General features: G+C 67.2%; 47 protein-coding genes (1 of these 47 running past the window's edge). 27 read left to right on the top strand and 20 right to left on the bottom strand.

From position 1 onward, the window contains the following. Positions 1-196: 196 nt before the first annotated feature. On the bottom strand, positions 197-2,620 hold the full coding sequence (locus M2299_RS13480; protein WP_099783353.1) for an EAL domain-containing protein: 2,424 nt from the start codon (positions 2,618-2,620) through the stop codon (positions 197-199). A gap of 188 nt (positions 2,621-2,808) precedes the next feature. After that, positions 2,809-4,737, bottom strand: coding sequence for a DEAD/DEAH box helicase (locus M2299_RS13475; RefSeq protein ID WP_025877722.1), 1,929 nt, complete (start codon positions 4,735-4,737; stop codon positions 2,809-2,811). Between the two features lie 270 nt (positions 4,738-5,007). Here M2299_RS13475 and M2299_RS13470 point away from each other — a divergent pair, with 270 nt between their 5' ends. Beyond that, positions 5,008-5,229 carry an RNA-binding S4 domain-containing protein gene (locus M2299_RS13470; RefSeq protein WP_025877723.1) on the top strand — a complete coding sequence of 74 codons (222 nt, stop codon included), beginning with the start codon at positions 5,008-5,010 and terminating at the stop codon, positions 5,227-5,229. Between the two features lie 15 nt (positions 5,230-5,244). On the opposite strand, the gene ubiM is transcribed toward M2299_RS13470, so the two are convergent. The 4 genes from ubiM to M2299_RS13450 form a co-directional block, all read right to left on the bottom strand. Next, positions 5,245-6,423: a 5-demethoxyubiquinol-8 5-hydroxylase UbiM gene (gene ubiM / locus M2299_RS13465; protein ID WP_033830692.1), complete on the bottom strand. Its 1,179-nt coding sequence runs from the start codon at positions 6,421-6,423 to the stop codon at positions 5,245-5,247. A gap of 80 nt (positions 6,424-6,503) precedes the next feature. After that, complete coding sequence (locus M2299_RS13460; RefSeq protein ID WP_280884522.1) at positions 6,504-6,893, bottom strand: MAPEG family protein; 390 nt, start codon at positions 6,891-6,893, stop codon at positions 6,504-6,506. A gap of 12 nt (positions 6,894-6,905) precedes the next feature. After that, a complete protein-coding gene (locus tag M2299_RS13455; protein ID WP_025877727.1) occupies positions 6,906-7,451 on the bottom strand; it encodes a DUF4019 domain-containing protein in 546 nt (181 codons plus the stop codon). Between the two features lie 58 nt (positions 7,452-7,509). Further along, positions 7,510-8,673 (bottom strand): hypothetical protein, encoded by a 1,164-nt coding sequence (locus tag M2299_RS13450; RefSeq protein WP_280884521.1) that lies wholly within the window; start codon positions 8,671-8,673, stop codon positions 7,510-7,512. A gap of 454 nt (positions 8,674-9,127) precedes the next feature. Here M2299_RS13450 and M2299_RS13445 point away from each other — a divergent pair, with 454 nt between their 5' ends. The 3 genes from M2299_RS13445 to M2299_RS13435 all read left to right on the top strand — a co-directional run bounded on the left by M2299_RS13445 (position 9,128) and on the right by M2299_RS13435 (position 12,852). Next, positions 9,128-10,606, top strand: a complete 1,479-nt coding sequence (locus M2299_RS13445; RefSeq protein ID WP_280884520.1) for a DNA-3-methyladenine glycosylase 2 — start codon at positions 9,128-9,130, stop codon at positions 10,604-10,606. Further along, on the top strand, positions 10,603-11,094 hold the full coding sequence (locus M2299_RS13440) for a methylated-DNA--[protein]-cysteine S-methyltransferase (RefSeq protein ID WP_025877732.1): 492 nt from the start codon (positions 10,603-10,605) through the stop codon (positions 11,092-11,094). Before M2299_RS13445 ends, M2299_RS13440 begins: the two co-directional genes overlap by 4 nt. A gap of 492 nt (positions 11,095-11,586) precedes the next feature. Beyond that, on the top strand, positions 11,587-12,852 hold the full coding sequence (locus tag M2299_RS13435; protein WP_280884519.1) for an ectonucleotide pyrophosphatase/phosphodiesterase: 1,266 nt from the start codon (positions 11,587-11,589) through the stop codon (positions 12,850-12,852). An 82-nt stretch (positions 12,853-12,934) separates the two neighbouring features. Here the strand turns inward: M2299_RS13435 and M2299_RS13430 are convergent, their stop codons facing one another. Together M2299_RS13430 and M2299_RS13425 are read right to left on the bottom strand one after the other, a co-directional pair. Continuing rightward, positions 12,935-13,117 (bottom strand): 30S ribosomal protein THX, encoded by a 183-nt coding sequence (locus M2299_RS13430; protein ID WP_025879339.1) that lies wholly within the window; start codon positions 13,115-13,117, stop codon positions 12,935-12,937. Between the two features lie 110 nt (positions 13,118-13,227). Next, positions 13,228-13,641 carry a MerC domain-containing protein gene (locus M2299_RS13425; protein WP_025879338.1) on the bottom strand — a complete coding sequence of 138 codons (414 nt, stop codon included), beginning with the start codon at positions 13,639-13,641 and terminating at the stop codon, positions 13,228-13,230. 133 nt (positions 13,642-13,774) lie between these two features. Here M2299_RS13425 and M2299_RS13420 point away from each other — a divergent pair, with 133 nt between their 5' ends. The 4 genes from M2299_RS13420 to M2299_RS13405 all read left to right on the top strand — a co-directional run bounded on the left by M2299_RS13420 (position 13,775) and on the right by M2299_RS13405 (position 19,658). Further along, entirely contained in the window at positions 13,775-15,973 is a 2,199-nt protein-coding gene (locus tag M2299_RS13420; protein ID WP_223484943.1) for a TonB-dependent receptor, read from the top strand. Between the two features lie 271 nt (positions 15,974-16,244). After that, the gene (locus M2299_RS13415) at positions 16,245-16,811 is read left to right on the top strand and encodes a TetR/AcrR family transcriptional regulator (RefSeq protein WP_025879336.1); all 567 of its coding nucleotides are present in this window, start codon (positions 16,245-16,247) and stop codon (positions 16,809-16,811) included. Then, positions 16,811-18,484 (top strand): MFS transporter, encoded by a 1,674-nt coding sequence (locus tag M2299_RS13410; RefSeq protein ID WP_280884518.1) that lies wholly within the window; start codon positions 16,811-16,813, stop codon positions 18,482-18,484. Before M2299_RS13415 ends, M2299_RS13410 begins: the two co-directional genes overlap by 1 nt. 10 nt (positions 18,485-18,494) lie before the next feature. After that, positions 18,495-19,658 carry an HlyD family secretion protein gene (locus tag M2299_RS13405; RefSeq protein WP_032976052.1) on the top strand — a complete coding sequence of 388 codons (1,164 nt, stop codon included), beginning with the start codon at positions 18,495-18,497 and terminating at the stop codon, positions 19,656-19,658. A 139-nt stretch (positions 19,659-19,797) separates the two neighbouring features. Here the strand turns inward: M2299_RS13405 and M2299_RS13400 are convergent, their stop codons facing one another. The 7 genes from M2299_RS13400 to creB all read right to left on the bottom strand — a co-directional run bounded on the left by M2299_RS13400 (position 19,798) and on the right by creB (position 27,695). Further along, complete coding sequence (locus M2299_RS13400; protein ID WP_025879333.1) at positions 19,798-20,283, bottom strand: Fur family transcriptional regulator; 486 nt, start codon at positions 20,281-20,283, stop codon at positions 19,798-19,800. Between the two features lie 34 nt (positions 20,284-20,317). Further along, the gene (gltX, locus tag M2299_RS13395; protein WP_033830686.1) at positions 20,318-21,721 is read right to left on the bottom strand and encodes a glutamate--tRNA ligase; all 1,404 of its coding nucleotides are present in this window, start codon (positions 21,719-21,721) and stop codon (positions 20,318-20,320) included. Positions 21,722-21,875: 154 nt separating this feature from the next. Further along, complete coding sequence (locus M2299_RS13390) at positions 21,876-23,432, bottom strand: M28 family metallopeptidase (protein ID WP_280884524.1); 1,557 nt, start codon at positions 23,430-23,432, stop codon at positions 21,876-21,878. A 257-nt stretch (positions 23,433-23,689) separates the two neighbouring features. Next, positions 23,690-24,100 (bottom strand): hypothetical protein, encoded by a 411-nt coding sequence (locus M2299_RS13385; RefSeq protein WP_099783339.1) that lies wholly within the window; start codon positions 24,098-24,100, stop codon positions 23,690-23,692. Positions 24,101-24,110: 10 nt separating this feature from the next. Beyond that, positions 24,111-25,424: a cell envelope integrity protein CreD gene (gene creD / locus M2299_RS13380; protein WP_280884516.1), complete on the bottom strand. Its 1,314-nt coding sequence runs from the start codon at positions 25,422-25,424 to the stop codon at positions 24,111-24,113. Between the two features lie 81 nt (positions 25,425-25,505). Next, complete coding sequence (creC, locus tag M2299_RS13375; protein WP_099842172.1) at positions 25,506-26,966, bottom strand: two-component system sensor histidine kinase CreC; 1,461 nt, start codon at positions 26,964-26,966, stop codon at positions 25,506-25,508. Between the two features lie 3 nt (positions 26,967-26,969). Then, the gene (creB, locus tag M2299_RS13370; protein ID WP_280884515.1) at positions 26,970-27,695 is read right to left on the bottom strand and encodes a two-component system response regulator CreB; all 726 of its coding nucleotides are present in this window, start codon (positions 27,693-27,695) and stop codon (positions 26,970-26,972) included. 35 nt (positions 27,696-27,730) lie between these two features. On the opposite strand from creB, the gene rlmJ reads away from it, so the two are divergent. From rlmJ to M2299_RS13340, 6 genes are all read left to right on the top strand, one after another. Continuing rightward, on the top strand, positions 27,731-28,588 hold the full coding sequence (gene rlmJ / locus M2299_RS13365; RefSeq protein WP_093817710.1) for a 23S rRNA (adenine(2030)-N(6))-methyltransferase RlmJ: 858 nt from the start codon (positions 27,731-27,733) through the stop codon (positions 28,586-28,588). Between the two features lie 95 nt (positions 28,589-28,683). Then, positions 28,684-29,229 carry a GNAT family N-acetyltransferase gene (locus M2299_RS13360; RefSeq protein WP_025879325.1) on the top strand — a complete coding sequence of 182 codons (546 nt, stop codon included), beginning with the start codon at positions 28,684-28,686 and terminating at the stop codon, positions 29,227-29,229. A gap of 126 nt (positions 29,230-29,355) precedes the next feature. Beyond that, complete coding sequence (mfd, locus tag M2299_RS13355) at positions 29,356-32,820, top strand: transcription-repair coupling factor (RefSeq protein WP_033830682.1); 3,465 nt, start codon at positions 29,356-29,358, stop codon at positions 32,818-32,820. A gap of 82 nt (positions 32,821-32,902) precedes the next feature. Next, positions 32,903-33,418 carry a hypothetical protein gene (locus tag M2299_RS13350; RefSeq protein ID WP_280884514.1) on the top strand — a complete coding sequence of 172 codons (516 nt, stop codon included), beginning with the start codon at positions 32,903-32,905 and terminating at the stop codon, positions 33,416-33,418. A gap of 182 nt (positions 33,419-33,600) precedes the next feature. Further along, positions 33,601-34,206: an HD domain-containing phosphohydrolase gene (locus M2299_RS13345; RefSeq protein ID WP_025873766.1), complete on the top strand. Its 606-nt coding sequence runs from the start codon at positions 33,601-33,603 to the stop codon at positions 34,204-34,206. 98 nt (positions 34,207-34,304) lie between these two features. After that, entirely contained in the window at positions 34,305-34,865 is a 561-nt protein-coding gene (locus M2299_RS13340) for a hypothetical protein (protein ID WP_180831404.1), read from the top strand. Between the two features lie 81 nt (positions 34,866-34,946). On the opposite strand, the gene M2299_RS13335 is transcribed toward M2299_RS13340, so the two are convergent. Together M2299_RS13335 and gpmA are read right to left on the bottom strand one after the other, a co-directional pair. Beyond that, a complete protein-coding gene (locus tag M2299_RS13335; RefSeq protein WP_280884513.1) occupies positions 34,947-37,037 on the bottom strand; it encodes a M13 family metallopeptidase in 2,091 nt (696 codons plus the stop codon). 157 nt (positions 37,038-37,194) lie between these two features. Then, on the bottom strand, positions 37,195-37,944 hold the full coding sequence (gpmA, locus tag M2299_RS13330) for a 2,3-diphosphoglycerate-dependent phosphoglycerate mutase (RefSeq protein WP_025873769.1): 750 nt from the start codon (positions 37,942-37,944) through the stop codon (positions 37,195-37,197). Between the two features lie 94 nt (positions 37,945-38,038). On the opposite strand from gpmA, the gene nfi reads away from it, so the two are divergent. Next, positions 38,039-38,719 (top strand): deoxyribonuclease V, encoded by a 681-nt coding sequence (gene nfi / locus M2299_RS13325; protein WP_280884512.1) that lies wholly within the window; start codon positions 38,039-38,041, stop codon positions 38,717-38,719. Positions 38,720-38,746: 27 nt separating this feature from the next. Here nfi and M2299_RS13320 read toward each other — a convergent pair whose 3' ends face one another. Further along, the gene (locus M2299_RS13320; protein ID WP_280884511.1) at positions 38,747-39,721 is read right to left on the bottom strand and encodes a cation diffusion facilitator family transporter; all 975 of its coding nucleotides are present in this window, start codon (positions 39,719-39,721) and stop codon (positions 38,747-38,749) included. A gap of 141 nt (positions 39,722-39,862) precedes the next feature. Continuing rightward, positions 39,863-42,109 (bottom strand): TonB-dependent siderophore receptor, encoded by a 2,247-nt coding sequence (locus M2299_RS13315; RefSeq protein WP_280884510.1) that lies wholly within the window; start codon positions 42,107-42,109, stop codon positions 39,863-39,865. 287 nt (positions 42,110-42,396) lie between these two features. Here M2299_RS13315 and M2299_RS13310 point away from each other — a divergent pair, with 287 nt between their 5' ends. Further along, a complete protein-coding gene (locus tag M2299_RS13310; protein ID WP_025873773.1) occupies positions 42,397-43,812 on the top strand; it encodes a GGDEF domain-containing protein in 1,416 nt (471 codons plus the stop codon). 40 nt (positions 43,813-43,852) lie between these two features. Here the strand turns inward: M2299_RS13310 and M2299_RS13305 are convergent, their stop codons facing one another. Further along, positions 43,853-45,034 (bottom strand): MFS transporter, encoded by a 1,182-nt coding sequence (locus M2299_RS13305; protein ID WP_280884509.1) that lies wholly within the window; start codon positions 45,032-45,034, stop codon positions 43,853-43,855. A gap of 79 nt (positions 45,035-45,113) precedes the next feature. Between M2299_RS13305 and M2299_RS13300 the strand changes: the two genes are divergently transcribed. The 11 genes from M2299_RS13300 to M2299_RS13250 all read left to right on the top strand — a co-directional run. Next, positions 45,114-45,563: a helix-turn-helix domain-containing protein gene (locus tag M2299_RS13300; RefSeq protein ID WP_280884508.1), complete on the top strand. Its 450-nt coding sequence runs from the start codon at positions 45,114-45,116 to the stop codon at positions 45,561-45,563. A gap of 74 nt (positions 45,564-45,637) precedes the next feature. Then, positions 45,638-46,762 carry a metallophosphoesterase gene (locus M2299_RS13295; RefSeq protein ID WP_280884507.1) on the top strand — a complete coding sequence of 375 codons (1,125 nt, stop codon included), beginning with the start codon at positions 45,638-45,640 and terminating at the stop codon, positions 46,760-46,762. A gap of 131 nt (positions 46,763-46,893) precedes the next feature. After that, positions 46,894-47,565 carry a response regulator gene (locus M2299_RS13290; protein ID WP_025873777.1) on the top strand — a complete coding sequence of 224 codons (672 nt, stop codon included), beginning with the start codon at positions 46,894-46,896 and terminating at the stop codon, positions 47,563-47,565. Continuing rightward, positions 47,562-48,941 (top strand): sensor histidine kinase, encoded by a 1,380-nt coding sequence (locus M2299_RS13285; protein ID WP_099783323.1) that lies wholly within the window; start codon positions 47,562-47,564, stop codon positions 48,939-48,941. The genes M2299_RS13290 and M2299_RS13285 overlap by 4 nt, the downstream gene beginning before the upstream one ends. A gap of 79 nt (positions 48,942-49,020) precedes the next feature. Continuing rightward, positions 49,021-49,857 (top strand): alpha/beta fold hydrolase, encoded by an 837-nt coding sequence (locus M2299_RS13280; protein WP_025873779.1) that lies wholly within the window; start codon positions 49,021-49,023, stop codon positions 49,855-49,857. 1 nt (position 49,858) lies between these two features. Beyond that, positions 49,859-50,218 (top strand): EamA family transporter, encoded by a 360-nt coding sequence (locus M2299_RS13275; RefSeq protein ID WP_025873780.1) that lies wholly within the window; start codon positions 49,859-49,861, stop codon positions 50,216-50,218. Then, positions 50,215-50,613, top strand: a complete 399-nt coding sequence (locus M2299_RS13270; protein WP_100435998.1) for a DMT family transporter — start codon at positions 50,215-50,217, stop codon at positions 50,611-50,613. Before M2299_RS13275 ends, M2299_RS13270 begins: the two co-directional genes overlap by 4 nt. Next, positions 50,610-51,812 (top strand): DegT/DnrJ/EryC1/StrS family aminotransferase, encoded by a 1,203-nt coding sequence (locus M2299_RS13265; RefSeq protein WP_280884506.1) that lies wholly within the window; start codon positions 50,610-50,612, stop codon positions 51,810-51,812. The genes M2299_RS13270 and M2299_RS13265 overlap by 4 nt, the downstream gene beginning before the upstream one ends. 152 nt (positions 51,813-51,964) lie before the next feature. Beyond that, positions 51,965-52,651, top strand: coding sequence for an MtnX-like HAD-IB family phosphatase (locus M2299_RS13260; RefSeq protein WP_033830674.1), 687 nt, complete (start codon positions 51,965-51,967; stop codon positions 52,649-52,651). 48 nt (positions 52,652-52,699) lie between these two features. After that, complete coding sequence (locus M2299_RS13255) at positions 52,700-54,100, top strand: aminotransferase class III-fold pyridoxal phosphate-dependent enzyme (protein WP_089239694.1); 1,401 nt, start codon at positions 52,700-52,702, stop codon at positions 54,098-54,100. 32 nt (positions 54,101-54,132) lie between these two features. Next, a protein-coding gene (locus M2299_RS13250) for a GNAT family N-acetyltransferase (protein ID WP_280884505.1) crosses the window boundary here: on the top strand, positions 54,133-54,661 show its 5' portion. 536 nt of this gene lie beyond the right edge of the window; only the first 529 of its 1,065 coding nucleotides appear in the window; it begins with the start codon at positions 54,133-54,135; its stop codon lies off the right edge, out of view.

The raw sequence follows: 54,661 nt of genomic DNA, 5'->3' as shown, positions 1-54,661 counted from the left end.
GCGGGGTGGGTCCGGTTGCGGGGGCGTGAGCGCCATGGATGGCGCGACCGAGCCTACAGGGACGTACTTGCGGCGTCCCCCGCAACCGGACCCACCCCGCCATCCCACGGAATGCAGCTGTTGCTGTTGCTGCTGACGTTGCCGGCCAGCGGCCGGCACTACAGCGGGTGCCGGGCGCCGCCCGGCCGCAGCACCTTCAGCCGACAGCCGATGGCCCCTGCGTACCGGCCAACCGCATCGGTCGCAGGTCAGCCAGGGTCAGCCGTTCCAGCGGCTGCGGCCGTTCAATGGCATAACCCTGCAGCCCCTGCACGCCCATCCCGGCCAGCGCCTCGGCAATTTCGGTGGTCTCCACCCACTCGGCCACCACCTCCATCTGCAGTTCGCGGCCCAGCTCGCTGATCGCGCGCACGCTGGCCCGGCTGACCGGATCGGTGTCCATGTCGCGCACGAACGCCCCATCGATCTTCAGCATGTCCGCCGACAGCTGCCGCAGATAACCGAACGAGGACAGGCCCGAGCCGAAATCGTCCAGCGCCACCCGGCAGCCGCGCGCCTTGACCGCGTCGATGAAGGCACGCGCCTGGCTCAGGTTACCGATGGCCGCCGTTTCGGTGATCTCGAAACAGAGCTTGGACGCCAGCGCGCGGTTGCGCTCCAGCAGGTCGCAGACGAAGGCCAGGAATCCCGGCTCGGCGATCGACTGGGCCGATACATTGACGTTGCACAGGCCCAGCTGCCGTACGTGCGCCGGGCACACCTGCAGGTGGCGGAAAAGCAGGCCGAGCACGTGCCGGTCCAGTACCACCGCCATGCCGTAGCGCTCCACCGCAGGCATGAACTGGCCCGGCAGGTGCAGCACGCCGTCACTGTCACGCATGCGCACCAGCACCTCGTAGTGCAGGTAGGACGGATCACCCACTTTGGCGATGCGCTGCGCATACAACAGCATCCGGTTCTCGGCCATGGCGCGACTGACGCCCTGCAGGCGTTCGGCCTCCAGCCGTCGCTCCTCCAGCGCCAGCCGGTTCTCGTTGAAGCAATGCACGCGGTTGCGACCGGCCTGCTTGGCCGCATAGCACGCGCTGTCGGCCGCGCTCATCAACCAGTTCACGTCCGGCGCCTCGGCTGTCACTTCGACCACGCCGACACTGCAGCTCAACTGGGGACTGCCCTCGCTGACCGGGAACGTGGCCTGGCCCAGGTTGCGGATCAACCGCTGCAGCACACGTTTGGCTTCATCCTGGTTGGCGCGGGCAAGGAACACCGCGAACTCGTCCGCCCCCAGGCGGCCGACCCAGTCGCCATCGCGCACCGCGCCGACCAGGTACTCGGCGAAACTGCGCAGCATCTGGTCGCCGGCCGCGTGGCCGAAGCTGTCGTTGACCAGCTTGAAGTGGTCCAGGTTGATGTAGCCCAGGGCATGAGTTCCACCGTCGGAGCGGACCTGCAGCAGCGATTTTTCCAGCAGGCGCTCGATCTCCCGACGATTGATCAGGCCGGTCAGGGGGTCATGGCTGGCGTGGTGCTCTATCTCACGTGCCAGGGCATGGTTCTGGCTGACATCCTCGACGATGGCGAACACCGACAGGCGGCCGCTGGCAGTGCGCACGCCGGTACCACTCCAGCGCCCCCACACCAGGCTGCCATCGCGGCGCCGGAAGCGCAGCTCGCCCGGTCGCAGCTGGCGCTCCCAGTCGATGTGGCCACTCTCATCGATCACCAGCTCGCCCTCCATCAGCAGCTCGGCCAGCGACATCTGCAGCAGCACGTCCCGACGATGGTCGAGAATGTCGGCCATCGCCTGGTTGGCCTCCACCACCCGGCCGCCGGCATCCAGCTTGAGCATGCCGACGTTGGCTTGGTAGAAGGCAGCCCGGAAGCGGCTCTCATGCTCGGTCAGGTCCTTGCCCACCCGGCGCGCCAGGGCCACCGCCATCAGGCTGATCAGCAGGACCGACAGGCCGCCCACGGCCAGGGTCGCGATGCGCACCGCGCGGGCCATGCGCAGCAGTGCCTGCGAGAACGCCTGCGCCTGCCCGCGCAGCTGGTGGTCGATGCCACGCAGCCGATGCAGGTAGTCATCCACGGTCGCCTCGTCCAGCGGTCCCGAGCCATGGCGCCGTTGCAGTTCCTCCGCCAGCGACTGCATGGCCAGCAGGTTTGCGTCGGTCTGCCGCCACAACCAGGTGGCTTCGCGGAAGGCTCCGACGTTGCGCGCATGGCGGAACGAGAAGATCAGCCGCGGAATGTCGGCGCGGGCATTGCCCCCACGCAGAAAACCGGCGCGGGCTGTCGCCTCGTCCGGTTCGGGTTGCTCCAGCGCCTTGCGGGCCTGCAGGTCACCCAACGGAACCTGCAGTGCCGTCTGGGCATCCTGCAGATCCTGCAGATGGCCACGCGCCAGGTAACGGCTGAGCGCTGCGGTGGCGTCCTGCTGCCCCCGCGACCAGTAGCCCTGCCCTGCGATCCATGCGGTCGATGCCGCCTGCAGCTCCTGGATCACAGCCGACAGCGCGACCAAGCCGATCGCCATGCCCGTCAACAGCGCAAATCGCAGTCCCAGCCCGCGGGTCATCGGTACCCGTCGACGCTGTTGGTCCATGCCACTTCTACCCATCCTGGATCCCCCGAATGTGCTGCGGTGACAATCTCCTACGGAACCGCGCCAGCCTAGAACCGGTGATGTGTGGGCCATGCGAAACCGGACCCGGCCGGTGATCGGCAGCGGCGGCCGGGCCGCCCTGGCGCCATGCAAACAACAACGCCAGCCCGGAGGCTGGCGTTGTTCGTCTACTTCAGCGCGGCTTAGAAGCTGCGCGGGCCACGTGGCTTGTTGAAGCCATCACGACGCGGCGGACGGCTGTCGCGGTCGCCGCCGGGGCCACCCGGACCGCTGCGACGCGGAGCTCCCGGGCCACCCGGACCGCCCGGACCACGCTTGTCGAAGCGCGGCTTGAACGGACGCGGCGCCGGATTGACCTCTTCACCGGCGGCCAACGGGCGCATCTGCAGCTGCTGGCCGGACACCCAGACCTTCTGCAGGTGGGTCAGCACGTCCGACGGCATCTGTGCCGGCAGATCCAGCAGCGAGAAGTCGTCGTGGATGTCGATACGACCGATGAAGCGGCTTTCCAGGCCGGCTTCGTTGGCGATGGCGCCGACGATGTTGGCCGGCTTCACGCCATGCTGGTGGCCGACCGAAATGCGGTAGGTCTCCATGCCCTGCTCCGGTGCACCGCGCGGCGGCACGTCACGGCGCGGGCGCTGCTCGAAGCCACCCTCGGCATCGTCACGACGCGGGCCACGCTCGAAGCGCGGGCCGCGCTCGTTGCGGTCGCCACGTTCCGGGCGCTCGGTGCGCTCGAAACGCTCGCGCGGCGCACGCTCTTCGCGCGGTGCACGCACCGGCGGCTGCAGCAGGAACGGGGTATCGCCCTGCATCATCTTCGCCAGTGCGGCGGCCACTTCGATGGCCGGCACGTTCTGCTCGGACTCGAAACGCTCCAGCAGCTGGCGGTAGAAGTCCAGGCCGCCCTGGCCCAGCGTCTCGGTGATGCGCGAGGTGAACTTGTTGATGCGGTTGTCGTTGACCGCTTCCACGCTCGGCAGCTGCATCTCTTCGATCGGCTGGCGGGTCGCACGCTCGATCTGGCGCAGCATGCCCTTTTCGCGCGGGGTGGCGAACAGGATTGCTTCACCGCTGCGGCCGGCACGGCCGGTACGGCCGATGCGGTGAACGTAGCTTTCGGTGTCGTACGGGATGTCGTAGTTCAGCACGTGGCTGATGCGTTCCACGTCCAGGCCACGAGCGGCCACGTCGGTGGCGACCAGGATGTCCAGCTTGCCTTCCTTCAGCATGGCGATGGTGCGCTCACGCTGGGCCTGCTGCATGTCACCGTTGATGGCGGCAGCGGCCAGGCCACGGGCCTGCAGCTTGCTGGCCAGCTCTTCGGTGCCGGCCTTGGTGCGCGCGAAGACGATCATCGCGTCGAACGGCTCGACTTCGAGGATGCGGGTCAGCGCGTCCAGCTTGTGCATGCCGCTCACCCACCAGTAGCGCTGGCGGATGTTGGCCGAGGTGGTGGTCTTGGTTGCGATGGTGACTTCGACCGGGTCCTTCAGGTACGTCTGCGCAATACGACGGATGGCCGGCGGCATGGTGGCCGAGAACAGCGCCACCTGGCGCTTCTCCGGCAGCTTCTTCAGCACCGCTTCGACGTCGTCGATGAAGCCCATGCGCAGCATTTCATCGGCTTCGTCCAGCACCAGCGTCTTCAGCTCGGACAGGTCCAGCGTGCTGCGGTTCAGATGGTCGATGACGCGGCCGGGGGTACCGACCACGATGTGCACGCCGCGGCGCAGGGCCGTCAGCTGCTGGCCGTACGGCTGGCCGCCGTACACCGGCAGCACGCGGAAACCGGGGATCTTGGAGGAATAGGACTGGAACGCCTCGGCAACCTGGATGGCCAGCTCGCGGGTCGGGGCCAGCACCAGGGCCTGCGGCTTGATCTGCTGCAGGTCGATGTTGGACAGCACCGGCAGCGCGAAGGCCGCGGTCTTGCCGGTACCGGTCTGGGCCTGGCCCAGCACGTCGCGGCCTTCCAGCATCGCCGGGATGGTGGCAGCCTGGATCGGCGACGGCGTTTCGTAGCCGATGGCAGTGACAGCCTGCATGACAGAATCGGACAGGCCGAGCTGCGCGAACTGCAGCTGCGCTTGGGTTTCTTGGGACATGGGGAACTCCGAAGGCACTGCCACGAGCATGGCAGGCGAAAAAAAAGGGGGATTCCGCGCTTTGGGCGCCCTTCTTATCGCGTGCCCTGGCGCTGCTCGGTTGGAGCTGAGGTTTTACTCGCTCAGAGCGGAATGATACCGCACTGTGCCTGAACAAGGTGTACAGGAAGCCAACGGCATGCCGTTACGGCCCGCCGTGGCGCACAATAGGCGCCCATTTTACCGCCGCGGGCCCCTGTCCTGCAGCGCCTGCCCCAGGAAACCCGTTCCATGCAGATCCTCGAATTCGACCTCGACGGCGATTACGTCGAACTCAAGCAGTTGCTGAAGCTTGCCGACCTGGTCACCAGCGGCGGCGAAGCCAAGATGGTCATCAGCGAAGGCCTGGTGCTGGTCGATGGCGAGGTCGAGCTGCGCAAGGCCTGCAAGATCCGCGCAGGCCAGGTGGTCGAGTTCAACGACAGCCAGATCCGCGTCCTGGCCGCCGCGTAAGTCACCGCGTGGCCGTCAGGCCACGCGCTGGGTCAGGTGGGCGGCAATCAACTGCCGGAACGGTGCCACCCCCTGCGCCACCCGCAACCCGGCCGCCCGCAACAGGCGCGCCGGACGACGGTCGTCGGTATACAGGCTGGCAATCGCATTGGTCGCTTCATACAGCGGCCGCGCCGCCAGCCGATGCCCGCGCTGGTAGCGGCCCAGCATGCCGGCCGCGGCGATGTCCGCTCCACGTCGCTGCTGCTCGGCGATGCCCTGCGCCAGCCGCTGCGCGCTGGCCAGGCCCAGGTTGAAACCATGTGCGGTGACCGGGTGCATGCCCACTGCGGCATCACCGATCAGTGCCGAACGTTCGCCGACAAAGCGGTGCGCATATACCCCGACCAGGGGATAGGCCTGTGGCGTGGCCACCGGCTGCATGCGTCCCAGGCGGTGTTCGAAGAACCCGCTGATGGCCTCCCCGAACGCGATCTCATCCATCGCCAGCAGCGCTTCGATCTGCCGCGGCGGCAGGGTGATCACCGCCGATGCCTGGCCTTCGTTGAGCGGCAGCAACGCCATCGTGCGGCCATAGCCGAACCATTCCCATGCTGTGTGGTGGTGATCGCGCTCGACCTGCATCCTGCAGACCAGCATCGATTTGCCGAAGTCACGCATCTGCGCACCGATGCCGAGCATGCGGCGGGTGCCGGAGAAGCGACTGTCGGCACATACCAGCAGCCGCGCATGCAGCTCGCTGCCATCGTCCAGGCGCACCACGTGGCCCTGGCTGTCGGCGCGTACCGCCTGCACCTTGCGGCCATCAAACAGTTCCAGCCCGTCCTGGCCCTGCACCGCCTGCCAGGCCGCGCGGCGGATCAGATGGTTGGGCACCAGCCAGCCCAGCGGCTGGCCATCTACCTGGCTGCTGGCGAAGGTCAGCGCGAAGGGCGAACCTCCGTTCAGCACCCGCGCGTCGCGCAGTTCGGCAACCTCGGCTTCGGGCAGGCGCTGCCACAGGCCAAGCTGTTCCAGGCTTTGCCGCGAGGCATGGGTCAGGGCGATTTCGCGGCCGTCGAAGGCCGCCTCGGCCAGAGCCTGGCGCGGCTGTGCCTCGACCAGCCCCACCTGCAGGCCAGTGCTGGCCAGCGCGCGCGCAAAGCACAGCCCGGCCGGTCCGGCACCGACCACCACCACGTCCATCCTGCGCATGCGCGCCTCCTGCCGTTGATCCAGTCGCGGCCAGCATAGCGCTGCGTGCCTGACCGGCCTTGATCTGGATCAGCTGCGCGTCACAGCAGCGCGAACACCATCGCCAGGATCGCCACGATCGACACCAGCCAGACCAGGCTGCGCACATAGGGCACGCCGGCTGCGTACAGCGGCAGGTAGACAACGCGTGCCCAGAAGTAGACCTGCGCCGCCAGCGCGGTGGTGTCGCTGCCACGCCCGGCCAGCACCACCGCAATCGCAGCGGCGGCGAAGAACGGGAAGGTCTCGAAGAAGTTGGATTGCGCCCGCTGCAGTCGTCCAGCCAGGGGACTCAACAGCCTTGACGAGTCGTCACGTGCGGAGGCGTTCCATTTCATCCCGCGCTCGCGGGTGACCACGGTGGAGGCGGCAAAGATGTAGACGAAACCCAGCAGCATCGCCCACGCCAGCATCGTCAGTTCGGTTGTCATCGTCGATCTCCGTCAGGGGCTGGATGCGCGCAGGCTGTAGCCGGCCAGGCGCCAGGTCTGGTCTTCGTCGAAGCGGAACGACACCAGCTCGCGTACCGGCTGCGCGCTGTTGGCGAAGCGGGTCGGGAAGCTGACGTTGATATACAGGCCTTCGGGCACCGCAGCACCTGCAGCGTATTTCACGCGGGTGATGGTCGGCTGGCCACGCCCGGCCAGCGCGCCAAGACGCGTGCGGTCTGCGGCAAGCTGGCTGACGAAGGCCGCCTTGGGCACTGCGCGGCGGGCAACCGCCGAGGCGCCGTCCCACAACTCACCAGCCCGATTGGCGTCGACCAGTTGCGCGGCCTTCAATGCGGCACTGCCCATTTCCGCGTCCTGTTTCTGCACCTGCGCCTGCTGGGCCGGGCTCAGCGCCGGCGTGGCAGCGGTCGCCGGCTTCGCGGCCGTCGGTGCGCTCGGCGCGGGGCGAGCCGGGGCCGGTGCGGGCGTGGCCGGCGCCGGCGTTTGCGCCAGTGCAGCCAGGGGCAACAGGGACAGCAGCAGGAGCACGCGCTTCATGGACACCGCCGGTTCGATGGAAAGAACCGCAGTCTACGCCAGCGCAGTGAGTGGGCCGTCAGCGCGCCTGGACGCTGCCTTCCACCGCACCCGCCTCGGCCTGCGCCGCCGGTGCCGCCGATGCCGCGGGCAGCTGCTCGGCCACCGGCGGCTGCTCCGGCGGTGCCGGGGGCAGCGTAGCCACGTCGATCTCCGACAGCGGGCTTTCCTCCGGGCACACCGGGTCGGGGAAGCCGAAGCGCTGCTTCAGCGACTGGCCACAGCTGTTGATCGATTCCATGTCGGCACCGTCGCGCTTGCACTGCTGGTCGAACGCCACCAGGAACGCATCCTTGCGCTGCACGAAGTCGTCGCCGCAGGTACGCATCTGCTTGATCCGCTCCAGGTCGTCCTGCACGGCGTTGGTCCCGTCCAGGCCGTACTGGCGAAGCTCTTCGGCCGTCAGCAGGCGCAGGCTGCGGTTGGGCACGGTCATCATCAGGTCGGCCACACCCACCGCCACACCATTGCGCTGCAGATAATCCTTCACGTTGTCATAGACCTCGTGCAGCTCGCGGTTGAGTTCCGCGCGCGAAGTGGCCTTGGAACTGATGCGCATCATGCGGTGGATGCCGACCTTGCCGGTCAACAACCGGTTGTCGCCGGCAGCCAGCACGAACACGCAGGCGCTGTGGCAGATCGAGCCCTCGCGCACCCAGATGGTCCAGCCGGATTCGCCGATGCTGTCGCCGGCAACGATGGCCGATTCCACCTGGCCACCGCTGGAATCCAGATCCAGGATGCGCTTGTGGATCTGCAGCTCGTCGGCGACCACGGCCAGCCGCCACATCATCTCGGCAAACCCGGGGTTGATCTTGCCGTTGTAGCGCACGCGCAGCAGGCCACGCTCGGCGCACGGCGCCAGCGCCTGCTTCAGCTGTTCGCGCTGCAGGCCTTCCAGTTCAATGCCATCGCCGCCGTCGCCGGCGTAATCGGTGGTGCAGCTGACCCAGGCCTTGCCGTTTTCCAGCTGCGCCTGCGGCCAGGGCCGATCAGCCCGGCTGCGCGCCAGTGCCGGTGGTGGCGGCGCATCGGCGGCATTGATCGACACCATGTTTTCACCATCACTGGCCGGGGCCCGCGTGGCCTTGTCGGCCGCGGTGACGTTGCCCGGGTTCTCCAACTGGCTGCAGCCCGCCAGTACCAGGCACAACAGGGGCAACCAGCGGAGTTTGGCGGACATCGGGCAACCGGATTCAGACAGGCAAGAACCACAGTCTACCCGTCCACGACGCGCATTCAGCGCCCGCCACTGAACCTGTTCTGACCTTCACGCACCGTCATTTCCCATTCCAGTGTCTTCCGCCTTCCCGTCCACGCATGGCGTGGATCTACATGTCGACCAAGGTCGACACCCACCAAGAGCAGGCCATGCCACCTCGACAGTTCGCGGAAGTCTGTCGAAGGCGGGGTGGGTCCGGTTGCGGGGGCGTGAGCGCCATGGATGGCGCGACCGAGCTTACAGGGACGTACTTGCAGCGTCCCCTGCAACCGGACCCACCCCGCCATCCCACGGATAGCCCGCTGTTGCCGTTGCCGTTCCTCTGCGGGTGCCGGGCGCAGCCCGGCCAAGCCCCTCCAGCATCCATGTCCGAATATGGCGAGTACTACCGCCCGCAGGCGCCTAGACTGGCGCCATGGATACCGCACTCGCCCTTGATACTGCCGCCTGCGATCGCGCCCGCCTGGCCCGTGATGCACGCTTCGACGGCGTGTTCTTCACCGCCGTGCGCAGCACCGGCATCTACTGCCGGCCGGTGTGCCCGGCGCCACCACCGAAGCCGCGCAACATCACCTATTTCCCCACGGCAGCGGCCGCTGCGTCCGCCGGCTATCGCCCCTGCCTGCGCTGTCGCCCCGAGCTGGCCCCGCTGGCACAACAGGCGCTGGCCGGACAGGCCGTGCAGCGTGCCCTGGCGCTGATCCATGCTGGCTTCCTGCAGGACCAGCCGGTGGCCGAGCTGGCGGGAAAGATCGGCCTCAGCGCACGCCAGCTGCAACGCCTGTTCGTCGAACGGCTGGGCGCAACGCCAGGGCAGATCCACGCGACCCATCGCCTGCTGCTGGCCAAGCAGCTGCTGACCGAAACCACGCTGCCGGTGACCGACGTGGCACTGGCCGCTGGTTACAACAGCCTGCGCCGCTTCAATACGGCATTCCTGCAGGGCTGCGGCATGGCGCCTACCGTACTGCGCCGCCAACACCATCCCCTGGCCACCGACGATGGCGGGCTGGTGCTGCGCCTGGGCTATCGACCGCCGCTGGATTTCCCCCGCATGCTGGCCTTCCTGCGCAAGCGCAGCCTGCCCGGCATCGAACTGATCGGTGAAGACAGTTACCAGCGCGTGCTGGGCACAGCCGAGCGCCCCGCCCTGCTGCGCGTCACCGCCGACCCGAAGCGGCCCGAGCTGCGCCTGCAACTGGACGCGGTCGACCCACGCCTGATTCCGGACATCGTGCGCCGCGTGCGCCGTGTGTTCGACCTGGACGCCGACCTGCAGCAGGTGCACGCAGCGCTGGGCGACGAACCTCTGTTGGCGCGCGGCATCGCCGAGCGCCCCGGCCTGCGCGTGCCAGGCGGATGGGACGGCTTCGAGGTGGGCGTGCGCGCGGTACTGGGCCAGCAGGTCAGCGTGGCCGCGGCCACCACGTTCGCGCGCCGGCTGGTCGATGCCTACGGTGCGCACTTGCCCGGCATGCCGTCCGAATTCGACCGTCAGTTTCCAGCGCCGGACGTACTGGCCGACGCGCCGCTGGAATCGATCGGCCTGCCACGCAGCCGCGCCGCCACCGTGCGCGCCCTCGCCGCAGCCTGCGCCAGCGGCCAGCTGGACTTCGGGCCGGGGCAGGCACTGGAGGAATTCGTCGCCCGCTGCGTGGCCCTGCCCGGCATCGGCCCGTGGACGGCGCAGTACATTGCCCTGCGCGGGCTCGGCCAGCCTGATGCCTTCCCCGCCGGTGACCTGGTGCTGCAGCAGGTGCTGGGCCACGCACAGGGCCAGCGCCTCAGCGAACGTGCCACCGAGGCCCGTTCGCAATCATGGCGACCATGGCGCGCCTATGCCGTGCTGCATCTGTGGCACCTGTCCGGCACTTTCGTTGGAGAACCCTCATGAACCTCTTGTTCGATCGCTTCGATACACCGATTGGTGAACTGACCATCGCCGGGGATGAGAATGGCCTGGCCCACGTTCTGTTCCCGGAAAACCGCCATCCTGCGCGCGGCCGCGAGCACTGGCATTACGCGCCCGGCGCATTGCCGGAGGCGCGCGAACAGTTGCTGCAGTACCTGCACGGTGAGCGCAGCGGTTTCGACCTGGCGCTGGCACCGCATGGCACGCCGTTCCAACTGCGCGTCTGGCACGCGCTGGCGTTGATTCCCTTCGGCCAGACCTGGAGCTACCTGCAGCTGGCGCAGCAGTTGGGCCAGCCGACGGCGACCCGTGCGGTCGGCGCGGCCAATGGCCGCAATCCGTTGCCGATCGTGCTGCCGTGCCATCGCGTGATCGGCAGCAACGGTACGTTGACCGGCTTCGGTGGCGGCCTGGAAACCAAGGCAGCGTTGTTGCGGCTGGAGCAGCGACAGGCACCGCTGTTTGCATGAGGGTTGGAGGCAGGGCTGCGCCCTGCACCCGCTACAAGCCAGAGCAACGTCAACGTCAACGTCAACATCAACGTCCAAAGCCGGCTATCCGTGGGTGGTCGGGGCGGTGTCGGATTGCGGGGTCGCCGCAAGTACGTCCTTGTAGGCTTGGCCGCGGCATCCATGCCGCGGACACCCCGCAATCCGACACCGCCCCGCCTTCGACAGGTTCCCGGTGACGGTTTGATTCGTTCCGGTAGATCCACGCCATGCGTGGATGGAAGCATCCGTAATCTGTCTGGAGAAGAGTCCCCTTGTTGTTCAAGGGGGCGCGCCAAAGGCGCGGGGATAAGGTGAAATGCGCGGACACGCCAGCACGCCAACGGCGGGATGGCGTGTTCAAGGGGGCGCGCCAAAGGCGCGGGGATAAGGTGAAATGCGCGGACACGCCAGCGCGCCACAGGCGCGATGGCGTGTCTTGGGTACGTCATTGCTGCGGATTATCATGGCCGGATGACTTCCGTACGCCTGACCTGCACGCTGGCGCTGCTGCTGCCCCTGGCCGCATGCACCACCACGCCTTCGCCTTCGACAACCATCGCTGCACCTGCCGCGGAGGCGAATACGCCGCCCGCCAGCCCGCCGAAGCTGCTGTTGATCTCCATCGACGGCCTGCGCGCCGATGCGTTGGATCGCGGCCTCACCCCGAACCTGCAACGGATCATCGATGGGGGCGTGCGTGCGCGCTGGATGACGCCCTCCTATCCCTCGCTCACCTTCCCCAACCACTACACACTGGTCACCGGCCTGCGTCCGGACCACCACGGCATCATCAACAACAGCATGGACGATGCCGCGCTCGGTCGCTTCGCGCTGCACGACCGCACTGCGGTGACCACCAGCGGATGGTGGGGCGGCGAACCGATCTGGGTCGGTGCCGAGAAGGTCGGTGTGCGCACCGCCACCACCTCATGGCCGGGCAGCGAAGCCGAGATCCAGGGTACACGGCCCAGCCAGTGGCGCATTTACGATGCCAAGGAACCGCTGGAGCAGCGTGCGCAGACGGTGCTCGACTGGCTGTCGCAGACCGATGCCGATGCGCCGCGCCTGACCACGCTGTACATGGAGCACGTGGACAAGGCCGGCCACAACTTTGGCCCCGAATCCAGGCAGTACACCGAGGCCATCGTGCATGCCGACCAGGTCATCGGCCAGGTGCTCGATGGCCTGCAGCAGCACGGCCTGGCCGACAGCACCAACGTGATCGTGGTCTCCGATCACGGCATGGCGTCGGTACCCGAGGGCCAGGTGATCGCCCTCGAATCGATGGTTGACCCTGCCATCGCGCGCAACGTCAGCGCAGGCCAGTCGGTCGGCTTCGCGCCGGAGGTGGGACGCGAAGCAGAGGCCGAGCGTGCCCTGCTCGGTCGCCACATGCACTACGAATGCTGGAAGAAGGAGAATCTGCCGGCGCGCTGGCATTACGGCACCCATCCGCGCGTGCCGGCCATCGTCTGCCAGATGGATGAAGGCTGGGACGCGCTGACGCGCGAGAAGATCGCCAAGCGCGAGCACGCCGATCGCGGCTCACATGGCTACGACAACGCGTTGCCGTCGATGCGCGCAGTGTTCGTCGCCCGTGGCCCTTCATTCCGGCAAGGCCTGGTGATCGACGGTTTCGACAATGTCGACGTCTACCCGCTGCTGGCGCACCTGCTGCAGGTGCCGGAAGCGGCCAACGATGGCAACGCGCAGACGCTGCAGAAAACCCTGCGCTGATCGCGGCGCCATGCCCTGGCCATGGTCAAAAAAAACGCGGCGCCGAGCGCCGCGTTTTTCTTTGGACCGGTCGGTCGGCGGATCAGCCGGCCTTGGCCACTGCCTTCTTGGCCACAGCCTTCTTCGCCGGAGCCTTGGCCACGGTCTTCTTGGCAACCGGGGCGGCGGCGCCTACGGCGACCTTGCTCGCGGTGTGCGAACGGGCGTTGCCGTAGCTGGCGTTGTAGCGCTTGCCCTTGGCGGTCTTGCGGTCACCCTTACCCATGTCTTCAACTCCTCAAATGTGAAATCTGGTTACCCCGTACTGACACGGGTTCGGCGGGGCCGCCTTGCTGGGCGCCCCCGCGCACGATCGGAAAGCCTACCACGGAGCGCCTAGTGCGCGCAGCTGGCGTCATGCACGTGGCCGTGGTTCAAGCGCAGGTTGACCAGGTGCGCGATGCCGACCAGCAGGCCGCCCAGGGTCATCACCACCGCGTGCGGCACCGCGTTGTGGTGCAGCGGGTCGTACAGCACGCCGGCCCACAACGCGACCAGGCCGGGAATCAGGAATGCCAGCGCACGCAGCGCGCCGTGCCGCCGGTAACCCCAGACCAGGCTGAACAAGCCCAGCAGGGTCACGAACACCACCAGCGCCTTCTCCACGCCATCACTGAGCCAGAAGGACAGGCCAAGCGAGGGGGCAGCGGCCAGCAGCAGCGGAATGACCGCGCAGTGCACCGCGCACAGCATCGAACCGGTGGCGCCGAAGCGATCGAGCAGGTGGCGCAGGCGTGAGGGCAAAGGCATGACTTCCAGCAGGGCGGCGAATCGTTATGGAATAATATAACATCGTTTCCCGACCCGCACGGTTCCCCTCCCCCTGTCCCGCCGACGGGATTCGTGCGCCACCCGATTGATACAATGTAACAAAGGACCGCCCATGCCCTCCCGTCACCCTCGCCTCAAGCCGCATTCCCTGGCCCTGGCGCTTGCTGCGCTGCTGCCCTCCGTCGCCTTTGCGGCCTCCGACGATGATTCGCATCGTGACCGCCACCTGACCGAGCTGTCCTCGGTGCAGGTCACGGCATCGCCGCTGCAGGGTGATGCCGAATCGCTGGCGCGCCCGGTCGAAGTGCTGGCCGGTGAGCGCCTGGACGAGCAGAAGGCCGGCACCCTCGGTGACACCGTCGCCAAGCTGCCCGGCGTGCAGAGCACCTTCTTCGGCCCCGGCGTCGGCCGCCCGATCATCCGTGGCCAGGAAGGCCCGCGCGTGGCCGTGCTGTCCAACGGCATGGGCAACATGGACGCCTCCACCGTCAGTGCCGACCATGCCACCAGCATCGAGCCGTTCCTGGCCGACCAGATCGAAGTGCTGAAAGGCCCGGCTACCCTGCTGTTCGGCAGCGGCGCGATCGGCGGTGCGGTGAACGTGGTCGATGGGCGCATTGCGCGCGAACTGCCGGATCGTCCGCTCAGCGGCCGTGCCGAGCTGCGTGGCAATTCGGTCAACGACGAACGCAGCGGCATGTTCCGTCTGGACGGCGTGAGCGGCAATGTCGTGCTGCACGTGGATGGCCTGGTGCGCAATGGCGATGATTTCCGCATTCCCGGCTACGCGGTGATCGACGGCCTGGAAGACCACCACGATGACCACGACCACGCGGGCGAGGAAGGCGAAGAGCCGCGTCGCGGCCGCCTGGACAACAGTTCCATCCGCACCCGCGCCGGTGGCGTCGGCGCCACCTGGCTGGGCGAAGGCGGCTACTTCGGCGCCTCGGCCAGCACCTACCGCACCAACTACGGCATCCCCAACGGCGCCCACGTGCATGCCGACGGCGATGGCCACGACCATGATCACGACCACGACCATGGCGAGGAGGAGGAAGGTGAAGAGCACGACGTGCGCATCGACATGGTGCAGAACCGTTTCGAGACCAAGGCCGGCATCTACAACCCGGTATCGTTCCTGAAGAACGTCAACGCGCGCGTGGCCTACACCGACTACGAACACGTGGAGCTGGAAGCCGGCACGCCGTCCACCCGCTTCACCAACCGCGGCATCGAAGGCCGCCTGGAAGCGGTGCAGCAGCAGATCGGCGGCTGGGACGGCGCCTTCGGCCTGCAGTTCGGCAACAGCGATTTCGGCGCCAAGGGCGAAGAAGCGTTCGTGCCCGATACCGGAACCAAGAACATCGGCCTGTTCGTTCTGCAGGAAAAGCAGTTCGGCCCGTTCAAGCTGGAACTGGGCGGTCGCCACGACCAGGTCAAGCTGGACCCGACCGGCGACTACCGCCGCCGCAAGTTCGACGCCACCAACCTGTCGGCCGCCGGTATCTGGAAGCTCAACGATGCGGTCGACCTGCGCATCGGCGTGGACAGCTCCGAGCGTGCACCGACCAATGAGGAGCTGTACGCCGCCGGTGCGCACATCGCCACCCGTTCGCTGGAAATCGGTGATGCCAACCTGAAGACCGAGCGCGGCCAACGCATCGAACTGGGCATCCACACCCACAGCGAGCGCCTGGACTTCTCTGCCGCGATCTACCAGACCAGGTTCAAGGACTTCATCTACCTGGCCGACACCGGCATCACCGAGAGCCTGCCGGTGCGCACCTGGACCCAGCAGGACGCGGTGTTCAAGGGCGCCGAAGCCGAAGCGCTGGTGCACCTGTTCGAAGGCGGCGCCGGCGATTGGGACCTGCGCGTGTTCGGCGACTACGTGCAGGCCAAGCTGGACGGCAACGGCAGCCGCACCCTGGACATCGCCGTGCCGCACGGTGACCACAACCACAACTACAGCGTGGAACTGGCCAACACCGGTTACCTGCCGCGCATCGCCCCGGCCCGTGTCGGCGCCGACCTGCGCTGGGCGAAGGATGGCTGGCGTGCCTCGGTGGGCGCGGTGCGTTACAGCCGGCAGAAGGACGTTGCGCAGAACGAGGAGCCGAGCAACGGCTACACCCTGGTCGATGCGCACCTGGCCTACCGCTGGGACCGCAGCGACAGCAACAGCTACGAGTTGTTCCTGGATGGCAGCAACCTGACCAACCGCGAAGTGCGTCCGCATACCTCGCTGCTGAAGGATTACTCGCCGCTGCCGGGTCGTGGTGTCGCCTTCGGGATCCGCGCGTTCTTCTGATGAGGCATCCACGCATGGCGTGGATCTACTGAAGTGCATCCGCGCGTGGTGTGGATCTACTGAAGTGCATCCACGCATGGCGTGGATCTACTGACTTTGACGGCGGCATGCTGTCGTTCTCTCCCGGGGGGCCAGTTGGCCCCCCGCCTTTTTTGATGACCTCGATCGACCCTCACGCATTCGTCACAAAGATGTGCGTACGACAACAAGCGGACAATCCCGTCGCCATCTGTCTCTCGCCATCCGGACATTTGTGTCCGAAAATGAAGCCATGACCACCCAACGTGCCGATGCCGCTGCCCGCCGAGCCCTCATCCTCGATGCTGCCGACCATGTGTTCGGCCAACACGGCGTCACCGCGCCGCTGGACCTGGTGGTCGAGCGTGCCGAAGTCGGCCGCGCCACCCTGTATCGGAATTTTCCTGACCGCACCGCGCTGATCCAGGCGCTGCTGCAGCGCACGGTCGACCGCATCCGCCGCCAGGTCGAGCAGCTTGGCGACCGCGACGACGCCCTGTTCGAGGTGTTCGAAGGCATGGCCCAGCGCATCGTCGATTCGCCGGCACTGGCCGATTACTGGCGCGCGGTCGATTCGGACGTGCCGGCCATGCGCACCGCACGCGAGACCGTGCGCGACCTGCTGGAAGCCCCCATCGCCCGCGCCAAGGCCGCTGGCCTGTGCCGGCCCGACCTGGAAAAGACGGATATTTCACTGATCTCGGGCATGCTGGGGGCGGCCCTGCGCGGCAAGACCCGCGATGAGCGCGCCCAGCTGGCCGGGCGTGCCCTGCAGCTGCTGCGCGGGGGACTCCAGGGAGCAGCCAGCGGGGAACGCTGATGGTGCAGCCGTACCTCAAGCCGGTTCCGGATTGGGACGAGCACGAGAAGCCGACCATGCCTGGTTCGGCGTCGATGCCCTGGCACCCGCCTTATCGGCGTGCAGCCTATGCACTGGTGTCGCTGCTGGTGGCCATCACCGGTGGCCTCGGCAATGCGCTGGTAACGGCCAACCTGCCCTTCCTGCAGGGGCAACTGGCGCTCACCCCCACCCAGGGCAGCTGGCTGGTGGCTGCCTACGCCATGGTCAACGTGACCGCCAACCTGCTGGCCTTCAAGTTCCGCCAGCAATACGGCATCCGCCTGTTTGCCGAGATCGGCCTGGGGCTGTATGCGGCGCTGGCGGTGCTGCACCTGTTCGTCGGCAGTTTCGAGACCACCATGCTGACCCGCGCCGCCAGCGGTTTCGCCGGCGCGGCCTGTTCGACGCTGGGGACGCTGTACATGCTGCAGGCGCTGCCGCGGCGATTCACCGGCAACCTGCTGGTGATCGGCGTCGGCCTGTCGCAGCTGGCGGTGCCGATTGCCTGGATCGTCTCGCCCGGCCTGGTCGATACCGGCCAATGGCACCAGCTGTATTCGTTCGAAGCAGGGCTGGCGCTGTGCGCGTTTGCCGCCGTGGTCGTGCTGAAGCTGCCGCCGGGCATCCAGGTCAAGGCCTTCGAACCGCTGGATTTCCTCACCTTCGCCCTGCTCGCGCCTGCCGTCGCCCTGCTGGTGGTGGTGCTGGCCCAGGGCTACACGCGCTGGTGGTTGAACACGCCGTGGCTGGGCTGGGCGCTGATCGCCTCCATCGTGCTGACCACCACCGCACTGATCATCGAACACTACCGGCGCAACCCGCTGCTGCAGATCCGTTGGCTGTCGACCCTGCCGGTGATGCACTTCATCGTCGGCGCCTTCCTGATCCGCTTCCTGACCACTGAACAGTCCTACGGCGTGGTCAACCTGATGCGCACGCTGGGCATGGGACCGGACCAGATGCGGCCGCTGTTCGTGGTGATCCTGGCCGGCGTGGTCACCGGCATCGCCGGTGCGTCACTGACCTTCGGCCCGAAGCGCCTGATTGCGCAGTTGCTGATGGCGATCCTGCTGCTGGGTGCCGCCGCGTTCTTCGACCAGCACCGCACCAGCCTGGATCGCCCGCATGACTTCTACATCAGCCAGTTCCTGGCGTCGGTGGGCGCCGGCATGTTCATGGGCCCGCTGATCATGCTTGGCATTTCCGCCGCGTTGAAACAAGGCGTGGACCACATGATCACCTTCCTGGTGACATTGTCGATCACGCAGACGCTGGGCGGACTGGCCGGCTCGGCCGTGCTGGGAACGTTCCAGCTGCATCGCGAGCAGCTGTATTCCAGCGCGCTGACGAGCCAGCTCGATCCAGCCGACCCGGTGGTGGCACAGCGCCTGCGCATCCAGCAACAGCTGTACGCAGCGCAGATCACCGACCCGGTGCTGCGCAGTGCCCAGGGCAGCGCGCAGCTGGCGCAGACCACCCGCCGCGAAGCCAACGTGCGAGGGTTCAACGATGTGTTCACCCTGAGCGGCTGGCTGGCAATCGGTTTCCTGTGCTGGTTGCTGCTGCTGTCGCTGCGTACCGCCGTACGCAAACAATGGCGCAAGCGCCATCCTTCCTCCCCCGCTGCGGCTGCGACCGCGGCACCGCGCTGAGTCCACCGTCATGCCTCCCGTCCCGCCCCGTCCAGACGACACCGACGCTGCCGAGAACGTCACCCCGCCGCCGCCCACCGATGCGGCACCGGCGGCGACGCCTGCCGCGCCCGCCGCCGCGCCGAAGTACCTCAAGCCGAGTTCGCGCAGCGTGGTGGTGATGGTGGTGGTGGCCCTGCTGGGCATCGCGCTGATCCTGCGCGCCTGGCACCTGTGGCCGTTCACCAGCACCGTGATGGTGACCGACAACGCCTACGTGCGCGGTCAGATCACGGTGATGGCGCCGCAGGTGAACGGCTATGTGACCGACGTGCTGGTGAAGGACTTCCAGCACGTGAAGCAGGGCGAGCCGCTGCTGCGCATCGACGACCGCATCTACGCGCAGCGGGTGGCGCAGGCGCAGGCCACGTTGGACAGCGCGCGCGCGGCCCTGGCCAATTCGGACCAGTCGCAGGCGCAGAACCGCGCGCAGATTGCTGCGGCGCGGGCCACGCTGTCGGCCGGCCAGGCCGAGCTGCAGCGCTCGCGCAACGAGGCCAAGCGCTACGAGGAACTGGCGGCGCAGCAGCTGGTGTCGATCAACGACCGCGACAAGTTCCGCACCAGCCAGGCCTCGGCGCAGGCCAGCGTGCAGCAGTCGCAGGCGCAGATCCGCATCGCCGAAGAAACCCTGGTCTCGACCCAGGTCTCGCGCAAGAGCCTGGAAGCGCAGGTGGAAAGCGCGCAGGCACAGCTTGAGCTGGCCCGCATCGACCTGGCCAATACGGTGATCCATGCGCCGCGCGATGGGCAGATCAGCGAGGCCAGCGTGCGCGTGGGGCAGTACGTGGCGGCCGGTTCGCAGCTGCTGTTCCTGGTGCCCGACGCATTGTGGGTGGTGGCCAACTACAAGGAAGGCCAGACCTGGCAGATGAAGATCGGGCAGCCCGCCTCGTTCTCGGTGGATGCGTTCCAGGGCCAGGTGCTGCGCGGACGCGTGGAGCAGATCGCGCCGGCCACCGGATCGGAGTTCAGCGTGCTGCGCCCGGACAATGCCAGCGGCAATTTCACCAAGGTGGTGCAGCGGCTGCCGGTGCGTATCTCGATCAACGGGGACCAGGAACTGGCGGCGCGGTTGCGGCCGGGCATGTCGGTGATCGTGCGGGTGGATACCGCGACCAAGCCGATGGACTAGGGCGCCGGCCCGGTGGAGTCGAGCCATGCTCCATGCTCGGCTGCATTGTTATGAAATGGGGTCAGATCCCTTTGCCACTGGCAAAGGGATCTGACCCTAATCCCGAGGAAGCCGGCCAGCGGCCGGCACTACCCTCGCATCAGCCTGCGCAGCGGGCGCAGAGTCCGTGTACTTCCAATGTCTGTGCCTGCGGTTGGAAGCCGAGCTCCTTGGCCCGCTTTTCCAGCTGGGTCACGATCTCGCGGTCTTCCAGTTCCACCGCGCTGTGGCAGCTGTTGCAGATCAGGAACGGCACCGAATGGGCCGCACTGCTGGGGTGGTGGCAGGCCACGAAGGCATTGACCGATTCCAGCTTGTGCACGAAGCCATTGGCCATGAGGAAGTCGAGCGCGCGGTACACGGTGGGCGGGGCGTCAGCGCCCACACCCTTGCCGTTGCGCACCCACTCCAGCAGCTCGTAGGCCTTGACCGGCTTGCCGGCCTCGGCGATCAGCTTGAGCACGTTGGCGCGGATGGGGGTAAGGCGCAGCCCGCGCTCGCGCGAGACACGCTCGACCACCGCCACGAAATCAGAAGCGTCGTGGACATGGTGGTGCGGGGCCGTACAGGCGGTTTTGGCGGACATGCGCGTTCTCCAGTTCGGGCGTGGGCCGCAGGGCTCAGGCCGTTGCTACCTTGGTGATGGCCACATCGATGCGTTTCAAGGCCTGCTCGCGGCCGGCCAGGTACACGGTATGGGAAATGTCAGGGCTGACCTGGGTGCCGGTGATGGCCACGCGCAGCGGCTGGGCGACCTTGCCCATGCCCATTTCCAGCGCGGCGGCTGCATCGTGCAGGGCCACGCCAACGGCTTCGGCGGTCCACTCCGGCAGGGCCGCCAGCAGCTCGCGGGCCTTGCCCAGCGGCAGTTCCGCACCGGCCTTGAAGTGCTTGGCCACGGCCGCTTCATCGTATTCGTTCAGCGGCTGGTACCAGACCACGGCCTTCTCGGCCATTTCCTTCAGGGTCTGCACGCGCTCGCGGAGGGCGATCACCACGTCCACCGGCGCCGGGCCAGCGGCCACATCCAGGCCCAGCTTCTGCAGCTGGTAGACCAGGTGCGGCACGATCGCGGCCGGCTCCTCGGTCTTCAGGAAGTGCTGGTTGACCCAGCCCAGCTTGGCCATGTCCAGGCGCGAGGCCTTGGAATTGCAGTCCTTCACATCGAACAGGTCGATCAGTTCCTGGCGGCTGAACAGTTCCTGGTCACCGTGCGACCAGCCCAGACGGGCCAGATAGCTCAGCAGTGCATCAGGCAGGTAGCCGGCGTCCTTGTACTGCATCACGTCGGCCGCGCCGGTACGCTTGGACAGCTTGGCGCCCTGCTCGTCCAGGATCATCGGCATGTGGCCGAACTTCGGCACCGGTGCGCCGATGCCTTCGTACAGGTTGATCTGGCGCGGGGTGTTGTTGATGTGGTCGTCGCCACGGATGACTTCGGAGATCTTCATGTCCCAGTCGTCCACCACCACCGCGAAGTTGTAGGTGGGGTAGCCGTCCGGACGGAAGATGACCATGTCATCCAGCTCGCTGTTGGCGATCTCGATGCGGCCCTTGATCAGATCATCGAACACCACCGTGCCTTCAAGCGGGTTCTTGAAGCGGATGACGCGGTTCGGATCGTCCCTGTACGGCAGGCCCTGCTCGCGGGCAGCGCCGTTGTAACGCGGCTTTTCCTGCCTGGCCATCGCGGCCTCGCGCATGGCGTCCAGCTCTTCGCGGGTTTCGTAGGCGTAGTACGCCTTGCCGTCGGCGATCAGCTGCTCGGCCACTTCCTTGTACCGGGCGACGCGCTCTGTCTGGTAGAACGGGCCTTCGTCGTAGTCCAGGCCCAGCCACTCCATCGCCTCCAGGATCGCATCGATCGCACCCTGGGTGCTGCGTTCACGGTCGGTGTCCTCGATGCGCAGCACGAACTCGCCGCCACGATGGCGGGCCTCCAGCCAGCAGTACAGCGCGGTGCGGGCGCCACCGATATGCAGGTAGCCGGTGGGACTGGGGGCGAAGCGGGTGCGGCAGGTCATGGAGGGCTCGAGGAACGGGTATCCCCCGATTTTACCAGCCCTCCGCCCCCTGCGGAAAAAGGGGACGGAGGGGGCCAAGTCACTATTGCCGCGCTCCCGGGAGAACGCCGATGCAACGGAGGGGAAACACGACTTGATCCCCTCCGTCCCTTCTTCAGGGCTCGGGCTTGCGCGGGAACGGCTGCTCGCGCATGGCAGCGTGGTAGGCGAAGGAGGCGACGATGGCGGCGGCCTGCTTCAGGTCTTCCGGTTCGGCGTGGTCCCAGGTGTCCAGGTGGCTGTGGTGGACGTTGCTGAAATAGTCCAGCTTGTCCTGGATGAACTGGAAGCCCGGCAGGCCGATGCGGTCGAAGCTGATGTGGTCGGTGCTGCCGGTGTTGCGGGTGGCCACGGTGGTTGCACCCACGTCATGGAACGGGGCGAGCCAGGCTTCGAAGATCGGCATCGCCGCCAGGTTTTCCTGTGCGTAGATGCCACGGAAGCGGCCCGAGCCGTTGTCCATGTTGAAGTAGACCTGGAACTTGCCGTAGTCGCGGGTCTTCTGCAGGGCACCGGTCGGTTCACGCAGCGAGGCCGGCAGCGCCTTCTGCGCCGGGTCGGTGGGCTCGGGGAATCGACCGAAGTGCTTGGCCACGTACGCCTGCGAACCGATCAGTCCCTGTTCCTCGCCACTCCACAGCGCAACCCGGATGGTGCGCTTGGGCTTGGCGCCGCTGGCCTTGAGGATGCGCATGGCCTCCATCATCACCGCCACGCCGGCGGCGTTGTCGGCCGCGCCGGTGCCGCTGTGCCAGGAATCCAGGTGCGCGCCGATCATCACCACCTCGTCCGGCCTGCTGCTGCCACGGATCTCGGCCAGGGTGTTGTAGCCGGGCTGGTCGGCCTCGTCGGTGAAGCGTGCGGCCACATCCACGCGCAAGCGCACGCTCTGCTTGGCTTCCAGCGCGCGTACCAGCGGATTGAAGTGCTCGGCGATCATCGCCAGTTCGGGAATGCCGACCGCTTCACCGGCCTTGCGCGAGCCGCCACCGGCCACGCGGATGATGCCGTTGTCCCAGCTGCTGATGCTGATCGAGGCCAGCGCGCCTTCTTCAACGAAGAATGCGTTGACCTTCGCCGCCAGCGCCTGCTTCTCCTGGTATTCCTTGACCCGCTTGGCGCGGTCGGCGGCCACGTCCTTGTCATTGGGCAGGGTGAATTCCTGCAGGCCTTCCAGCGAGGTGGCGTCGTGCCGGTGCGAATCGGCGTCGGTGCCGCGCTTGTATTCGCGTGCCTCGCCCAGCAGCAGGATCTTTCCACGCAGCTTGCCGCGATATTTCTCGATGTCCTCGGGCTTCTTGATGTCCACCTGCAGCAGGTCGCCCTCGACCGGGCCATTGGTGCCCGGCGTCCACGCCTTGGGCAGCGCATGCAGTGGCTGCACGCGATCGCCCAGCATCTCCACGCTGGCCGAGGTGAATTCCCAGCCACGGCCGAATTCGTCGAAGGCTTCGTCATGGACATTGTCCAGCTTCCATTCGCTGAACTTGCCGCGGGTCCAGGCGTTGGCACGCCCCATCGCCGGCGAATTGGTCAGGCGCGGCCCGATGCGTTCTGTGAGGTAGCTGAAGGTATCCATCACCTGCGACTTGTGGAACGCCTGCTGGCGGATCTTGCCGACCATGTCCAGGTCCACCGGCTCGCGCTGCTGCGCCACCGCATTGCCACCCATCGCCAGCGCTACTGCCAGCACGCCCCACTTCAGCCCGCTCCACGTCAACACGCCGCACCCCTGCCCTTCGGCTTGATCATCATCCGCTCGAGTCTAGCCAGCCGGGGCGCCCGGCCCCCGTCCCATCGGTCATGGGCATCTGCTAGATCCACGCCATGCGTGGATGGCGCCTTCCCACCGAAGAGCGGTGCGGACCAAGGTCCGCACCCACCAGAGGCCCCGTAGAACCACGCCACGCGTGGATGGGCCTTCCGCTGTCACCCCTTCCACCCCAGCCACAGCTGCGCGCGTTCGGGCAACAGCAGCAGCCAGTGCCGCTGGTCGATGCTGCTGCAACCAAACACCGCCGCATGTTCCGGCCAGTCTGCCGGCAACCCGTCGATGCCGATCTCCGACAATGCCGCGGCCCCGGCCTTCCATGGCCGGTAACGGGGCACCTTGCCGGCGAGCGCGCCGCGTCCGTGCCGCGCCTCCCGCAACCAGTCCAGCCCGCGCCGCTGCAATCCTTCGCAGGTAATGGCGGCCAGCTGGAAGCGGACCAGGCCGGGCGCGATCCGTGCCCCCGGCAAGGCCGCCAGGACCCCATGGGCCTGCAGCAGTGCATCCACCTCCAACAGCGCGGGAATGCCCTGTCGTGCCCGTTGCTGCAATCCTTGGCGCCAGCCCATGGCGTGCTCCTTACTTCTGTTCGGCCAGGGCGTACCAGTCAACCCGACGGGTCACCCACATCGCCAGCGCGAGGATCACGAACAGCAGCAGCGAGCCCATCAGCAGTGCATTGTTTTCCGAGACCAGCAGGCCATACAGCGCGCCGTACAGCACCGTCAGCATCGCGGCGAAGCCCAGGCCCCGCTTCCAGTGACCCAGCACATTGGCCAGGTACACCGCCTGCAGGCTGATGCAGGCCAGCGCGGAAACCAGGTAGGCCTGCCAGAAGGCGATGTGCTCGGACAGGCTGATCAGCAGCAGGAAGAAGATCGCCAGCGCCAAGCCGACCATCAGGTACTGCAGCGGATGGATGCGCAGCGACTTGATCAGTTCGAACAGGATGAAACCAACGAACGTCAGCACCACGAACAGCACGCCGTACTTGGAAGCGCGGTCGGCCTGGGTATAGGTATCGACCGGGTCGACCAGCGAAACCTGCACCGCCTGCGCATCCAGGTCATCGCCCTCGCGCAGTCGCTGCTGTGCGTCCGATGCCAGCGAGGACACGGCCCAGCGTGCATCGAAGCCCTGTGCATCCACACGCCGCTCGTTCGGCAGGAACGCACCGGCAAACGACGGGTGCGGCCAGCTGGACCGCAGCGCGATCTGGTTGTCATCGCCCACCGGCACCACCGACAGCGAGCGGCTGCCATCGAGCTGCAGTTCCAGTTCCACGCTGCTGGCCGCCAGGGTGCCTCCGGTGCGGGCGATGCCGGCGATCGGTGCATGCAGCCCACGTCCCAGTGCGGCTGCGCCGGCCACGCCCGGCAGCAGCTTGACCTGCTGTCCATCAACCCGCAGGTTCGGCGTACCAACCAGGCCACGTGCATCGGACACGCCCAGCGCGATGTAGGCCTCGCCATAGGTCATGCCATCGTGCTCCGGGTAGTCGTCCTCGCTGAAGGTCGCCTTGAGCTGGCCATTCCAGCTGTACACCGGCACCTTGAACAGGCCGACCGAGCGCTGGCTGGGCAGCAGCTCGCCACTGATCTGCAGGGTGGCCGGCGGCTGCAACCAGTAACCCTGGGTGGTCTGCAGCTCGGTCTTCTTGTTGCCCTGCGCATCGACCACTTCCACCTGCTCGCGCTTGGACCACGGCACCACGCGCACCGGCCCGACCACGCGCTGGGTACCGGCACGGCTTTCGGCCACCCGCGAGTAGGCCTCTTCGCGATAGGCGCTGCGCTCGGTGATGACGCTGCGGATCAGGAACAGCGGGATCAGCAGCAGCAGGATCAGGCCGCCGACAATGGCGAACCGCAGCAGCATCTTCAGGGATTTCATCGTCCGTCCTCGTTGGAGAGGACTGCAGGATGGACGGCTGCGGTGAGCAGGGTTTGTGGCGAATTTGAAGCGGGTGTGAAGTCAGCGCCGCAGACGCTGGCCCGGTATCGCCAGCGGCAGCCACAGGCTGGCCACGGTGCCGCCGCCTTCGCGCGGCTGCAGGCTGGCGCGGCCGTCATGCAGGCGCACGACTTCCTGCACGAAGGGCAGGCCGAGGCCGGAACTGCGGCGGCCGGTGCCGGGTCGGGCCAGCGAATAGAAGCGCTCGAACACGCGCTCGCGTGCGTAGTCGGGAATGCCCGCGCCACGGTCGGCAACCTGCAGGCGTACGCCCTGCCCGTCCAGTTGGGCATCCAGTTGCACCTGTGCCCCGGGTGGCGAGAACGCAATGGCATTGTCGATCAGGTTGTGCAGCGCTTGCCGCAGCAGATAGCCATCGCCCTGCACGCGCAGGTCGGGGACCTGCTCGATATGCAGCTGGACACCTGCGGCCTGCGCGCGCACCTGCGCCGCCGCCGCGGCTTCCTGCAGCAGCACCGGCAAGGCGATAGGATCACGGGTCTGCAACCAGCCGTGCTGCTCGACCTCGGCCAGCGCCAGCAGCTTGTCGATGGTTTCTGTGAGCCGTTCCTGCTGGTCGACGATGCTGCGTGCGAAATGCGCACGGTCGGCGTCGGCCATCGGCTCCTGCAGCAGTTCGGCGGCACCGCGGATCGCCGCCAGCGGGCTTTTCATCTCGTGGGTCAGCGATTGCACGTACTGCTCGACGTACGCCTTGCCTTCCAGCTTTCGCCGCATGGTCTCCAGCGCCTGGCCAAGATCGCCGATCTCGTCGCTGCGCCGCTTCGGCGGCGGCACCGGTTCGCCGGCGCTGACCGCGCGCGCATAGCGGCTGAGCTGGCCCAGGCCGTTGGTCAGCCACATCGTCACCAGCACGCCCACCAGCGCCGACAGACCGATCAGCCACGCACCGCGCTCGATGATGGCGCGCTGGCTGGCGGCGATGAACGGATCGATGCTGCGGTTGGGCTGGGCCAGGCTGAGCACGCCGATCAGCGTGCTGCCGTCGACCGGGTCGTACACCGGCGCGGCCACGTGCATCACCGTGTTGCTGTCATCGCCCGGCGTTTCCGGGCTGGAGCGCGCACCGTATTCGCCGCGCAGGGTGCGGTAGACATCGTTCCAGCGCGAATTGTCGCGGCCCACGTCGCGGCCCAGCGAATCGTAGATCACGATGCCCTTGGCGTCGGTGATCGTCACCCGGTAGTCCAGCGCACGCTTGGGGAAGCGCCAGACCATCGCCTTCAGGTCGCGCTGCCGGGCCTTGGCCAGGTTGCGGGTGAAGGTGCCGTTGCGGATGGTGCCGGCCTTGACGTCGGCGGCGGCCATTTCCGCCAGCACGTTGGCCGCATCCACCAGGGTCGATTCCATCGCCTGGCGCACGCCCGGCTTCACTTCGTTGACGAACACGCGCATCACGAAGAACGCGGCGATGCCAACGATCAGGAAGAACCCCAAGAACAGTTTCAGGACCAGACGCACGCGTCAGACCTCCAGGGCGTAGCCGAGGCCGCGATGGGTGCGGATCGGCTCACCGCTGGCGCCGGCCGCACGCAGCTTGGCGCGCAGCGTCTTGACGTGGGTGTCGACGGTGCGGTCGGCGCTGTCGGCGGCGCTGTCCCAGCCACGGTCCATCAACTGGGCACGGCTGAGGATCGCGCCGGGGCGCTGCAGCAACGCCTCCAGCAACGCATATTCGTAGCGGGTCAGGTCCAGCGCATGGCCCTGGAAGCGGATGCGGCGGCCATCGCGATCGATGGCGAAGGCACCGTGTTCCTGCCAGCCGCTCTCGACGGACGGCGCCACCGCAGCGGGCGTGGCACGCCGCAGCCGGGCACGCACCCGCGCCACCAGCTCGCGCGGCGAGAACGGCTTGGCCATGTAGTCGTCCGCCCCCAGCTCCAGGCCCAGTACGCGGTCGAGTTCGTCGTTGCGGGCGGTCAGGAAGATCACCGGCACCTGCGCCACCGGCCCCGGCAGGGCCCGCAGCCGGCGGCAGACCTCGAAACCACTGAGGTCCGGCAGGCCGACATCCAGCACCACCAGGTCGATATCGCCGGCTTGCAGCTGCTGCAGCGCCTGCCCGCCCAGCAGGCAATGGCTGGCAGCGTAGCCTTCGCTGCGCAGCGCATAGAGCACGGTTTCGGCGATGGCCGCTTCGTCTTCGACCACCAGGACATGGGTAACAGGGGTTGTCATGGCGCGCAGCATAGCCGCTGCGGCCCTTGCCCCGTACACTGCCGCCCATGAACTATCGCCACGCCTTCCACGCCGGCAACCACGCCGATGTCCTCAAGCACATCGTGCAGCTGGCCCTGATCGACAGCTTCAAGCGCAAGGACAGCCCGTTCTTCGTGCTCGACACCCACGGCGGTGCCGGCCGTTACCTGCTGGCCAGCGAAGAAAGCCGCAAGACCCTGGAAGTCGAATCCGGGGTCATGCGGCTGATGGCCCAGCCCAAGCTGCCCGAGGTGGTCGAGCGCTACCTCAAGGCGGTGCAGGCCGACAATCCGGTCGGCGCGATGATCGCCTACCCCGGCTCGCCGCTGCTCAGCGCGCAGGCCATGCGCCCGCAGGACCGCATGGCGGTGTGCGAGCTGCAGGAGGATGAGGCCGCTTCGCTGAAGACCCTGTTCGCCCATGACAGCCGCGTCGGCGTGCACCCCGGTGACGGCTATGCGCTGCTGCGCTCGCTGCTGCCGCCCAAGGCCAACGGTGCCAAGATCGGCCGCGGCCTGGTCCTGATCGACCCGCCCTACGAAGCCCAGGACGCCGAGTACCAGGCGATCCTTGCCGCGCTGGCCGAGACCCTGGCGCGCTGGCCGCAGGCCACCTGTGCGGTCTGGTTCCCGATCAAGCAGCGCCGCACCATCCTGCATTTCCTGCGCAAGGCCACCGCACTGCCGGTGAAGTCGGCGATGACCATCGAGTTCCTGGTCCGCCCGGACGACTCCCCGCTGCGCCTCAACGGCAGCGGCATGCTGGTGCTCAATGCCCCCTGGCAGTTCGACCGCGTGGTCGGCCCGGCCCTGCCGGCCCTGCGCCAGCATCTGGGCGAACCCGGTGCCAGCACCCGCCTGGACTGGCTGAAGACGGCCGAATAGGGGCCTTCACGAGGCTGTACGACCGTGAGCCTTTCGTTCACGGAATGCAGCCCCGGTGATGACACAATCGATGGACCACCAAGGAATCACCCGGTATGGCCACTCGCAACCGCATGCCGCCCTGGCATGAGATCTTCAAGGCTCCCAGCGGCCACGAGCTGCTGATCCGCCCCATCCGCCCCGAAGATGGCGCGCCGCTGCAGGCCGCCTTCAGCCTGTTCGGGCCGGAAGAAATCCGCGACCGTTTCCTGCAATCGGTGACCGAGCTGTCACCGGAAACCACCCAGCGCCTGACCCATCCCAACCCGAAGACCGAGATCACCCTGGTCGCCGCCGAGTCGCTGCCGGCCGGTGAGGCCGTGGTCGGCGCGGTGGCCCGTGCCTCGATCATCCCCGGTACCCGGGAAGCCGAGTACGCGATCCTGATCAGCCGCTTCCTGATCGGCCAGGGCCTGGGCCGCCAGCTGATGCGCAAGCTGGTGAAATGGGGCCGCGGCAAGTACCTGGACCGCCTGTATGGCGATGTCGCCGCCGAGAACGAGCCGATGAAGCAGCTGGCCGCCTCGCTGGGCTTCAAGCCGGTCCCCCATCCGAACGGGGCCGAAGGCCTGGTGCGGATGGTGCTGGAACTGGACAACTGACGGCAGCGCCGGGCCCTGCCCGGCGATGTTGATCCGGCCGCTGCGCTCGCCGGGCACGGCCCGGCGCTACCCCGGTCACGTAACGATCATGGGCCTGGCAGGGGCTTCTGCTAAAATCCGCGGTTCATGTCGCGTACTCAATACCCCGCCCCGCCGCTGCCACGTGCCGGCCAGCTTCGCGCCTGGTGGCGCGCCCCCGCCTCGCCCACTGCCCTGGCCTGGTATCTGGCCCAGGCAGCGCGCACGCATGACGCACCGCTGCTGGTGGTGGCCCGTGACAACCACGGTGCCAACCAGATCGAAGCGGATCTGCATACCCTGCTGGGAGGCGACCCGAGCCTGCCGGTGGTGGCGTTCCCGGACTGGGAGACGCTGCCCTACGATCGCTTCAGCCCGCACCCGGACATCATTTCGCAGCGCCTGTCGGCCCTGCACCGCCTGCCCACGCTGAAGCGCGGCCTGGTGGTGGTGCCGGTGCAGACCCTGCTGCAGCAGCTGGCTCCCCGCAGCTATGTCATCGGCGGCAGCTTCAATCTTGAAGTCGGCCAGCGCCTGGACCTGGAAGCGGAGAAGCGTCGCCTCGAAAGCGCTGGCTACCGCAACGTGCCGCAGGTGATGGACCCGGGTGATTTCGCCGTGCGTGGCGGCCTGCTTGACGTCTACCCGATGGGCGCCGACGAGCCGCTGCGGGTGGAACTGCTGGACGAGGACATCGATTCAATCCGCGCGTTCGATCCGGAAAGCCAGCGCTCGCTGGACAAGGTCGAGGCGGTGCACATGCTGCCCGGCCGCGAAGTACCGATGGACGACGCCAGCATCGCCCGGGTGCTGGCGACCCTGCGCGAGCGCTTCGACGTCGATACCCGACGCAGTTCGCTGTACCAGGACCTGAAATCGGGCCTGGCCCCGGCCGGCATCGAGTACTACCTGCCGCTGTTCTTCGAGCGCACCGCCACCCTGTTCGACTACCTGCCTGCCGGCAGCCTGCCGGTCGTCTGCGTGGGCGCCGCTGAAGCGGCAGAGACGTTCTGGACGCAGACCGGCGAGCGCTACGAGCAACGCCGCCATGACGTTGAACGGCCGCTGCTGCCACCGTCGGCGCTGTACCTGTCGCCGGACCTGCTGCGCGAGCGTTTGAACGACGCACCGCGCATCGAGGTTTGGGCCGCCGATCACGCCCGCATCGCCGAGGCGCATGCGCTGGGCGACCAGCCGTTGCCGCCGCTGCCGGTGGCCGCGCGCGAGGCACCGGCCGGTGACGCGCTGAAATCCTTCCTCGGTCATTACCCTGGCCGCGTGCTGATCGCCGCCGATTCGCCGGGCCGTCGCGAGGCCCTGCTGGAAGTGCTGCAGGCCGCCGAACTGAAGCCACCGGTGGTGGCCGACCTGCTGTCCTTCCTGGCCAGCGACGAACGCTTCGCCATTGCCGTGGCGCCGCTGGAAGACGGCTTCGCCCTGGATGCGCCGCACATCGCGGTGCTGACCGAACGCCAGCTGTTCCCCGAGCGCGCCGGCAGCACCCGCCGCACGCGCCGCGCCGGACGAGAGCCGGAAGCGATCATCCGCGATCTGGGCGAACTGACCGAAGGCGCGCCGATCGTGCACGAGGACCATGGCGTCGGCCGCTACCGCGGACTGATCGCGATGGACGTCGGCGGCATGCCCGGCGAGTTCCTCGAAATCGAGTACGCCAAGGGCGACCGCCTGTACGTGCCGGTCGCACAGCTGCACCTGATCAGCCGCTATTCCGGCGCGTCCGCCGAAACCGCGCCACTGCATTCGCTGGGCGGCGAGCAGTGGAGCAAGGCCAAGCGCAAGGCCGCCGAGAAGGTGCGCGATGTGGCCGCCGAACTGCTGGAGATCCAAGCCCGCCGCCAGGCGCGGGCCGGACTGGCACTGCAGGTGGACCGCGCGATGTACGAGCCGTTCGCCGCCGGTTTCCCGTTCGAGGAAACCCCGGACCAGCTGGCCGCCATCGACGCCACCCTGCGTGACCTGGCCAGCAGCCAGCCGATGGACCGTGTGGTCTGTGGCGACGTGGGCTTCGGCAAGACCGAAGTTGCCGTGCGTGCCGCATTTGCTGCCGCCAGCGCTGGCAAGCAGGTGGCGGTGCTGGTGCCGACCACGCTGCTGGCCGAACAGCATTACCGCAATTTCCGCGACCGCTTCGCCGACTATCCGATGAAGGTCGAAGTACTGTCGCGCTTCAAGAGCACCAAGGAGATCAAGGCCGAGCTGGAGAAGGTCGCCGCCGGCACCATCGACGTCATCGTCGGTACCCATCGCCTGCTGCAGCCGGACGTGAAGTTCAAGGACCTGGGCATGGTCGTCGTCGACGAGGAGCAGCGCTTCGGCGTGCGCCAGAAGGAGGCGCTGAAGGCACTGCGCGCCAATGTGCACCTGCTGACCCTGACCGCCACGCCGATTCCGCGTACGCTGAACATGGCCATGGCCGGCCTGCGCGACCTGTCGATCATCGCCACCCCGCCGCCGAACCGGCTGGCGGTGCAGACCTTCATCACCCAGTGGGACAACGCGCTGCTGCGCGAAGCCTTCCAGCGCGAGCTGGCACGCGGTGGCCAGCTGTATTTCCTGCACAACGACGTGGAGAGCATCGGCCGCATGCAGCGCGAGCTGTCCGAGCTGGTGCCCGAAGCGCGCATCGGCATCGCCCATGGGCAGATGCCCGAGCGCGAGCTGGAAAAGGTGATGCTGGACTTCCAGAAGCAGCGCTTCAACGTGCTGCTGTCGACCACGATCATCGAATCGGGCATCGACATCCCCAACGCCAACACCATCATCATCAACCGTGCCGACCGCTTCGGCCTGGCCCAGCTGCACCAGCTGCGTGGCCGCGTCGGTCGATCGCACCACCGCGCCTATGCCTACCTGGTCGTACCCGACCGTCGCTCGATCACGCCGGATGCGGAAAAGCGCCTGGAAGCGATCGCCTCGATGGACGAACTGGGTGCCGGCTTCACCCTGGCCACCCACGATCTGGAAATCCGCGGCGCCGGCGAACTGCTGGGCGAGGACCAGAGCGGGCAGATGGCCGAAGTGGGCTTCAGCCTGTACACCGAGCTGCTGGAACGCGCAGTGCGCAGCATCAAGCAGGGCCATCTGCCCGACATCGATGCCGGCGAAGAAGCGCGGGGCGCCGAGGTCGAGCTGCACGTGCCGGCGCTGATTCCGGACGACTACCTGCCGGACGTGCACACCCGCCTGACGCTGTACAAGCGCATTTCCAGCGCGCGCGACAGCGATGCGCTGCGCGAACTGCAGGTGGAGATGATCGACCGCTTCGGCCTGCTGCCGGATGCGGCCAAGAACCTGTTCGCCATTGCCGAGCTGAAGCTGCAGGCCAGCTCGCTGGGCATCCGCAAGCTGGACCTGGGCGAGAACGGTGGCCGCATCGTGTTCGAATCCAAGCCGAACATCGATCCGATGGCGGTGATCCAGCTGATCCAGAAACAACCGAACCTCTATGCCATGGACGGTCCGGACAAGCTGCGCGTCAAGCATCCGCTGCCGCTGCCCGAAGACCGCTTCAATGCCGCGCGGGCACTGCTGTTGACCCTGGCCCTGCGCTGATCGATCTGCAGGGTGCCGGTCCGCCGCGGGCGGCAGACCGGCACCCTTTCCGTTTCCTGCGCCCGCGACAAGGAGTGTTGCCGTGAATCGTTTCGCCCCCCTTCTGCTCGCCACCAGCCTGGGCCTGCTTGCGGCCTGCCACAGCGGCATGAGCAACCGCGATTACCTGCATGAGAATGTCGCCAGCTGGAACGGCACGGTCAGCATGGTCGAGCAATGGACCAACGGCCCGAACGGCGAGTCCTTCCATGCGTCGCTGCAGGACGGCAAGAGCATGCAGCAGCATCGCTTCGGCCTGAAGAACGCGCACAAGGAAATCGCCGACCGGCTGGTCTTCGTCCAGCAGTTCACCCATGGCAAGGACGCCGACGCACTGCACCAGAACCTGCTCGATTCCCTGAAGAGCACCGAACAGATGTTCGCCGTGATGGAACAGCTGGCCGCCCTGCCCGATGGCTACAGCGAAGAACAGGTCACCCCGCTGCTGCAGACGCTGGACGAGGCCGTGACCAGGATGGACGAAGACATGCAGACCCTGAGCGACGCGCAGGACGCCTTCGCCAAAGCCCATCGCATCCACCTGCAGACCACCGGCTGATCCGCGCAGCCCCGGTTGCGATGCGGCCGGGGCCAAATGCTGCATGCGACTGAACGCACAGCCCCACGCGGGACCGTCGATGCCCCCCGCGTGACACCGATGCGGGTACCCTATGCGCCGCCCCGGCCCGCTCTCGCGGGCCTTTCCGTTTTCTGCGCAGCTCCGCCGCGCCGCCAGTTCCGATGCCCCAGCCCAGACCTCCCGACCTCCTGCACGCGCAGGCCTGCCTGATCGACGCCCTGTCGATGTCGCTGCAGATGCGTGATGCCTATACCCGCCACCACTGTGACCGCGTGGGCCTTCTTGCGCAGCACCTTGCCCTGCACTGCGACCTGGATGAGGACGCCTGTGCGCAGGTCGGCCTGGCCGCGCGCTTCCACGACATCGGCAAGATCGGCATCCCCGACGAGGTACTGCTGAGCCCGCGCCGGCACAGCGACGAAGAGCGCGCGATCATGCGCGAGCACCCGGTGCGCGGCGAGCACATTTTCCTGGCCACCGGCCGCAGTGATGCCGCGCCGGTCGCGCGACTGATCCGTGCCCATCATGAAGCGTTCGATGGCAGCGGCTATCCCGATGGCCTGCACGGCGAGGCCATTCCGCTCGGCGCCCGCATCGTCACCATTGCCGATGCCTACGATGCAATGACCAGCGTGCGCCCTTACCGCGCGGCGATGGAGCACGAGACAGTGCTGCGGATCCTCGATGAGCAGGCCGGTGGCCTGATCGATCCCTACGTGCTGCAGCGTTTCCACGGCATGCTCAGGAACGAGCCGGCGCTGGCCTGAGCCTTCACCGGCTGGACGGCACCTCGCTTGCGCAGCCGCGCCGATCCCCGCAAGCTGGGGTCGGCCGCAGATGGCCCTGCTTACGAGGAGCATCACCCATGAAAGGAAACACCCGTATCGCCGCACCGCTGGGCCTGTTGCTGTTGGCCCTGACGCCGTTCGCGCAGGCCCAGCAGGATGGCACCGCGCCAGCCGCCGCATGCCTGTCGCGCAACCAGGTCACCGCTGGCACCTCACCTGCCACCCTGATGAATGCCCTGCCCCGCTGCGTGCAGGATGGACGCATGCAGGACGCCATCGATCTCTACAACATCGCCGGCGTGTTCGCCCATTTCGATCGCCAGCGCGTCGCAGACGAGACGGGACACGCTGCCTACAACGCGCTGAAGGCGATGGCCGGTTCGGCCATGGGCGAGGAGAATCTCGGTCGCTTCGACAGCGCATTGAAGGCGCAGCTGAGCCCCGACAAGGCGCCAGCCTACGTCGCTGGCATCTGCACCTTCAGCAAGCGCATGGGGCCGCCCTCGTACACCCCGACCTACATGCTGGCCCATGGCATGTCCAATTTCACCGGCAAGGGCGGTGGCCTGGTGCCAGGCTTCGACCCGGCCAGCGCATGGCAGGCCACATTGTCGCAGTACCTGAAATGCCCGGGCTGATCTGCCGCCTGTTCTAGCCGACTGCAACGAGAAGGCCCGGCATTCGCCGGGCCTTCTGCTTCACGCGTTACCGGCAATCGCTTACCAGATCACCACGCGCTTGTCGTCCGCACGCACCATCGCATCACCGGCCTTGCACTGGAACGCGGCGGCATAGGACGGCATGTTCGACGGCGCGCCGTTGGCACGGAAGTTCGCCGGTGCATGCGGATCGGTGTTCAGGCGCACGCGCAGCTCACCGTCGGTGAAGTTGCGACGCCACACGGTGGCCCAGTTCATGAAGAAGCGCTGGTCCTGGCTGTGACCGTCCACCTCGACGTTCGCCTTCGGGTTCTCCTTCAGCGCCATCTGCAGGGCATCGTAGGCCACGGTCAGGCCACCCAGATCGCCGATGTTCTCGCCCAGGGTCAGCTTGCCCTTCACGAACACGCCCGGCACCGATTCATAGCCGTCGAACTGTGCGACCAGCCGGTCGGTGCGTTCGGTGAAGGCCTTGCGGTCGCTGTCGGTCCACCAGTTGTCGAAGTTGCCGTTGGCGGCGAACTGGCTGCCCGAGTCATCGTAGCCGTGCATCATCTCGTGGCCGATGACCGCACCGATGCCACCGTAGTTCAGCGCCGGATCGGCCTTGGCATCGAAGAACGGTGCCTGCAGGATCGCCGCCGGGAACACGATCTCGTTCTTGGTGGCGTTGTAGTAGGCATTGACGGTCTGCGGGGTCATGCCCCACTCGGTCTTGTCCACCGGCTTGCCGATCTTGTCCAGCATGTAGCGGTAGTTGAACGCACGCGCTGCCTGCATGTTGCCCAGGTAGCTGTCACCGTTGGTCTGCAGGCCCGTCCACTCACGCCACTTGTCCGGGTAACCGATCTTCGGGGTGAAGCTGGCCCACTTTTCCAGTGCCTTCTTCCTGGTTTCCTCGCCCATCCACGGCAGCTGCTCCAGGCGGGCCTTCAGCGCCACCGACAGGTTCTGCACCAGGTGCTGCATGGCCTCCTTCGATTCGGCCGGGAACACCGCGTCCACGTACAGCTGGCCGAGGGCTTCGCCCATGCCGCCGTTCACCGACTCCAGCACGCGCTTCCAGCGCGGCTGCATTTCCTGCTGGCCGCGCAGGGTCTTGCCGTAGAACTCGAAGTTGGCCTTCTCGAACTGGCTGCTCAGGTACGGCGAGGCGTCGTCGATGGTGTGGAAGCGCAGGTAGGACTGCCAGGTGGCGGCCGGCACGTCGGCCAGCATCTTGTCCATTTCGCTGAAGAAGCCCGGCTGGGCCAGCGAGAACTTCTGCGCGGCCGGCACCTTCAGGGTGTCAAACAGCGCGGTCCAGCTGAAGTTCGGGGTCAGCTTGTCCGCGTCGGCGGCGCTGAGCGGGTTGTAGCGCTTGGCCGGGTCACGCATTTCGATGCGCGACATCGAGGCCTTGGCCAGGCGGGTCTCGAACGCCATCACCGCCTTGGCCTGTTCGGCAGCCTGCGCCGCGTCCACGCCGGACAGCGTCAGCACCTGCGCGATGTAGGCCACGTAGGCGTCGCGGATCCTGGCCTGCGCGTCGTCGAAGTAATAGCCCTTCTCCGGCAGGCCCAGGCCGCCCTGGCCGACGTAGGCAATGACGTTGGCCGAATCCTTGTAATCGGCATTGGCGAACAGCGAGAACAGCACGCCCTGGCCCTGCGCCTGGCTGTCGCGCAGGTACTGGGTGATGGCGGCGGTGTCGTTCAGCGCGCCGATCTTGTCCAGCGTCGGCTGCAGCGGCGCCAGGCCGGCGGCCTCGATCTTCGCTTCGTCGTTGCCGGTCTTCCAGATGTCGCCGATCTTGGCTTCCACCGAGCCGGCCTTGGCCTGGCTGGCGGCGGCCTGCTGCACCAGCGCATGCTGCACTTCCAGCGAGCGCTCGCGCAGGATTTCGAAGCTGCCCCAGGTGGTCTGGTCGCCCGGCACCGGGTTGGCCTTCAGCCACTTGCTGTTGACGAAGCCGTTGAGGTCGGTACACGCGGCGATGGACGGATCCAGATCGGCGCTGTTGAGGCTGATCAGCGCGGTCTTGATCTGCGACTGGTCGAACGCCGGCTTGGCGGCGTCGGCAGCGGGCGCGGTCTCGTTCTTGCCACAGGCGGCGAGCGAAGCGGCGATGGCGATGGTCAGGCCCAGCGGGACCAGATTGCGGACATTCATGGCGTGTCTCCAACGGCGAATCGTCCAGCGTAGCCGCTGCGGCGATGGTGGGGACCGGCCAAAGGTCACAGGGGGAACGCCCGTGGTCGCAACCGGGTAGGTGCGGACCGTTGGTCCGCACACACCCAGCAGGGGAATACCCACCAACGGTGGGTATCTACCGCGCCTTGCCCTGGTTGGCCACGGCTTCGGCGGCCTTGCGTGCCGCTTCCGGATCACCCAGGTAACGGAACGACTTCACGGTGAGGTCGTCGTTCAACTCGAACAGCAGCGGAATGCCGGTCGGGATGTTCAGCTCGAGGATTTCCTCGCGCGAGACGTTGTTGAGGTACTTGTACAGCGCGCGCAGCGAGTTGCCGTGGGCGGTGACCAGCACGGTCTTGCCATCCTTCAACTGCGGCGCGATGGCGTCGTGCCAGTACGGCAGCACGCGGTCGAGCGTCGTGGCCAGCGATTCGGTGCCCGGCAGCGCGTTGCGATCCAGCCCGGCATAGCGGCGGTCGTGGATCGGGTGGCCCGGATCTTCCAGGTCCATCGCCGGCGGCGGGATGTCGTACGAACGGCGCCACACCTTGACCTGGTCCTCGCCATGCTTGGCGGCGGTCTCGGCCTTGTCCAGGCCCTGCAGGCCACCGTAGTGGCGCTCGTTGAGGCGCCAGGACTTGTTCACCGGCAGCCAGTCCTGCTCCAGCTCGGCCAACGCACCCTGCAGGGTATGGATGGCGCGCTTGAGCACGGAGGTGTGGGCGACGTCGAACTGCAGGCCTTCCTCGCGCATCAGGCGGCCGGCGGCAGCCGCTTCCCGGCGCCCCTGCTCGGTCAGGTCGACATCGACCCAGCCGGTGAAGCGGTTGTCCAGGTTCCACTGGCTCTGGCCATGGCGCAACAGTACGAGTTTACGGGTCACTGCAGGGTCTCCAACGCGAGGAAAGGCAGGCGGCCATTGTAGCCCCGGCGCCCGCTCACCGCGCCGTGGCGGTGTGGATGTCATCCTGTGACCGATGAATACACTGATCGACCCCGGGCGCTGGGAAGGCAGCGTCAGCGCCGCCCGCGAACAGCAGAAGCAGCTGGCGACCCGCGTGCAGCGGCAGGACCGGCTGCCCGCTACCGTGCGCTTGCTGGCCGGACTGGATGTCGGCTTCGAGGAAGACGGCGCGATCACCCGCGCTGCGGCCGTGTTGCTCGACGCGGACACCCTGCAGCCGGTGGCGCAGGAAATCGCCCGCATCCCCACCGTGATGCCTTATATCCCGGGCCTGCTCAGCTTCCGCGAACTGCCGGCGCTGCTGGCTGCGTTGGCGTCGCTGCCGCGCGCACCGGACCTGGTGTTCGTCGATGGCCATGGCATCAGCCATCCGCGCCGGCTGGGCATTGCCGCACACCTGGGCGTGGTGACCGACCTGCCGAGCATCGGCGTGGCCAAATCGAAGCTGGTGGGCCGCTTCATCGAGCCCGACCCTGAGGCCGGCGCGCACACGCCGTTGCTGGACGGCGGCGAGCAGCTCGGCTGGGTGTTGCGCAGCAAGCTGCGCTGCAAGCCGCTGTTCGTCGCCGGCGGGCATCGGGTCAGTGCCGATACCGCGCTGGCCTGGGTGCAGCGCACGCTGCGCGGCTATCGCCTGCCAGAGCCGACCCGGCTGGCGGATCGGCTGGCCTCGCGGCGCGACGAACAGAGGTAGCGCCCGGCACCGGCCGCCACACCCGCTTCAGCGATGCACGTGACCGCGATGGCCCTGCGCATCGGCAGCTGCATGATCGTGCCCGGCGTGATCGTCGTCCTTCGTCGCCGACGGCTGGCCACAGGCTTCGCCGCAGTGGTCGACTTCGATCTGCAGGGTCACGTGTTCGATACCGAAATCATCGTGCAGGCGATCACCGAGTTCGCGCCGCAGGCGGTCGGCGTCGTCGCCTTCGCGCATCACGATGTGCGCGGTCAGTGCCGGCGTGCTGGACGCCAGCGCCCATACGTGCAGGTCATGCACGTCCAGCACTGCGTCGTGGTCGGACAGGCGGTCGCGGACCCTGGCCACGTCCATGCCCTTGGGCACGCCTTCCAGCAGCACGTTGATGGCCTCGCGCATCAGCACATACGTGCGCGGCAGCACCCACAAACCGATCAGAACGGCCAGGATCGGGTCGATCGGCTTCCAGCCGGTCCATTGGATCAACAGCGCGCCGGCGATCACCGCCACCGAGCCGAGCATGTCGGCCCACACTTCCAGGTAGGCGCCCTTCACGTTGAGGCTCTCGCCGCTGCCGGCCTGCAGCAGGCGCATGGAGATCATGTTGATCACCAGGCCGACCGCTGCAATCACCAGCATGCCGGTGGAGGCGATCTCCTGCGGTTGGCGGAAGCGACCGATGGCTTCCCACAGGATGTAGCCGGCAACCACGAACAGCATTGCGCCGTTGATCATCGCGCCCAGTGCTTCAAGACGTGCATAACCGTAGGTACGGCGCGCGTCCGGCGGGCGCCGGCTCAGCCGCACGGCCACCAGCGCGATCATCAGCGCCAGGGTGTCGGTAGCCATGTGCGCGGCATCGGACAGCAGTGCCAGACTGTTGGTCCAGAACGCACCGACCACCTCCACGACAAGGAAGGTGGAGGTCAGGCCGAGCGCCCACCACAAAGGTTTCTCGTGGCGGATCTCGGATGGCAGGTGATCGTGGTCGTGACCCATGGCAACAGCTCCTTAGCGATGGGAGTCAGGCTACGCCGGCGGGTGTCGGGAAACTATCACGGTGTTTATAACATTGCAGGCATGCACGGCTGGCGCGAAGCGGGAGGGTGCCGGCCAACGGCCGGCACCACCGCCTGATGATCAGAAGCCGAAACGCAGACTGGCCCAGTACGCGCGGCCGGGTTCGTTGTAGGTCGCCGCACCGGCGTCACTGCTGTTGGCCTCGCGGAACAGGCGCTTGTCGGCCAGGTTGTTGACGCCGAAGCCCACGCTGACCGTGTCGGTCACCTTGTAGCGCGCGCTCACGCCCCAGACGTTGTACGCGCTGCGGGTCTGCAGCACGGTGGACGCATCGCAGTTGGCGGTGCAGCGCGGATCGTTGTTGATGTTGGCCGTGGCCGGTTCCTGCTTGCCGTAGAAGGTGCCGGTCAGCAGCAGCGACAGCTGCTCGGTGGCCTGCCAGTCCAGCATGGTGTTGACGGTGTACTTGGGAATCACCGACAGCGGCTGGCCGGTGCTCTTGTTTTCGTTCTCCACCATGTAGGTGAAGTTGTTGCTCCACTTCAGGCGGTCGCCCTGCTCGCCCAGCAGCGGAATCACCAGGTTGCCCTCGAGCCCCTGCACGATGGCCTTGGGTGCGTTCTCCCAGCGGAAGATGCGGCCCTTGCGGTCGGCTGTCAGGCCGATCTGGGTGTAACCGGCCTGGATCTTGTCCTTGTAGTCATTGTGGAAATAGGTCAACGAGGCCTGCCAGCCGCTCTGCGGTGCCCACTCCACGCCCAGTTCCTTGTTCAGGCTGGTCTCTGCCCTGAGATCCGCATTGCCCTGCATGTAGCAGCCGGCGCCCAGGCTCGGCAACGCGTTCGGGCAGCCGTTGCCACGGGTGTAATACAGATAGTCCGGGTTGGACTGGTACAGGTTCGGCGCCTTGAAGGCGCGTGCGATGCCGCCCTTGACCACCCAGTCACTGTTGAGCCGGAACTGCGCGTTGAGGCTCGGACTGGTGTTGTTGCCGAACTGGCTGTGATGGTCGAAACGCAGGCCCGGGGTCACGATCCAGCGCTCACCGAGGTAGATGTTGTCTTCCACGTAGACGGCGGTGGTCTGCGCATCGGACTTGCCGCGTGCACGATCGGCCGAAAGGCCCGGAATGCCGCCACCGCTGCTGCTGGACTGGCTCATCGAATAGGGATCGGTCAGCCGGCTGTCGAGGTAATCGAAGCCCAGCGTCCACACGTTCTCCGCGCCGCCGAGGGTGGTCGGGAAGCTGACCTCGCCGTCCAGCTGATAGTTACGCAGGCGCGAGGTCGACCAGTCGGCGCCATTGAAGCTGCCTTCCGGGCCGCCGGCCAGGCCTTCGTTGATGCGCGAGTTGTTGACCCCTTCCACCGCTGCCGTCAGCCGCGAGCTGACATCGCCCCAGCGTCCGCGATGGGTGATCGCGCCGGTGGTGCGATACATGCGGTTGGTCTCGGCCTGCTGCTCGGCCAGCGCGGCCAGGTCGACACCGGTGGAGGTACCAGTGGTACTGACCGCACGATCGCCGGCATAGATGTTGCCCTGGCGGCTGGTACCGGCCTCGAACTCGACCACCTGGTTGGCGGTCACGTCCCAACGCAGCAGCGCGTTGACGTCGCGGTTCTTGACGCCTTCGCGGCCCGCCGGCGGTACCGCATTGGCACCGGTGGCGAAGTCGCGGTTGAGATCCAGCGAATCGGCATCGGTCTTGTTGAGGTTGCCGTACAACCGGAACGACAGCGTGTCGGTCATCGGGCCGCTCAGCTGCAGGCCGAGGCGTTCGCTGCCGCCCTCGGCACTGTGTTCGGGCACCAGGCCGTACAGGTCAACCGCACCGGTCAGGTCGCCGGTCGGGCGCTTGGTGATGATGTTGACCACGCCACCGGAGGCACCCGAGCCATAGCGTGCCGCTGCCGGGCCGCGCAGCACTTCGATGCGTTCGATCATTTCCGCCGGCACCCAGTTGGTATCGCCGCGCGTGTTGCGCTCGCCACTGCGGCCCATGCGCACCGCGTCGCGTGCACCCACGCGCTTGCCGTCGATCAGGATCAGGGTGTTTTCCGGCCCCATGCCGCGCAGATCGATCTGCCGGTTGTTGCCGTACTGGCCCGATGCACTGTTGCCGGTCAGATTGACGCCGGGCATCGTCCGCAGCAGTTCGGCGATGTCGTTGACCGGCGGCCGCTTGGCGATGTCCTCGGCGGTGATGGTGGAAGTGCCCAGCGCCTGCCGCGCGATCTGCGAGGCAGTGACATGCACGGTGTCGATATCGGTGGCATCGGTTTCCGCATGGGCGGTGACGGCAGCTGTGGCCAGCAGTGCAGCGACGGCGAGCGCCAGCGGGCGCGGTGAAAGAGTGTTTGCAGGCATGTTCTGAACCTTCTGGCAGGGCAACGGAAGCCTCTGGCATAGGGCAGGAGGCGGCGACGGGGGAGGCGGAACGATCACTGCGGAATGCCCGCATGCCGGTTCCTGCCGTCATTTTTTCATAAATGCGAGTGATTCTCAAATGCGTCAACGCATTGCGGCATCGGCCGGCATGTGCTTCATCCGCGTTTTTCGGCCTGCATGGCGCTTAAACTGGCCGGCTTCCCTGCCATCAACCGTCGACAGCTGCGGCCGATACCGTGGTCTGTTGTGCGCCGTTAGAGATCGACGTGGATACACCCCAACTGGACGAAGCCAGCCAACCGCTGGCCCAGGCCTGGCAGCAGTGTCTGCTGCTGGCCGGCCCCGCCGCCGCCGCGCTGCTGCATGCCGTGGCCGCCGATGCACCGCCGACGCTGGCGCAGCGCTTCTACGAAGTGCTGCTGCAGGACACGCGTGCGCGCCGCTTCCTGTCCCACGAACAGGTCAAGCAGCGCCTGCAACCGGCGATGCAGCGTTGGCTGGCCCAGCTGCTGACCACCGATGCGGATGGCATTGCCGCTACCGTCGCCGCACAACGGGTGATCGGCGATGTGCACGCACGGGTCGGTATTCCGGTGGACCTGGTGGCCCGCGGTGCGCGCGTACTCAAGCACGAGCTGTTCATCCGCCTGCGCGCCGATGCCGCTGACAACGACACCGCCTTCGCCGCCATCGATTGCCTCAGCGCGATCATGGACATCGCCATGGAAGGCATGACGCTGGCCTATACGCACGCCCGTGAGCGCTCTTCGCGCACCGATGCGGCGTACCGGCTGTTCTCGCTGGTGCAGAATGTCAGCACCGAGCGCGAGCGCCAGCGCGCCCTGCTGCTGGATTGGGAAAACAGCCTTCTGTACACCCTCGCCGGCCATGCGACCGGTGCCGACAACGCCAGTCTGGCGAGCTCGGAATTCGGCCTGTGGTTCACCCACAAGGGCATTCCCAGCTTCGGCGAAAGCAGCGAGACGCAGCAGGTGGGCCAGCTGATGGCCCGCATCGACAGCCGCCTGCAGCGCGCCACCGATGAAGATCCGGCACGGCGGCTGACCGCCCTGCCGATGATCCGCGAAGACCTGGCCACCATCCGCAACCTGATGACCCTGCTGTTCGAACGCATCGGTGAACTGGATGCGGGCAGCGATGCGTTGACCAACCTGCTCAACCGGCGCTTCCTGCCGACCGTGCTGCGCCGTGAGATCGAGTTGTCCACGCGCAACCACACGCCGTTCTCGTTGTTGTTGCTGGACCTGGACCATTTCAAGGCGATCAACGATGGCCACGGCCATGACGCCGGCGACCGCGCGCTGCAGCATGTCGCAGCTCTGCTCGGCCAGCAGACCCGAGGCAGCGACTACCTGTTCCGCTACGGCGGCGAGGAGTTCGTGGTGGTGCTGGTGGCGGCAAGCGAGTCACAGGCGGAGGTGATCGCCGAAAGCCTGCGCCGGCAGATCGCACAGTCGCCGATCACCCTGCCCAACGGACAGACGCTGGCGCTGACCGCGAGCATCGGCGTGGCCGGACACGATGGGCATCCCGATTACGAGCGGCTGATGGCGCGCGCCGACGCGGCGATGTATGCCGCCAAGCGACAGGGCCGCAACCGGGTGGTGGTGGCCGACGACGCACTGCCGGAAGCTCCGGGACGACGCGCGCTGCAACGTTGAGCCTGCAGCGCGCGTGACGTGGCGCCGGGCGGTCTCGACGCTACGCAGCGTCCTTGCGCGGTATGCGCCACGTCGCCCACCACATCAGTGCCAGCAGCGCGATGCCCGCGCCCAGCGCGCACACCGCCGGCCACCCATAGCGCGCCTGCGTCCAGGTGCCTGCCGCAGCCCCCACACCGCTGCCCACGGCATAGAACAGCATGTACAGCGCCACCAGGCGTCCATGCTGTTCGGCCGGTGCACGCAGCAGCAGGGCCTGGTTGGACACATGCAACGCCTGCCCGCCCAGATCCAGCACCACTACGCCCATCAGCAACAGGGCCAGCGAGTACGGCAGGCCCAGCAACGGCACCCAGGCGACCAGCATCAGCAGCAGCGCCCCCAGGCTCACCCGGTGGGCAAGGCCACGATCCATCCAGTGCCCGACCCGCGCTGCCAGTAGTGCGCCGATGATGCCGGCCAGGCCCAGCGCGCCGATGGCGGCGGTCGACCAGTTCAACGGCGGCGCCGACAACGGCAGTGGCACCGCGGCCCAGAACACGTTGAGACCGGCAAACAGGAACAATGCCAGCGGCCCGCGTTCGCGCAGCGCGCGATCCTGCCGCAGCATATCGGCCATCGAACGCAGCAGGTTGCGCCACGACGGTGGCATTGCGGGCACCGGCACGTGCGGCAGACGCCGCCACAGCAGCAGTGCCAGCGCCGCCATCAGCAATGCCGACAGCAGGTACACCGCGCGCCATCCCGCTACGGCGGCTACCGCACCTGAGACCACGCGTGCCGATAGGAGGCCGATGAACACGCCGCCCTGGACCATGCCGACCACCCGCCCGCGTTGCTCCGGTGCAGCGAGGTTGGCGGCGTAGGCGATCAGTCCCTGGGTGAGCGCGGTACCCAGCAGACCCGCCAGCAGCATGCCCGACAGCAACCACGCGGTGCTGCGGGCGGCGGCCAGCCATAGCAGAGCCACCACCAGCGCCAGCAGTTGCACCCGCAGCAATCGACGGCGGTCGCCACGGTCGGCCAACGGCAGCAGCCCGAGCAGGGCCAGCACGCTGCCGGCCTGGGTGGCAGCCAGCACTGCACCGGCCACGGCGGCATCCAGGGCGAAATCATGGGCCAGGCGCTCCAGCAGCGGCTGCGCGAAATAGACATTGGCCACGCTGGCACCGGCAGCAATGGCGAGCAGGCCCAACACGGGGCGGGACAGCGAAGGCATCATCAGTGTGGTTGCATTTTGAAACCAGGTGCACGGTAGCGCCACTGGTTTTAAACTGCAACCACAATCGAGAGAGTCCGCCATGCACGCCAACAGCCCCTGCCCCGTGGCCCGCAGCGCCGATCTGCTCGGCGACCGCTGGGCGTTGCTGGTCATCCGCGATGCCTTCGATGGCGTCAGTCGCTTTGGCGATTTCCAGCGCAGCCTGGGCGCGGCGCGCAACATCCTCAGCGACCGCCTGCGGCGCCTGGTCGAGGCGGGGCTGCTGGTGCAGCAGCCCGCCGCCGATGGCAGCGCCTACCACGACTATGTGCTGACCGCGGCCGGCCAGGACCTGTTCCCGCTGCTGGTGGCCCTGCGCCAATGGGGAGAACGGCATTGCTTCGCTGCTGGCGAAGCGCACTCGCAACTGATCGAATCCAGCAGCCGCCGGCCACTGCCCTACATGCAACCCCATGGCCGTGACGGCCAGCCCGCGCGCCCCGCCGATACCCGCGTGCGCAAGCTCAAGGGGGGAGGCGGCCGGGCCTGATCCGCCCGTTCGCGCACACCGGTGGCGTTCGTGGGCGGTTAGCATCGCTCGTCTCCTGCCGCTGGATGCCGCCGATGCCGAACCACGCCCGAACCCTGTCGATCCTGCTGCCACTGGTCCTGCTGCTGGCCGCACCACTGGCCTCTGCCCGCGACGTGGCAGCACCTGCAGAGCACGTGGACAGCGACGGCCCTTACCTGTTCCGTGAGGGCGCGCAGCTGAAAGCGCAGTGGATCTGCCAGGACCAGGTGGAAACCCACAGCGTGCAGGCCGGAACCGATGGCACGGAGGTTACCGCGCGCTGCGGCTACCCGCATGCGGTGCATGTGCTGCCGCCGAACGTGCCGTCGGCATCGGTACTGCCGGCCGTGCCGCGCATTGTCGCCGTGTCCGACATCCACGGCCAGTACGCGCTGCTGGTCCGCCTGCTGCGCGCCAACCGGGTGATCGACACGCAGGACCGTTGGGCACTGGGCACGGATACGCTGGTGATCGCCGGCGACGTGTTCGATCGCGGCCCGCAGGTGACCGAAGCGTTCTGGCTGCTGTATGGCCTGCAGCAGCAGGCAGCCGCCGCCGGTGGCGCGGTGCATTTCGTGCTCGGCAACCACGAGACCATGGTGCTGTACGACGACCTGCGTTACGTCAATCCGAAGTACCTGCGCAGCGCGCAGCTGCTCGGTCGCAGCTACCCGCAGCTGTATGCTGCCGACTCGGTGATCGGCCAGTGGCTGCGCACGCGGCCGGTGCTGCTGCAGATCGGCGATACCCTGTTCCTGCATGGCGGCATCTCGCCCGAAGCGGTGCAGATGGCATTGGACCCGGCCCACACCAATGCCACCTACCAGGCCTCGCTGGGCATTCCCAAGGCCGAGGTGAAGGCAGATCCCGCCACCGCACCGTTGTACGACGGCAAGACCAGCCCGATCTGGTACCGCGGCTACTTCGACGGGCGCCTGGACAGCCAGGGCGTGCAGGCGGTGCTCGACCGTCTCCAGCTCAAGCGCATCGTGGTCGGCCACACCTCGATGCCACACGTCAGCAGCTTCCACGACGGCCGCGTGATTGCCATCGACAGCAGCATCAAGAATGGCGAGAACGGCGAACTGCTGTTCATCGAGGACGGCAAGCTCAGCCGCGGCCTGCTGGACGGATCGCGGGTGCCACTGGCCAAGGGCCAGCCTGGCCTGCAGGACTGAACGAAGGGCCAGCGCCGGGTGCGCCTGGGCCCCCCACGCCTGCCACCTCCACCCCGTTTGCCGCTACCCTCGGCAGCCGAGAGGCCCGCCCTGTCCAGCGGGCGGCCCATCCGCCCCCAGGAGCCCCGCGCATGCGCGTACTCATCGCAGAAGACGACCCGGACATCGCCTCTGGCCTGTGCGCCTCGATGCGCCGGCAGGGCCACGTGGTCGACCACGTGGACAACGGCGCGCATGCCGATGCCGCCCTGAACTCCACCCAGTACGCGCTGCTGGTGCTGGACCTGGGCCTGCCCCAGCTGGATGGCCGCGACGTGCTGCAACGGCTGCGCCAGCGCGGCGATGGCCTGGCCGTGCTGGTGGTCACCGCACGCGATGGCCTGGCCGAGCGCGTGCGCGTGCTCGACCTGGGAGCCGACGACTACCTGGTCAAGCCCTTCGCGCTGGACGAATTCGAAGCGCGCGTGCGCGCACAACTGCGCCGGGTCACCAGCAACGGCAACCCCGACCTGCGCATCGGCCGCCTGCGCCTGGACCTGACCGGTCACCGTGTGTGGATAGACGAGCAGACGCTGGAACTGACCGCGCGCGAATTCGGCCTGCTGTCCGCCCTGGCGGTGCGTGCCGAGCGCATCGTCTCGCGTGCGCAGCTGGTGGAGGCCCTGTGCGACTGGGGCCAGGACCTGACCGACAACGGCCTGGACATCGCCCTGCACCGCCTGCGCCGCAAGCTGCAGCCGGGCGGCATGGGCATCCGCACGGTGCGCGGGCTGGGCTACATGCTGGAAGACGCCAGCGCGTGATCAGCGGACCGCCCAGCCTGCGTCGGCGCCTGCTCGCCTTCCTGGCGTTGCCGATGCTGGGCCTGCTGACCTTCAACACGCTGCTGGCCTACTACGTGGCGCTGGACTACTCCAACCGCATCCACGACCGCAACCTGACCGATGACACCGTGTCGTTCGCACAGATGCTCAGCACGATGCCGGTCAGCAGCGACCTGTCTCCGCAGGCACGTTTTCTGATCGAGTACGACCCCGACGGTCATCGCTACTTCAACGTCGACAGCAGCCGCTTGGGCACCATCGCCGGCAACGCAGATTTCAGCGCCTATGCGCCCTCGCAGGACTGCAGCGGCACGCACCCGGCGCTGTACGAAGGCGAGTTGAACGGCCAGCAGGTGCGCATGTCGACGGTCTGCACCCAGGCGATGAACGATCCGCAGGACCAGCTGGCGGTGACCGTGGCCGAAAGCATGGCCGACCGCCGCCAGCGTGCGCGCGAAATCCTGATGATCGTCATTCCGCTGATGGCCATGCTGGCGCTGGGAATGGCCGCGCTGGTCTGGTTCGGCGTCACCCACGGCCTGCGTATCCTGACCCCGCTGACCTCGCGCCTGGCCCAGCGCCGCGGCGAGCTGGCACCGATTTCCGATGCCGACGTGCCCGAGGAAATCCAGCCCCTGATCAGCACCATCGATGGCCTGTTCGCGCGGCAGGCGGAAATGATCACGCTGCAGAACCGCTTCATTGCCGATGCCGCCCACCAGTTGCGCTCGCCGCTGGCGGGCATGGCACTGCACGTGGACCAAGCCCTGGCGCACGGCGATCCAGAGACCGTGCGTGAAGCGCTGCAGAACATCCGCCGGCTCAACCAGCGCACCGCCCGCGTCAGCACCCAGCTGCTGGCGTTGAGCCGGGCACAGACCGTGCCGGAGACGGTGGAGGCGCTGGATGTGTCCGAGCTGGTGCCGCAATGGGTGGGCATGCGCGTGCCCGAAGCGATCCGCGATGGCATCGACCTGGGCTACCTGGGTCCGCAGCAGCCGGTGCGGATACTGGGCAACGGCGCACTGCTGCACGAGGCGCTGGACAATCTTATCGACAACGCCCTGCGCTACGCCGGCGCGGAGGCGACCGTCACCGTCGGCGTGCAGGCCCTGGACGACAACGATGTCGAGCTGTACGTCGAAGACAATGGCCCGGGCGTGCCCGAGGACGTGATGTCGCGGCTGGGGGAGCGCTTCTTCCGTGCGCCCGGCACTGCAGCCAGCGGCACCGGCCTGGGCCTGGCCATCGCCCATGAGGCCGTCGAGCACCTGGGCGGACGCCTGGGCTACCTCAACCGTCCCGGCGGTGGCCTGAAGGTGTCCATCACCATACCGTTGCTGAAGGGCCCTTGATCCAGACGGACCGTTGAAAGGTTGCCGAAAATCGCGCTTGCGATGCTGACCTTCCCGACTGCCGCGCTGGAGCCGACTGGTGCCTGCATCCCATGAGTTCTTTCTTCCCGGTGGCCCGCAGGGTGTCCTGCTGATCCATGGCCTGACCGGCACGCCCGCCGAAATGCGCATGCTGGGCAAAGGGCTGAACAACGCGGGCTTCAGCGTGCATGGCGTGCAGTTGCCCGGCCACTGCGGCAGCGTCGAGGACCTGCTGCAGACCCGTTGGGAACAGTGGTATCAGGGCGTGGAAGACGCGGCGGCGGACCTGCGTGGCAAGGTCGACCAGCTGTTCGTCGGCGGGCTGTCGATGGGGGCGGTGCTGGCGCTGGCGCTGGCCGCGCGGCGGCCGGACTGGGTCTCCGGCGTGGGGGTGTACGGCGCCACCTTCCGCTACGACGGCTGGAACATTCCGGCGGTCGCACGCTTCTCGTTCCTGCTGCCGTGGTTCAAGCGCCTGGGCATCGGCCGCGACCGCATGTTCATGGAAGAGCCGCCGTACGGCCTGCGCGACGAGCGCCTGCGTGCGCAGGTCAGCGCCGCCATGCTCTCTGGTGACAGTGCCGCTGCCGGCCTGCCAGGCAACCCGTGGCATGCATTGGCCGAAATGCGTGCACTGAGCACCTGGACGCGCCGTCACCTGCATCAGGTCACGGCACCATGCCTGGTGATGCATGCCCGCGAGGACGACGTGGCCAGCATGGGCAATGCCGAACTGGTGATCTCGCGCGTCAGTGGCCCGACCGAACTGGTGGTACTGGAAGACAGCTACCACATGATCACCATCGATCGCGAACGGCGCGAGGTGATCCGCCGCAGCGCGCGCTTCTTCAGCGACATCGGCGAACGTGCGGGCGTGCTGCAGGCGGTCGCCTGAGATGGGATCGCTTGCGACCCTGCTGTGGCTGGTCAACGTGGTGCTCGACACCGGCGGCCAGTTGGCCTTCAAGGCTGCCGCCAGCGACCCGCAAGACGGCGAAGGCCTGCAGCGCTGGAAACACATGTTCGGCCGTCCCTGGCTGTGGCTGGGCATCGCCTGCTACGTGCTCGAATTCGTCGCCTGGATCGCCTTCCTGTCGCTGGTGCCGTTGTCGCAGGGCGTGCTGCTCGGCTCGATCAACATCGTCGCGCTGATGGTGGCCGGCCGCATCCTGTTCCGCGAGCGGCTGACGCCGTTGCGGGTGACCGGCATGCTACTGGTCAGCGCCGGCGTTGCCGTGGTCGGAGCCGGAACATGAGGCGGCTGTACCTGGTCGGCTTCCCGCTGCTGATGGCCTTCGACACCCTCGCCCAGCTGTGCTTCAAGTACGCCGGCGACGCCGCGCTGCCGGTCGAGGCCAACAGCGCATGGCTGCTGCGCGTGCTGTCACAGCCTTGGGTATACGGCGCGATGCTCGGTTACGTCGGCGCGTTCTTCACCTGGATGAGCCTGCTGCGGCACGCGCCGATCGGCCCTGCGTTCGCGGCCTCGCACCTGGAAGTGATCAGCGTGCTGCTGCTGTCGGCGTGGCTGCTGCACGAACCGTTGACGCTGCATCACCTGATCGGTGCGGTGCTGATCGTGGCCGGCATCATCTGCCTGGGCCGTGCCGAGGCGGATGATCCGCATGCTGTTACCGAAGCGGCCTCGTGAGCCTGCTGTCGCGCGAGTTGCCTCCCACCGCTGGCCTGCCCCTGCAGGCCAGCGATTTCCTTCCCGGCGGCGGCGACCTGTGCACGATTCTCGCCGGGCAGCTGGGCACGCCGCCGCTGCAGCTGACCTGCTCGGGCACCCATGCCCTGCTGATTGCCCTGCGCACCCTGCGCAGGCGCGCGCCGCAGCGCGATACGGTGATCCTGCCGGCCTATACCTGTCCGCTGGTACCGATTGCCGTGCACAGCCTCGGCCTGCGCATACACCTGTGCGATACCCGCCGCGACCATTTCGATTTCGACCCGGTGGCGCTGCACGCCGCAGCCGATGCACGCACGCTGGCGATCGTGCCCACGCATCTGGGCGGGCGCATCGCTGATGTTGATCGCGCATGTGCCATTGCGCACCGCGTCGGTGCGTGGGTGATCGAGGACGCTGCACAGGCACTGGGCGCACGCGTGGCCGGCAACAGCGTCGGCCTGCGCGGCGATATCGGCTTCTTCAGCCTGGCCGCCGGCAAGGGCCTGAGCCTGCATGAGGGCGGTCTGCTGCTGGCACGTGATGAAGAACTGCGTGCGGCATTGATCGAGCAGGCCGCAGGACACACGCCCTTCAAGCCGCGTTGGGAACTGACCCGCAGCCTGCAGCTGCTGGGCCTGGCGGCCTGCTACCGCCCTTCCCTGCTGTCGCTGGTGTATGGAAATCCGCTGCGGCGTGCCCTGCGCCGCGGCGACCTGGAAGCTGCGGTGGGTGACGTATTTCCACTGGATATTCCGCAGCATCACGTCAGCCGCTGGCGGCAGAGCGTCGGTGCACGCGCAGCACAGCGCCTGCCCGATTTCCTGCAGGCCGCCCGCCTGCGTGCGCTGCAGCTGCGCATGCAGCTGGAGTCGCTTCCCGCCGTTGAAGTGGTGGACGGAATGCCTGGCACCCAGGGCACCTGGCCGATGCTGATGCTGCTGCTGCCGAGCGAACGCGCACGTGACAAAGCGCTGTCAGCGCTGTGGCAGCGCGGCCTGGGTGTCAGCCGCATGTTCATCCATGCCCTGCCGGACTACGCCTATCTGCGAGGCATCGTTGCGGACGCGGACGTACCCAATGCCCGCGACTTCGCCGCACGCTCCCTGACCGTGGGCAACAGCCCCTGGCTGACCCACGAAGACACCCGCGAGATCGTAAAGGTACTGGCAGGCCAGTAGTGGCCGAAGCCTGCTTCGCGCCTACTGGCTGAACGCTTCCCGAGTGCCTCCGTTCGGGCTTTCAGGTGGAAAGGAACGAGAAAGACGGCCTGCCTACATTGGCCCCGTCGCCGGCATCGTGCCAAGGCCTCTCTTCATCGACGGAGCTGCCCATGCAATGGAGCATCCTGTGTGACTTCGATGGCACCATCAGCCTCGAGGACGTCATCGATTCACTGCTGGAGAACTTCGGCCAGCCCGGTTGGCAGCAGCTGGAAGACCAGTGGCGCTCGGGCGAGATCGGTTCGCGTGAATGCATGCAGGGCCAGGTCCGCCTGCTGAAGCTGGATCCGGCCACCCTCGATGCACACCTGGACCAGGTACGGATCGATCCGGGCTTTGCCGCTTTCGTCAAACGCGCGCAGGCGTTGGGCCTGCCACTGCGCATCGTCAGCGACGGCCTGGACTACGCAATCCATCGCATCCTCGCCAACCACGGCCTGCCGCCGCTGCCTGTGGTGGCCAACCACCTGCGCTGGTGTAACGACCATTGGCAGCTTGAATCTCCGTACCAGGCCGAAGGCTGCCGCAGCGGCACCTGCAAGTGCACCTGCGCGGCGCAGGCGCGTGCTGACGAAGCTCCCCGCGTGCTGATGATCGGCGATGGCGCCTCCGATTTCTGCGTGTCCGAACACGCCGATTTCGTGTTCGCCAAGCGTCGCCTGATCGCCCATTGCACCGACGCCGGCATTCCCCACGCCGCCATCGACACCTTCCACGACGCTACTGCGCTGCTGCCGCGCCTTCTCGACGGCAGCCTGCTTCAGCCCTCGCTTCCGCGACTGCTCGCCACCGCCTGATCGCTCCGCCCGTTGCTTCCTTTGAATGCCCTCTCCGGAACCGAACCGATGAATATTTTTGACAAGAACGCCGATGCCGCCATCACCGATGCACAGCTGCTGGCAGACGAAGCCCGCTACAGCTCCTTCGGCGACACCGTGCACTACGTTGATCCGCCGAAGATCTTCCAGCGCTGCGAAGGCAGCTACATGTTCGATGCCGCCGGAACCCCCTATCTCGATCTGCAGATGTGGTACTCGGCCTGCAACTTCGGTTACGCCAACCAGCGCCTGAACAATGCGCTGAAGGACCAAATCGACACCCTGCCGCAGGTCGCCAGCCAGTATCTGCACCCCACGCGCGTGCAGCTGGCCAAGACCATCGCGGTGGACATGCACGAGAAGTTCGGCCTCGATGGCCGCGTGCACTTCAACGTCGGTGGTGCGCAGGCGGTGGAGGATTCGCTGAAGATCGTCCGCAACGCGCGCAACGGCAAGAGCCTGATGTTCGCGTTTGAAGGCGGCTACCACGGCCGCACCCTCGGCGCCTCGTCGATCACTTCCAGCTACCGCTACCGCCGCCGCTACGGCCATTTCGGCGAACGCGCGATGTTCATCCCGTTCCCGTATCCGTTCCGTCGCCCGAAGGGCATGACCCCGGACGAGTACTCCGACCACTGCGTGCACCAGTTCGAGCGCCTGTTCGAAAGCGAGTACAACGGCGTGTGGGATCCCAAGGTCGGCCAGGCCGAGTACGCCGCGTTCTACGTCGAGCCGATCCAGGGCACCGGCGGCTACGTCATTCCGCCGCGCAACTTCTTCAAGGGCCTCAAGCGCGTGCTGGACAAGTACGGCATCCTGATGGTCGTCGATGAGATCCAGATGGGCTTCTGGCGCACCGGCAAGCTGTGGGCCATCGAACACTTCGATGTCACCCCGGACGTGCTGGTGTTCGGCAAGGCGCTGACCAATGGCCTCAACCCGTTGTCGGGCCTGTGGGCGCGCGAAGAGCTGATCAACCCGACCGTGTTCCCGCCGGGCTCCACCCATTCCACCTTCAACTCCAATCCGCTGGGCACGCGCCTGGGCCTGGAAGTGCTGAAGCTGGGCAAGGAGATGGACTACGAGCGCACCGTGCCGGAGAAGGGCGCCTACTTCCTCGACGGCCTGCGCGGCCTGCAGAAGCGCCATCCGGAAATCGGCGATGTCGATGGCCTCGGCCTGGCACTGCGTGCGGAAATCTGCGCTGCCGATGGCTTCACCCCGAACCGTGAACTGCTGGACCGCATGGTCGACATCGGCCTGGCCGGCGACCTGCTGCACGACGGCAAGCGCATGGGCCTCGTGCTCGATGTGGGTGGCTGGTACAAGAACGTGATCACCTTCGCGCCTTCGTTGAACATCACCTACGAAGAGATCGACCTGGCGATCACCCTGCTGGACCAGCTGCTGACCAAGGCCAAGGGCTGAGCGGGAATGCGCTGCCGGTTCCCGTGCCCCGCATGGACGTGATCCCGCGTGTATCCAGCACCGCGCTGGAACCGGCCGCGCTGCTGGAGGGCTTCCTGGCCCACCCGCCCCTGGGGTTCGATGCCAGCCGCCTGCCCAGCGGCCTGCCCAGTTTCCGTGCGCCATTGGATCTGACCACAACCCTGGACGATGCACTGCGCTCGCGCCTGCTGGGGCTGCCGCTGTCGCGCCTGTGGCGGCCCTGGCTGACCTGGCAGACACGGTTCATCGGTGCCACCAGCACCGAGTACACGCCGCTGCCGGGGCATGTTTCTGCGGCGGCACTGGCCGACGACGTGCTGCGCCATGGCGTCGGTGACAGCCGGCTGCTGGTGGTCAAGGATCTGGCGATCGATTCGCCCTTGCTGGGCGATGCCGCCAACGCACACAGCCATGCCTTCCTGCAGGCGCTGGAAGCACGCGGTTTCATCCCGCTGGAAGGCATGCCGCTGGCATGGGTGGCGATCGATTTCGATGGAATCGACGCCTATCTGGCACGCCTGTCCGCAGCGCGTCGCAAGA

The sequence above is a fragment of the Stenotrophomonas sp. 1278 genome (genome assembly GCF_029892765.1).
Taxonomy (GTDB): Bacteria; Pseudomonadota; Gammaproteobacteria; order Xanthomonadales; family Xanthomonadaceae; genus Stenotrophomonas; species Stenotrophomonas indicatrix.
Note: the sequence above shows the minus strand (reverse complement) of the source record. Positions and strands in the feature narration are given on the sequence as shown.

Coding starts and splice junctions, on each gene's coding strand:
- M2299_RS13290 (WP_025873777.1), top strand. CDS start 46,894: ATGCGCGTACTCATCGCAGAAGACGACCCGGACATCGCCTCTGGCCTG.
- M2299_RS13255 (WP_089239694.1), top strand. CDS start 52,700: ATGAATATTTTTGACAAGAACGCCGATGCCGCCATCACCGATGCACAG.
- creD (WP_280884516.1), bottom strand. CDS start 25,424: ATGAAATCCCTGAAGATGCTGCTGCGGTTCGCCATTGTCGGCGGCCTG.
- M2299_RS13430 (WP_025879339.1), bottom strand. CDS start 13,117: ATGGGTAAGGGTGACCGCAAGACCGCCAAGGGCAAGCGCTACAACGCC.
- M2299_RS13300 (WP_280884508.1), top strand. CDS start 45,114: ATGCACGCCAACAGCCCCTGCCCCGTGGCCCGCAGCGCCGATCTGCTC.
- creB (WP_280884515.1), bottom strand. CDS start 27,695: ATGCTGCGCGCCATGACAACCCCTGTTACCCATGTCCTGGTGGTCGAA.
- M2299_RS13455 (WP_025877727.1), bottom strand. CDS start 7,451: ATGAAGCGCGTGCTCCTGCTGCTGTCCCTGTTGCCCCTGGCTGCACTG.
- gltX (WP_033830686.1), bottom strand. CDS start 21,721: ATGACCTGCCGCACCCGCTTCGCCCCCAGTCCCACCGGCTACCTGCAT.
- M2299_RS13260 (WP_033830674.1), top strand. CDS start 51,965: ATGCAATGGAGCATCCTGTGTGACTTCGATGGCACCATCAGCCTCGAG.
- M2299_RS13315 (WP_280884510.1), bottom strand. CDS start 42,109: ATGCCTGCAAACACTCTTTCACCGCGCCCGCTGGCGCTCGCCGTCGCT.
- M2299_RS13320 (WP_280884511.1), bottom strand. CDS start 39,721: ATGGGTCACGACCACGATCACCTGCCATCCGAGATCCGCCACGAGAAA.
- M2299_RS13340 (WP_180831404.1), top strand. CDS start 34,305: ATGAAAGGAAACACCCGTATCGCCGCACCGCTGGGCCTGTTGCTGTTG.
- M2299_RS13295 (WP_280884507.1), top strand. CDS start 45,638: ATGCCGAACCACGCCCGAACCCTGTCGATCCTGCTGCCACTGGTCCTG.
- M2299_RS13450 (WP_280884521.1), bottom strand. CDS start 8,673: ATGTCCGCCAAACTCCGCTGGTTGCCCCTGTTGTGCCTGGTACTGGCG.
- M2299_RS13475 (WP_025877722.1), bottom strand. CDS start 4,737: ATGTCCCAAGAAACCCAAGCGCAGCTGCAGTTCGCGCAGCTCGGCCTG.
- M2299_RS13420 (WP_223484943.1), top strand. CDS start 13,775: ATGCCCTCCCGTCACCCTCGCCTCAAGCCGCATTCCCTGGCCCTGGCG.
- nfi (WP_280884512.1), top strand. CDS start 38,039: ATGAATACACTGATCGACCCCGGGCGCTGGGAAGGCAGCGTCAGCGCC.
- M2299_RS13410 (WP_280884518.1), top strand. CDS start 16,811: ATGGTGCAGCCGTACCTCAAGCCGGTTCCGGATTGGGACGAGCACGAG.
- M2299_RS13480 (WP_099783353.1), bottom strand. CDS start 2,620: ATGGGTAGAAGTGGCATGGACCAACAGCGTCGACGGGTACCGATGACC.
- ubiM (WP_033830692.1), bottom strand. CDS start 6,423: ATGCGCAGGATGGACGTGGTGGTGGTCGGTGCCGGACCGGCCGGGCTG.
- M2299_RS13400 (WP_025879333.1), bottom strand. CDS start 20,283: ATGTCCGCCAAAACCGCCTGTACGGCCCCGCACCACCATGTCCACGAC.
- M2299_RS13415 (WP_025879336.1), top strand. CDS start 16,245: ATGACCACCCAACGTGCCGATGCCGCTGCCCGCCGAGCCCTCATCCTC.
- M2299_RS13470 (WP_025877723.1), top strand. CDS start 5,008: ATGCAGATCCTCGAATTCGACCTCGACGGCGATTACGTCGAACTCAAG.
- mfd (WP_033830682.1), top strand. CDS start 29,356: ATGTCGCGTACTCAATACCCCGCCCCGCCGCTGCCACGTGCCGGCCAG.
- M2299_RS13460 (WP_280884522.1), bottom strand. CDS start 6,893: ATGACAACCGAACTGACGATGCTGGCGTGGGCGATGCTGCTGGGTTTC.
- M2299_RS13275 (WP_025873780.1), top strand. CDS start 49,859: ATGGGATCGCTTGCGACCCTGCTGTGGCTGGTCAACGTGGTGCTCGAC.
- M2299_RS13445 (WP_280884520.1), top strand. CDS start 9,128: ATGGATACCGCACTCGCCCTTGATACTGCCGCCTGCGATCGCGCCCGC.
- M2299_RS13390 (WP_280884524.1), bottom strand. CDS start 23,432: ATGGGTGGCAATGCGGTGGCGCAGCAGCGCGAGCCGGTGGACCTGGAC.
- M2299_RS13385 (WP_099783339.1), bottom strand. CDS start 24,100: ATGGGCTGGCGCCAAGGATTGCAGCAACGGGCACGACAGGGCATTCCC.
- M2299_RS13405 (WP_032976052.1), top strand. CDS start 18,495: ATGCCTCCCGTCCCGCCCCGTCCAGACGACACCGACGCTGCCGAGAAC.
- rlmJ (WP_093817710.1), top strand. CDS start 27,731: ATGAACTATCGCCACGCCTTCCACGCCGGCAACCACGCCGATGTCCTC.
- M2299_RS13270 (WP_100435998.1), top strand. CDS start 50,215: ATGAGGCGGCTGTACCTGGTCGGCTTCCCGCTGCTGATGGCCTTCGAC.
- M2299_RS13440 (WP_025877732.1), top strand. CDS start 10,603: ATGAACCTCTTGTTCGATCGCTTCGATACACCGATTGGTGAACTGACC.
- M2299_RS13425 (WP_025879338.1), bottom strand. CDS start 13,641: ATGCCTTTGCCCTCACGCCTGCGCCACCTGCTCGATCGCTTCGGCGCC.
- M2299_RS13305 (WP_280884509.1), bottom strand. CDS start 45,034: ATGATGCCTTCGCTGTCCCGCCCCGTGTTGGGCCTGCTCGCCATTGCT.
- M2299_RS13335 (WP_280884513.1), bottom strand. CDS start 37,037: ATGAATGTCCGCAATCTGGTCCCGCTGGGCCTGACCATCGCCATCGCC.
- M2299_RS13435 (WP_280884519.1), top strand. CDS start 11,587: ATGACTTCCGTACGCCTGACCTGCACGCTGGCGCTGCTGCTGCCCCTG.
- M2299_RS13360 (WP_025879325.1), top strand. CDS start 28,684: ATGGCCACTCGCAACCGCATGCCGCCCTGGCATGAGATCTTCAAGGCT.
- M2299_RS13345 (WP_025873766.1), top strand. CDS start 33,601: ATGCCCCAGCCCAGACCTCCCGACCTCCTGCACGCGCAGGCCTGCCTG.